The sequence below is a fragment of the Blastococcus sp. TF02A-26 genome (assembly GCF_003319125.1).
Classification (GTDB): Bacteria; Actinomycetota; Actinomycetes; order Mycobacteriales; family Geodermatophilaceae; genus Trujillonella.
In genome coordinates, this window is record NZ_QOHG01000002.1 from 1 (window position 1) to 57,177 (window position 57,177).

The window sequence follows — 57,177 nt, forward strand, 5'->3', positions numbered from 1 at the left end:
GAACCACGAGGGACCTCCTGTGGTCGGAGTGGGTGCTTGGCGGCTCCCACAGCCAACCCGGAGGTCCCTCCTCACTTCAAGATCACCCTCGGCCAGAGGCCGTGCACCAACCTGTCCGATCAGTACAGCTAGCCCGGGGCCGCGTACGGCGTCAGCAGCTGGTCGACGGGAGCGGCGTCGTCGGTGAGCAGGCGGGCGTCGCCGACGAACGCGTCGAGCTCGGCACCCTCGGCGACCTGCCAGGCCAGGTCGCGGTCCGGCAGCGCCGCGGCGATCTCCTCGACCGGCAGCGGTCGTTGCGAGGCCACCGCGACGACGTTGCCGCCGTCCTCCCCCGCCAGGATCGGCGCGCGCGCCAGCAGCACCACGTGCCCGAACACCGCGCGCATCGTCGCGAGCTCCGCGCGGACGAAGTCCAGCGGCGGGTGGTCGATGAGGTTCACGACGTAGACGCCGTCGTCGGTCAGCGCCGCGTCCACCGCCTCCAGCGCCTCGACCGTGGTGAGCTGCCAGGGCACCGACAGGCCTCCGAAGGCGTCGCCCACCACCAGGTCCCGGCGCCCGGCCGGCTCGTCGGCCAGCCCGATGCGGGCGTCGACCACCCGCACCCGCAGCTGCTCGGAGGTCTCCAGCCCGAGCTGGTCGCGGTCGATCGCCACGACGCCGGGGTCGACCTCCAGGACGAGGCTCTCGGTGCCCGGCCGGGCCTGCGCGAGGTAGCGCGGCACCGTGAGGCCGCCTCCGCCCAGGTGCAGCGCCGAGACCGGCTCCCCCGCGGGCAGCGCGACGTCGGTGACCGACGCGATCGCCCGCACGTACTCGAACTCCAGGTGCGTGGGGTCGGCGAGGTCGACGTAGGAGTGCCGCAGCGTGTCCAGCAGCAGCAACCGCCCGTTCGGCCGGTCGGGGTCGGCAACCACCCGGGCGCAGTGGTAGCTCGTCTCCTCCGCGCACGGCGTCGGCGCGAGGGCGGCCAGCAGGGTGCCGACGACGGCGAGGACGAGCAGCCCGGTGGTCACCCGTGCGGTGCTCCCGGCCGCGCGGCGCAGGTACACCGCCGAGGCGATCCCGGCGAGCACCGTGACCAGGCCGGTGCCCACGAGGATGCCGCTGGTCGGGAACACCGCCACCAGCACGAAGCCGGTGAGGAACGTGGCCGCGATGCCGCCGAGGGTGCCGATGCCCGACAGCCGGCCGACGACCGCGCCGGTCTCGTCGAGGCTGGCGAGCTGGAGCTTCACGACCATCGGCGGCACGGCGGACAGCAGCGCCGCCGGGACGACGATCGCGACGAAGGCCAGCAGCAGCACGCTGCCGGCGTCGGCGCCGCTGAACGCCTCGCCGGTGAACCGCACCAGCGGGAGCACCGCGACCACCAGCGCGCCCCCGGCGACCACGAGCGGCGGGATGAAGCGGCGCGGGTCCGTGCGGTCGGCGAGGCTGCCCCCGGCCCAGGCGCCGACGGCGATGGCGGCCAGGGCGAACCCGATGACCGCGGTGTTGGTCTGCAGCGTGATCCCGACGTAGGGGGCGATCAGCCGCAGGCCGGCGATCTCCAGGACCAGCACCGCACCGGAGCACAGGAAGGTCAGACCGGCGGCGACCCAGCCGGGCAGCGCCCGGCTGTCGGGGGCGGGATCCGGTGCGGTCACCTCAGAACAGCGCCGGCTGGTCGGCCGGCTCGCTGACCGACTCCGACCGCTCCGTGAGCTGGGCGCCGTTGTTCTTCACGCTGTTGACCATCGGGCTGACCGGCCGCGGCTCGAGCGCCTCGACGAGCTCCGGGGGCGTCGGCCGGGTCAGCGCCGCGACGTCGTCGCGCGCCGGGTCGAGCCAGTCGGCCCAGCGCTCCCGGGGCAGCACGAGCGGCATGCGGTCGTGGATCTCGGTGAGCGCGCCCTGCGCCGGCGCGGTGACGACCGTGCAGGTGTAGAGCCGGTCGTCGCCCTCCCCCCACACCTCCCACAGCCCGGCCATGGCCAGGACCGAGCCATCGGCCGGGGTGATGAAGTACGGCTGCTTGCCCGGCCGGTCCAGCCGCTTGGCCCACTCGTACCAGCCGTCGGCCGGGACCAGGCAGCGCCGGGAGGCCGCGGCGCGACGGAAGGCGGGCTTCTCGGTCAGCGACTCGACGCGGGCGTTGAGCAGCCGGTTGCCGATCGACGCGTCCTTGGCCCAGGACGGCACCAGCCCCCAGCGGACCGCACGCAGCTCGCGGTGGCCGCCGCCGGTGAGAGCGCCCTCCGCGTCGCGCTCGCGCTTGTGCCGGACGACGTAGACGTCCTTGGTCGGCGCGACGTTGTAGTCGGCCGGCAACGGCTTCTGCCCCTCGGCGGGCACCGCCTCGAACTCGACCACCAGGTCGTCGGGACGGCGGCTCGCGGCGTAGCGACCGCACATCGGCGGGCTCCTCCCTGCAGGGGCGTCGGCTCCACGAGCCTAGGTGGGCGCACCGACAGGCCGCGTCGCGTGCGCCGGACCGCCGCCGGGTAGGGCCCCGGGTGGCATCGGACGAGGACGAGACGAGGATGGACGCGTGACCGCGACAGACACCCAGCAGGCCAAGACTGCCAGCGACTCCGGGTCCCGGAAGTACGCGACGGTCAACCCCTTCACCGGCGAGACCGAGAAGGAGTTCGACTTCACCCCGACCGAGGCGATCGACGGGATCATCGGCCGGGCGCACGCCGCCTACCAGGAGTGGGCGCAGCGCCCGGTCGCCGACCGGGCGGCCGTCGTCCGCCGGGCCGCCGAGCTCATGGACGAGCGCCGCGACGACCTCGCGAAGCTCATCACCACCGAGATGGGCAAGCGCCGCGACGAGGCGACCGGCGAGCTGTACCTGTGCTCGATGATCCTCAAGTACTACGCCGACAACGGCCCCGGCTTCCTCGAGCCGACGTCCATCACGCCGCTGATGGGCAAGGGCGAGGCCGTCGTCGAGACCCGGCCGATCGGCGTCCTGCTGGCCATCGAGCCCTGGAACTACCCCTTCTACCAGGTGGTCCGTGTCGCCGGCCCCAACCTGGTGCTGGGCAACACGGTGATCCTCAAGCACGCCGAGATCACCCCGCAGTGCGCCGAGGCGATCGAGCAGCTGTTCACCGACGCCGGCGCTCCGGAGGGCGTCTTCACCAACACGTTCCTGCGCATCGACGACGTCGAGCGGGTCATCGCCGACCCCCGCATCCAGGGCGTGACCCTGACCGGCAGCGAGCGGGCCGGCAGTGCCGTGGGCGCCCTGGCCGGCAAGTACCTGAAGAAGTCGGTGCTCGAGCTGGGCGGCAGCGACCCGTTCATCGTGCTCGACGCCGAGGACATGGCCGCCACGGTCAAGGCCGCGACCTCCGGCCGGATGCAGAACACCGGCCAGGCCTGCACGGCGTCCAAGCGGCTGATCGTGACCGAGGAGCACTACGAGCCCTTCGTCGAGGGGCTCAAGCAGGCGTTCTCCACCTTCACGCCCGGCGACCCGGCCGATCCGGCGACGTCGCTGGCCCCGCTGTCGAGCGAGCGCGCCGCCCAGGACCTGCACGCGCAGATCCAGGACGCGATCGACAAGGGCGCCACCGTCGTCGCCGGCGGCAAGCGCCCCGACCGGCCCGGCGCCTTCGTCGAGGCCACGATCCTCACCGACGTCACCCCGGAGATGCGGGCCTTCCGCGAGGAGCTCTTCGGCCCGGCCGCCGTCGTCTACAAGGTGAAGGACGACGAGGAGGCGATCGCGCTGGCCAACGACAGCGACTTCGGCCTCGGCGCCACGGTCATGAGCAGCGACGTGGACCGCGCCCGCGCGGTCGCCGAGCGGCTCGAGGCCGGCATGGTGTGGATCAACCAGCCCACCGGCTCCTCGCCGGAGCTGCCCTTCGGCGGCGTGAAGCGGTCCGGCTACGGCCGGGAGCTCTCGGAGCTGGCGATGTTCGAGTTCGCCAACCGCCGGCTGGTGCGCACCGTCCCGGTGAAGAAGGCCTCGAAGCCGGTCTCCGGCTGAGGACGGGGGCGTGCGTGCGCTCGGGCAGACTGAGGCCGTGACCGAGGTCTGGCCGGCGCCGCACGCCCCCTCCCCCGTCGACTCGGTCGTCGTCCTGCCCGGGTCGAAGTCGATCACGGCGCGGGCACTGGTCCTGGCCGCCCTGGCCGACGGGCCGAGCCGCCTGGTGCGTCCGCTGCGGGCCCGCGACACCGACCTCATGGCCGGCGCGCTGCGCGCGCTGGGCGTCCGGATCGACGACGACGGCGCGGACCAGGTGGTGACCCCCGCGCCGTTGCACGGGCCCGCGGAGGTGGACGCCGGCCTGGCCGGCACCGTGCTGCGCTTCCTCCCGCCGGTCGCCGCGCTGGCCGACGGCCCGGTGCGGGTGGACGGCGACCCGCGGCTGCACGAGCGCCCCAACGCCGGCCTGATCGCCGCGCTGCGCGACCTCGGGGTCGAGGTGGACGACGGCGGCCGCGGCCGGGCCCCCTTCACCGTGCACGGAACCGGCGGCGTGCGGGGCGGCGCGGTGACCGTCGACGCGTCGGAGTCCTCGCAGATCGTCTCCGGCCTGCTGCTGGCCGCCGCCCGGTTCGACGAGGGGGTGGACCTCGCGCTCGCCGGCGGGCTGCCGTCGATGCCGCACGTCGAGATGACCGTGACGACGCTGCGCGAGCACGGGGTCGACGTGACCGCCACCGACCGCGGCTGGCGGGTCGCGCCCGGCCCGGTCCACGCGCTCGACCGCGCGATCGAGCCGGACCTCTCCAACGCCGCCCCCTTCCTCGCCGCCGCCCTGGTCACCGGCGGGCGGGTGACCGTCCCGGGCTGGCCGGCGGTCACCACCCAGCCCGGCGCCCAGCTGGAGCGGCTGCTCCCGGCCATGGGCGCCGCCGTCGAGCGCACCGACGAGGGGCTGACCGTCACCGGGACCGGGTCGATCTCCCCGCTGGTCGCCGACCTGGGCGAGGTCGGCGAGCTGACCCCGGTGCTGGCCGCGCTCTGCGTCCTCGCCGACGGCACCTCACGGCTCACCGGCATCGGCCACCTGCGGGGCCACGAGACCGACCGGCTGCAGGCCCTCGACGAGGTGCTCACCGCGGTCGGCGCCCGGGTGCAGCAGCTGCCCGACGGGCTGGTCGTCGAGCCCGGCCCGCGCCGGCCGGCGGTGCTGGACTCCTACGCCGACCACCGGATGGTGCACGCCGCCGCCGTCCTCGGGCTGGTCGTCGACGGGGTGCAGGTGACCGGGGCCGAGGCGGTCACCAAGACGCTGCCGGACTTCCGCGAGCGCTGGGCCGCGATGCTCGGCGGTGCCCGCTGAGCCCCCGCCGGCTGGACAGCCGCTCGGACGAGGACGACATCCGGTCCCGGCCGAGCCGGCGGGGGTCGCGACCGCGCACCCGCACCCGTCCCGCGCACGACGACGCCGTCCCCGGGCTGGTCGTCGGCGTGGACCGCGGCCGCATGGCCGTCCGCATCGAGGGCCCGGACGGCGCGCCCGTCGAGGTCACCGCGATGCGCGCCCGCGAGCTGGGTCGGCACGGCGTCGTCGTCGGCGACCGGGTGCGGATCGTCGGGGACACCACCGGCCGGCCGGACACGCTGGCCCGCATCGTCGTCATCGAGGAGCGCGCCACCTCGCTGCGCCGGACCGCCGACGACACCGACCCGACCGAGCGCGTCGTCGTGGCCAACGCCGACCTGCTGGTCATCGTCACGGCGGTCGCCGATCCCGAGCCGGCGCTGGGCTTCCTCGACCGCTGCCTGGTGGCTGCCTACGCCGGCGGGCTCGAGCCGCTGCTGTGCCTCACCAAGATCGACCTGGCCAGCGCCCAGCCGCTGCTGGACCGCTACGCCGGACTGGACATCGACGCCGTCCCGATGTCACGGGAGGCGCCGCTCGACGACCTGCTGGCCCGGCTCACCGGGCGGATGAGCGTGCTGGTCGGGCAGTCCGGTGTCGGCAAGTCGACCTTGGTGAACCGGCTCGTGCCCGACGCCTTCCGGGCCATCGGCGACGTCAGCAAGATCGGGAAGGGCCGGCACACCTCGTCGTCGGCGGTGCTGCTGGACCTGCCCGACGGTGCGGGCGAGGTCATCGACACCCCCGGCATCCGGTCGTTCGGGCTCGCCCACGTCACCGCCGCCGACGTGCTGACCGCGTTCGACGAGATCGCCCAGGCCGCCGAGGAGTGCCCGCCCGGGTGCGGGCACACCGCCGAGGACCCGGACTGCGCCCTCGACGCGTGGGCGGCCGCAGGGCCCCCCGCCCGGCAGGACCAGCTGCGGGCGGTGCGGGTGCTGCTGGGTGCCGTCGGTCAGGTCGGCCCCGGCTACTAGGAGGACCTCCCTTCCCCCCACGCCCCGCGAGCCCGGCGCGGACCCCTGGAGGAAGGCCGCACGAACAGCGTGTCGTCCATCGGCTCGTCCACGGCCTCGATCAGCACCTCGTGGCCGCTCCCGGCGTAGGTCCCGTCGAGTGCCTCGGTGAGCACGCAGACCCCCGTCCCGGCGTCGAGCCGGACCCGCGAGGCGGTCGGGTAGTCGACGTCCCCGAAGCGCTCCGCAGCGTCGTCCCACTCCAGCCGGTCGATCACCGGGTCGTGCAGCAGCGAGCAGCAGCCGCAGCGGGGCTCGTAGGTGTCGGTCGTGGCCACGACGGCCTCCCACGCCGGCCGGCCCCCGTGCTCGACCTCGCGGACGCCGTCGATCTCCAGCGGCGGTCCGGCCGGCCCGCCGAGCTCCCGGTCCTGGCCGTCGGCGAGCTCGACCGGGTCGAGCATCGCCACCCAGGTGTAGTTCTCGAACATGGGGTCACCGTCCCGGTCGAGGTACTCCCTCGGCCGGGCGACCAGCCCGTCGGCCCTGAACACGGGCACCGGCAGCGGCCTGGACGGGGGCGTCCGGTCCACGTGGAGGAGAGCACCGGCGACGGTCTCGACCCGCAGGACGTCGGGGCGCCGGAGCCAGGCCCGGACCCCGTCGGTGCACCGCACACCGCGGTACGTGAACCGCAGCGTCGACCACAGCCACGGCGAGGACCTGGCCAGCGCACGGAAGTCCTCGGCGTCGGGCACCGGACGAGGATGCCCGCCGGACGTCGCCCGGTCGACCGACTTCAGACGTCGACCCAGCCGCCGCTGCGCCAGTAGAGGCCGGCCTCGCGGGCGAGCAGCCCCTCGTCGACCAGGTAGCGCCGCAGGGCCGCGGTGTCCGGGTGCCAGACGGCGAGCAGCGCGTTGACCTCCCGCTCCGGGTACCGGACGCCGACGTCGAACACCCGTACCAGGTGCTCCAGCACGACCCGCCGCTTGGTGGCCTGCGCCGGGATGGACACGAGCCGGCCGTCCCGGACGAACGCCGAGAGGACGGCGTCCTCCGCCGGGTCGTCCGACAGCGGCTCGGGGCGGGGCGCCGCCTGCGCCGCGGCGCGGGCAGCCGCGACGAACCGGTCGGTGAGCAGCTCCAGCTCGTGGCGGTCCCGCCGCACCAGCCCGGCCCGGGCCAGCCGGCGGGCGGCCAACGCGACGTCCTTGAGACTCAGCCCCGAGGCCTCCGCGACCTCCTCGATGGTCCCCGCACCCAGGGCCAGCGCCGCCACCACACGCAGGCGGGTGGGGTCGGCGAGCAGCCCCGCGACGGTCATCGCATCGGGTCGGGCGTCCACGCCTGCGACGGTAACCAGCTCCGGCCCGCTAGGTTCGGTGTCCATGACGTCGGGGCGCGACCACACCGGGGACATGCACCTGGCGCACGTACTGGCCGATCAGGCCGACTCGATCAGCATGGACCGGTTCAAGGCGCAGGACCTCCAGGTCGACACCAAGCCCGACCTGACGCCGGTCACCGACGCCGACCGGGCCGTCGAGGAGCAGCTGCGGATCACCCTGGCCCGGGCCCGCACCCGCGACGCCGTCCTCGGCGAGGAGATGGGCACGACCGGCCACGGGCCGCGGCGGTGGGTGCTCGACCCGATCGACGGCACGAAGAACTTCGTCCGCGGCGTGCCGGTCTGGGCGACGCTGATCGCGCTGTTCGACGGTGACGAGCCGGTGGTCGGGCTGGTCTCCGCGCCGGCGCTCAACCGTCGCTGGTGGGCGGCGAAGGGCGTCGGCGCCTGGACCGGGCGGCGCCTGGAGTCCGCGACCCGCTGCCGGGTCTCGGGCGTGAGCACGCTCGCCGACGCGAGCCTCAGCTACTCCTCGCTGTCGGGCTGGGAGGAGCACGGCCTGCTCGACGGCTTCCTCGACCTCACCCGCTCGGTCTGGCGCACCCGCGCCTACGGCGACTTCTGGAGCTACGTGCTGCTCGCCGAGGGCGCGGTGGACGTCGCGTGCGAGCCCGAGGTCTCGGTGTGGGACCTCGCCGCCCTGGACGTGATCGTGCGCGAGGCCGGCGGCACCTTCACCGACGTCAGCGGGGCCCCCGGCCCGACGGGCGGCAGCGCGCTGGCCACCAACGGCCTGCTGCACGAGGCCGCACTGGCCCACCTGCGGCCGCCCGCTCAGGCCTGAGCGGCTCCCGGCCCCGGTCCGTGCACCGGTCCGCCGGACCGGCCGTTGCGGTCGGCCAGCAGGCCCGCCAGGGTGCTCAGCGCGATCTCCGCGGGCGCCTTCGACCCGATGTCGAGGCCGATCGGGCGGTGCACCCGCGCGATGTCGTCCGGGGCCACGCCCAGCGCCGTCAGGGCGGCGACGTGCGGCCCCTCGTGCCGGGGGTTGCCCAGGACGCCGACCCAGCGCACCGGACGGGCCAGCACGTCGCGCAGCACCTTCCCCAGCTCGTCGCGGTGGTGGTCGGTCACGACGACGTCGGCGTCCTCCAGCGGGACGTCGAGGTCCCCGACGCCGGCCGCCGGCGCCCCACGCCCGGGGTCCGGGTCCAGCAGCGCCGTCCGGTAGCCCAGCTCCGGTGCCCAGCGGAGCAGCACCTCGGCGACCGGCGAGGCGAAGACGGCCACCAGCACGCGTGCGGTCACCCCGGCATCCCTAGTGCGCTCGGTCGGCGAGCGTCAGGGCGCCGCTGGGGCACGCCCGGACCGCCTCCGCGACCACGGCGGGGTCCGGCTCGGCCGGCAGCAGCTGGAGGACGCCGTCGTCGTCCAGCTCGAACGCCTCCGGGGCCAGGTGCTCGCAGACCCCGCTGCTGATGCACCGGTCCCGGTCGACCTCGACCCGGGTCACCGGGCCAGCCGCGCCGGGAGCCGCTTGAGCCCGTTCACGAACGACGACTGCAGCCGGTCCGGCGGACCGACCACCTCGAGGTCGGGCAGGTGCTCGAAGAGGGTCCGGAACGTCACGGCGATCTCCCGCCGGGCGAGGTGCGCACCCAGGCAGAAGTGCGGGCCCTTGGAGCCGAAGCCGACGTGCGGGTTGGGGTCGCGGCCCAGGTTGAAGCGGTGCGGATCGGCGAAGACGGCGGGGTCCCGGTTGGCCGCGGCGTAGAAGAGCAGGAACTTCGTGCCGGCGGGGAAGGTCTGCCCGGAGAGCTCGACCTCCTGGGTCGAGGTCCGGCGCATCCAGGTGATCGGGCTGGTCCAGCGCACGATCTCCTCGACCGCGGTCCGGTCCAGGCCGGGGTCGGCGGCCCAGCGGTCCCGCTGGTCGGGGTGCTCGGACAGCGCCAGCACGCCCTGCGAGATGGCGTTGCGGGTCGTCTCGTTGCCGGCCACCAGGAGCAGGATGAAGAAGCTGGCGATCTCCTGGTCGGTCAGCCGCTCGCCGTCGACCTCGGCGTTCACCAGCGCCGTCGTGAGGTCCTCGGTCGGACGGGCGCGCCGCTCGACCGCCATGCGGGTCATGAGACCGGCCAGCAGCTCGCCGGCCTGGAGGAACGCCGCGACCGCGTTGTCCTCGCTCTCGATGAGCTCGGGGTCCCCGCCGGAGAGGATCACGTTCGACTGCTGCAGGACCATCGCCCGGTCCTCCTCGGGCACGCCCATGAGGTCGCAGATGACCCGCAGCGGGACGGGCGCGGCGATGTCGGCGACGACGTCGATCGTGCCGTCGCCCTCCGCGGCCGTGCGGCGCGCGTGGGCGACGACGTCCTCAGCGACCGCCTGGACCGACCCGACCAGCCCCTGCAGGATCTTCGGGGTGAACGCCTTGGCCACGATGCGGCGGATCTTGGCGTGCCGCGGGTCGTCCATGCTGATCAGCGAGCCGTAGAACTCGTTGAGGTCCGGCGGCATGTCCTGGATCGACACCGCTCCGGCGCCCGAGGAGAACAGGTCGGGACGGCAGCTGATCGCCTCGAGGTCGGCGTACCGGGTGACCGCGCGGTAGCCGGGCCCGACCGGCAGGTACGGGATCACCGGCTCGGCGAAGTAGGCGAACGGCGACTCGGCCCGTAGCAGGTCGAGCACGGCGTGCTTGACCTCGGGCGGCTGCGCCCAGAACGTCCGGTCGGAGAGGTCGACGTCGTCGATGCTGATCCCGAAGTCGGTTCCGGACGGGACGGCGGGTGCGGACAAGGGACCTCCCGGGATCGGCGCGCGAGCCCCTCCACCGTGGCCCGCGTCACAGCGCGGGTCAAGCGTGCCGCGGCGCGGGAGGATCGGTGTCATGAGCGAGCACCGACCGGACACCGCCGACCTCGAGGCCGACCGGGCGCGCATCCGCGCCGCCCACCTGCGGCCGGCAGGCCAGCGCCCGGCCTCGACCGCGCGCGGCCTGCACCACACCGCGCTGATCAGCTCCGACGTCGAGCGGACCGTGCGCTTCTACCAGGACGTGCTGGGGTTCCCGCTGACCGAGCTGATCGAGAACCGGGACTACCCCGGCTCGTCGCACTTCTTCTTCGACATCGGCAACGGGAAACTGATCGCGTTCTTCGACTTCCCGGGGCTGGACGTCGGTCCGTACGCCGAGGTGCTCGGCGGGCTCCACCACGTCGCGATCAGCGTGGACCCGGAGCGCTGGCACGAGCTGGTGCAGCGGCTCGCCGACGCAGGGGTGCCGCACGAGGTGCACAGCGGCGTCTCGGTCTACTTCCGCGACCCCGACGGCGCCCGCGTCGAGCTGATCGCCGACCCGCTCGGGGAGATGTACGGCCAGCAGGTGCTCTGACCCGCCGAGCGGGTCGGCGGGCGATCAGGGGGCGGTGTCGACCAGGTCCGCGTAGTCCGGGTGCTTCTCGATCCAGCCGCGGACGAAGGAGCACTGCGGCACCGCGTGCTCCTGGCGGGCCCGCACGTCGTCCAGGGCGCCGCGGACGAGCCTGCTGCCCACGCCGGTGCCCTCGGTCTCGGGGTCGACCTCGGTGTGGGTGAAGACGACGCGGCCGCCCTCACGGCGGTAGGCGGCGTGGCCGAGCACGCGGTCGCCGTCGCGGATCTCGTAGCGGGAGGACTCGGGGACGTCCTGCACGGTGGGCTCCATGCCCGGCCCAACCGGCGCCGTCGGCCCGCTGTTCCCCGGGGACGTGACGAGGGCCCGGTCACCGTGGTGACCGGGCCCTCGTGCCAGTAGCGGGGACAGGATTCGAACCTGTGACCTCTGGGTTATGAGCCCAGCGAGCTACCGAGCTGCTCCACCCCGCGTCGGGTGACACCACTGTACACAGCCGCTCGGGCCCCCTCACCGGGGTCCCCTCCGAGCGCGCCTCCCGGAGTGTGATGGTCCGGCCACTTAGAGTCGCCGGTGTGGATGCGGCGCAGTCGACGGTGAGCTTCCTCGCCTCGCCGCAGCCGGTGCAGGTCCACCACCTCGGGTCCTGGCACGACGGCGACCTCCTCGGCTGGCGGCACGACGCCGACGGCTCCTGCTGGGTCCGCGTCCGCGCCGTCGTCGAGGGGCTGCGGCGGACGGCCTGGGTGGAGCTGACGACGGTCCGGCTCCCCGAGCCCGACGCGGTCCGCGACACCCGGCCGCACCCGCTGCTGCGCCATGGGCGCGGCGGAGGCCAGAAGCCGCTGCTCCAGCCGGCCCGACCGCGGCACCGGGCCGCCGTCCTCGACGAGGACCTGCACCCCGCCTGGGCCTGACCGGCCGACTCAGCCGGCGATCTCGCGGACGATCTCCCGCCGCGCCGCCCGGCCCTCGGGCGCGGGGACCAGCGGGTAGACGTGCACCGCACCCTCGCAGACCGTCACCTCGACCGCCGCGCCCTCGTCACGGGCCCGCTCCCGCAGCGCGGTCGCGTCGGGCAGGCAGATCTCCCGGGTGCCGACGTACACGTGCACCGGCGCCAGCCCGGCCAGCGGGCCGTTGCCGGGACTGAGCCGCGGATCGGTCGGGTCGTCCCCGCCGGCCCACGCCTCCGCCGCCACGTGCAGCCCGGTGCTGACCAGCCAGGGGTCGCGCCGCTCGACCGTCGGCAGGTCGGGGTGGCCCAGCGTCAGGTCCAGCCAGGGCGACAGCAGCACGATCCGGCGCGGCTGCGGCAGCCCGGCCGCGCCGAGGGTCTGCGCCAGCCCGAGCGCCAGGCCGCCGCCGGCGGAGTCCCCCGCCAGGCTGACGTCGGTCGCGTCCACCTCGGCCAGCAGCTCGCGGTACACCGCGGTGACGAACGGATACGCGTCGCGGTGCGTGTGCTGCGGTGCCAGCCCGTAGTGCGGCACCTCCACGCGGACGCCGGCGTCGGCGAGCCGGGAGACCAGCGCCCAGTGCTGCGGCGCGATCGCGCTGACGTAGGCGCCGCCGTGCAGGTAGACCGCGGCCCGCGTGGCGGCCCGGCCCCGCGGGGCGACGGTCGTGCAGCGGAAGCCACCGACCTCCCGGACGGTGACGTCGTGCCGCCGGCCCAGCGTCGCGGGCGGGACCGCCGAGCCCTTCGGCGCGGCCAGCCGGCGGTGCGCCCGCTCGCGGGTCGCCATCGCCCGCTTGCGGGTCAGCCGGAGAACGGTGGCGACCGCCCTCATCTGCAGGCTCGTCACCGCACGTCCTCCTCGACCCTCGGACCGGCACACGCCCCGGGACGGCACAGGGCCCCGGCACTCGGTGAGTGCCGGGGCCCTGTCGCCAGTAGCGGGGGCAGGATTCGAACCTGCGACCTCTGGGTTATGAGCCCAGCGAGCTACCGAGCTGCTCCACCCCGCGTCGGTGTGCCTCAACGGTACACCATGCGCGGGGTGGCCTCCCTCAGTCCCCGGAGCCGCCCGCCGCCTCCTGCGCCGCGCGGTAGGCGTCGACGGCCTCCTGCAGGTCCTCCAGCGCCTGGCCCTGGCCGGCGAAGTCGCCGGTGCGCTGGGCGTCGGCGAGGGCCTGCAGAGCGTCGTTGATGGCGGTGACCGCCGTGTCGACGTCCTGCGGCGCATCGGTCCCCTCACCGGGCGGGGGTGGCGTCGGCGTCTCGGGTGCCGGCGTCTCCGGCGTCTCGGGTTCCGGGGTCTCCGGTGTCACCGGTTCCTCGCCGCCGACGTCGACCGCGCCGACGCCGAACACCTGCTCGAGGGCCTCGTCCAGGCTCGGCGCGTAGCCGACCTGGTCGCCGTAGTTGACCAGCACCCGCCGCAGCAGCGGGAAGGAGTTGGTCCCCGTGCCCTGGACGTAGAGCGGCTGCACGTACAGCAGCCCGTCCTCGCCGATCGGCAGCGTCAGCAGGTTGCCGAACACCGGCTGGGAGTCGGCGCTGCGGAACAGGGTCAGGTCCCGGGCGACGTCGTCGTTGGTGTTGAACGACTGCTGCACCTGCGAGGGGCCGAGGAACGGCGTGTTCCCCGGGAGTCTCAGGACCTGGATCTCCCCGTACGTGTCCGGGTCCGCCGATGCCGAGATGAACGACGACAGGTTCTCCCGCCGGAACGCGTTCAACGCGCTGGTCAGCTGGAACGTGGCGTCGTCGTCACCGGGCCGCTCGGCCAGGATGTAGTACGCCGGCTGCGCCTCGTCGGTGTTCTGGGTCGGGTCGCTGGGGACCTGCCACCGGTCGTTGTTCTGGTAGAAGTCCTGCGGGTCGGACACGTGGTACCGGGTCAGGATGTCCCGCTGGAGCTTGAACAGGTCCTCGGGGTACCGGACGTGGTCGACGAGCTCGTCCGGCATCTCGTCCCCCGGCTGGATCACGCCGGGGAACGCCTTCATGTAGGTCTGCAGGACCGGGTCGGGGTTCTCCTCCTGGTCCCAGGCGTAGAGCCGCACCGTGCCGTCGTAGGCGTCGACGGTGGCCTTGACCGAGTTGCGGATGTAGTTGAACTGCTCCTCGGGCAGCGCGGTGGTGCCCTGCCCGGTCAGCGCGTCCGACGCCGCCTCGCGCAGCTCCATGAACTCGGCGTAGGGGTAGGAGTCCGACGTCGTGTAGCCGTCGAGCACCCAGGTGATCCGCCCGTCGATGACGGCCGGGTACGGGTCGCCGTCGACCTCGAGGAACGGCGCGGCCTTCTCCACGCGGTCCCGCGGGTCGCGGACGTAGAGGACGCGCGAGGCGTCGTTGACCGCGCCGGAGAGGAGGAAGTTCCGCTCCCGGTAGTGGATGGCGAACGTCAGCTGGCGGAAGAAGCTGCCGATCGACACCCCGCCCTCGCCGTCGTAGGTGTTGTTGACCTGCCCGTCCTCCGAGCCGCCGTCCTCGGGCCGGTCGAACTCGCGCGGCTCCGCGCCCTCGGGCGCGCCGACGACGGAGTAGATGTCCTCCCCACGGTCCTGGAGGAGCTCGCCGTAGTAGACGCGCGACTGCTCGGGGACGATGTCGCCCCGGGTCGGCAGGTCCAGGGTGGTGAAGTTCGGGACGCCACCCTCCTGCCCCGCGGCCAGGTCGACGACCTGGTTGGCCGGGGCGGCGACGAAGCCGTTGCCGTGGGTGTAGACGGTGTGCCGGTTGATCCAGCTCGACTGGTTCTCCGAGAGGCTCTCGCTGTCCAGCTCGCGGACGGCCACCACGTAGTCGCGGGTCACCGGCTCACCGGTGGTGGGGTCGGGCAGCGTGTACCGGTCGATGTCCAGCTTCTCCGGGAAGCCGTAGATGTTCCGGATCTGCTGGCGGGCGGTGAACGTCGCCGACAGCACGTTCGGGTCCAGCAGCCGGGCGTTGCGGATCGTCCCGGTCTGGTCCTGCAGCGCCTCCTGGATGGTGTCCTGCACCGCGTCGGTGTCGGCCGTCTCGCCCGTGTCGTCCTGCGCGTAGTCGACGTAGGTGACCTCGTCGTCGGTGAGGCCGTAGGCGTCGCGGGTCGCGGCGATCGCCCGGGAGATGTACTCCGCCTCGCGCTGGTCGGCGCTGGGCTTGACCACGAACTGCTGCACGATCGCCGGGTAGGCGACGCCGATCACCAGGCTCGAGAGCAGCAGCAGGACCAGCGCGGCGGCCGGCAGCCGCAGGTTGCGGACGACGACGTTGGCGAAGAAGGCCACGGCGCAGAACGCCGCGGCGAACACGAGGATCGTCTTGGCGGGCAGCAGGGCGTTGATGTCGGTGTAGCTGGCCCCGGTGAACAGGTCGCCGCGGTCGGAGTAGACCAGCCCGTAGCGGTCCATCCAGTAGGCCAGCGCCTTGAGCAGCACGAACAGGCCCAGGAGCACCGAGAGCTGCACCATCGCCGCGGACGTGAGCTTCTGGCCCGGGGTCTGCAGCCGCAGGCCGCCGAACAGGTAGTGGGTCAGTGCCGACCCGACCAGGGCCAGCAGCACGATCGCGAAGCCGAAGCCGAGCAGCAGCCGGTAGAACGGGTAGTCGAAGACGAAGAAGGACAGGTCGAGACCGAACTGCGGGTCGACCCGGCCGAACTCCGTGGAGTTGCGGAAGCGCAGCCACGTCTCCCAGCTGCTCTGCGCGGTGAACCCGGCGAACAGGCCGACGACGACGGCGACCGCGGACAGGACCAGGGTCCGCCGCGGCTCCAGCGACTGCCGGTAGCGCTCGAGGTTCTGCTGCTCCAACGACATCGGGCGGAACGTCGGCCGGAACCGGTAGGCCAGGTGGACCGCCAGGGCGGTGGCGCCACCGGTGGCCACACCCGCGACCGCGAACAGCAGCGCCCGCGTCTGGAGCTCGGTCCAGAAGACCTCGGTGTAGCCGGTCTCGTCGAACCAGAGGTAGTCGACGTAGACGTTGGTCAGCGTCCCGATGGCGGTGAACAGCACCAGCAGGACGGCGATGGCCCCGATGACGAACTTGGCGCGCCGCGACAGCGTCGGCACGGACACGGGGGGCCGCATGGCCACGAGCGGTCTCCTTCTAGTTGCGGTGGTGCAGAACGGGCGCCGGCCCGGTCAACCCTGGACAACGCACGGGCCTGCCCGGGGTTCCCCGCCGGGACCCAGCTTCCCTCACGGCGGACACGAGGGGTCGGTGGAGGACGGCGGCACGGTCAGCAGCGCTCCGGCTCGCGGCCGGCCCGGTGGTCGGCGAGGGCGTCGAGCGCGTCGTCGAGGTCGACCACCCGCGCGAGGACCAGACCCGGCTGCGGGGCCTCGAGCGCCTCCTCGCAGTTCTCCGCAGGGACGAGGAACATCTCCGCGCCGATCTCGTGCGCCTTGACCATCTTCAGCTGGATCCCGCCGATGGGGCCGACCTCGCCCTCGGCGGTGATGGTCCCGGTGCCGGCGATGACCGCGCCCTCGGTGAGGTCGGTGTCCCCCACCAGGTCCAGGATCCCCAGCGTGAGCATCAGCCCGGCCGAGGGCCCACCGACGTCGGCCACCTGGATGTCGATGTCGAAGGGCGCCGAGGGCCGGTCCCCGACCAGCACGCCCAGCAGTGCGCCGCCGTCCTCCGTCGTCCCGGTGGTGATCCGTGCGGTGCCCGGCTCGCCCAGCCGGGTGTAGGCCACGGTGACCGTGCTGCCGGGCTCGACCGCGGACAGGGCCTCGTCCAGGGCCGCGCGGTCCGGGGTCGGCCGGCCGTCGACCGACTCGATCGCGTCGTTCTCCTCGAGCAGCCCCTCCGACGGCGAGTCGTCGCCGGAGAGCCCGCGCACGACCACCTTCACGGGGAAGCCGAGCCGGCTCAGCGCCGCCGCCTCCGCGCGCTCCTCGGAGCTGAGGAACGCCTCCCGGTTGGCCCGCTGGGTCTCCTCCCGGCTGCGTCCGGCGGGGTAGACGACCTCCTGCGGGACGACGCTCACCTCGTCGTCGAACCAGCCCTGCACCGCCTCGACCAGGCTCAGCCCGGGCCGGCTGACCCCGACCGTCGTCAGGTTGAGGTTGCCGCTGACGTCGTTGCGCTCGCGGCCCTCGATGGCGATGACCGGCTCGCCGTCGACCTCGCCGAGGGTGTTGAGGGTGGGCCCGGGGACCTGCGCGACGTAGGGCACGGGGATCGCCGCGCCGAGCACGCCGAGGACCAGGAGCAGCACCACGCCGGTTCCGAGGACGGCGATCCGACGGGTCACGAGCGGCGAGCTTATGTGAAGGACCTGGGTGCCCCCCACCGCTCGCACGCTCGCGGCGGGCCCCTGCACCCAGGCCGTGCGCCGTGGGCGTAACCGATCGTCTCCCGAACGGCTGGCCGGGGAGATCATCGCGACTACCGTGGAGCCATGAGTGACGTGCCGTTCGGCTTCGGCCTGCCCGACCCCGACCCCGAGCGTCGCAACCAGGGCGGGGCCGGCAACGACCCCTTCGGGTTCGGCGCGCTCTTCGGCGGTGGCGCAGGCGCGGGCGCCGGCACCCCGCAGGAGTTCCTGGCCAAGATGCCGCTGTTCGCCGAGCTGCAGAAGCTGATGACCTGGTCCGGCGGGCCGGTCAACTGGGACCTCGCCCGCCAGGGCGCGATCAGCGCGCTGGCCGCCGGGACGCAGCCGGTGTCCGACGCCGAGCGGACGGCGGTCACCGAGGCGCTGCGGCTGGCCGACCTGTGGCTGGACCAGGCCACCGACCTGCCCTCGGGCGTGGAGCGCACCCTCGCCTGGTCCCGCGTCGAGTGGGTCGAGCAGACGCTCCCGCAGTGGGCGACGCTCATCGACCCGCTCGCCGAGCGCGTGGTCGCCGCCATGACCGGCGCCCTCCCCCAGGAGGCCATGGCGATGGCCGGGCCGCTCGCCGGGATGATGGGCCAGGTCGGTGGGCTGATGTTCGGCGCCCAGGTGGGCCAGGCCTTCGGCCGGCTGGCCGGGGAGATCCTCACCGGCACCGAGGTCGGTCTGCCGGTCGCGCCCGCCGGGGCCGCGGTCCTCGTCCCGCAGAACGTCGCCGAGTTCGCCGCCGGCCTCGACCGCCCGGCCGACGAGGTCCGCTTGTTCCTCGCCCTGCGCGAGGCCGCCTCCCTGCGGCTGTTCGCGCACGTGCCGTGGCTGCGCCAGCAGCTGCACGACGCCGTCCACGCCTACGCCCGCGGCATCACCGTCGATCGCGAGGCCATCGAGCGGGGCATCACCGAGGCCATGGGTTCCGGCGGCATCGACCCCAACGACCCCGAGAGCCTGCAGCGGCTGCTGCCCATGCTCGAGCCGGAGGAGACCCCCGAGCAGCAGATGGCGCTGCGCCGGCTGGAGACGCTCCTCGCGCTCGTCGAGGGCTGGGTGGACGCCGTCGTGGCCGCCGCGGCCGGCGACCGGCTGCCCGGGCACGGGGCCCTGGCCGAGACCATGCGCCGCCGCCGGGCCTCGGGCGGACCGGCCGAGCAGACCTTCGCCACGCTCGTCGGCCTGCAGCTGCGCCCCCGCCGGCTGCGCGACGCGGCGACCGTGTGGGGCGCGATGGCCCAGCAGCACGGCACGGCCGAGCGGGACCGGCTCTGGTCGCACCCGGACCTGCTGCCGACGTCGGAGGACCTCGACGAGCCGCTGGACTTCGTCGGCCGCCAGGGCGGCGGTCTCGACGACGAGCTGCGGGGCCTGACCGACGGGGAGCCCGAGGACGGCCGGGAGACGGGCCGGGACTGAGGTCCGGCCGGACCGGCCTCAGAGGACGAGGTCGTCGTCCTCCGAGGACGCGGCGCCGGCGTCCTGGCGGGCCGTCTCGACGCCCTCGAGGAACCCCCGCGCGCGCTCGGCGCGGGGGTAGCGGGCGACGAGCGCCCAGAACCGCTGGTCGTGGCTCGGCTCGATCAGGTGCGCGAGCTCGTGCACGAGCACGTAGTCGACGACGTACTCGGGCATCCCGCGCAGCCGGCTGGACAGGCGGATGCTGCCGTCGGACGGCGTGCACGAGCCCCAGCGGCGCTGCTGGTTGTCGACCCACCGCACGCTGCTGGGCTGCGGGACGCCGTCCAGGTGGGCCGCCGACAGGGCCCGGGCGCGCGCCACGAGCTCGTCGTCGGCCCCGAGCGACCGGCGGCGGCGTTCCTCGCGGGTCTGCAGCTTGGCCACCATCTGGGCCACCCAGCGGCGCTCCTCGGCCGGGGTGAACGCCGCGGGGATCAGCACGATGGTGCGGCCGGACTCGCGGTACGCCGTCACGGTGCGACGGCGCCGGGCGCTGCGGCGCACCTCGATCGGCCCCATGGCCCTGCCCGCGAGCTCCGGCCCGACCGCGGGCAGCGCGCGGGGAGCCCGGTCGGCCGGCGGTCGATCCGCCGGTCGGGGGCTGTTCGGGGTGTCGGGGGTCCTTCCGGGCACGGAGTGCACGGTAGTCAGGCCCCGGGGGCGCCGCCGCACGGCGACACCCACTCGGGTGCAGGTCCGCACGGACGGTGGACACGGACGTGCACCCGACCCGGCGACGTGCTGCACTGTCCGGCCTCCACAGCCCCGCGCAGCGTGTTCCCGCAGGTCGAGGGGCTCATCGGCGGCACAGGAGGGAGCCAGCCGGGACCGCTGTCCCGAGCCCGCCCACAGCGACACGCCACGGACTCCCCAGCTCCTCCACAGCGTCGTCCACAGGCTGTGGGGAGCCGGGCCCCCGGCTCCCGCCCGATCACGGGGGCGGGAGGGGGCGGGCGGGTAGCGTTCCTGCCCAGCGGCGCCCCGGACCGGGGGCCGGACGAGCCCAGCAGGAGGAGGAGCACCGTGGCGGAGAGCTACAACGGCTACTGCGTGAAGTGCAAGGAGAAGCGCGACTTCGACGGCGAGGTCAAGGTCAGCGAGTCCGGCCGCCGGATGGCCCAGGGCACCTGCCCGGTCTGCGGCACCAAGATGAACCGGATCCTCGGCAAGGCCTGAAGAAGGACCCCTTCGCCCCCCACCGCTCGCGAGCTCGCGGCGGGCCCCTGCGAAGGGGCCGGGGGTACAGACGGCGGCGTACCCCTCGGGGGCGCCGCCGTCGGCGTGTCTGCCGCTTGTGGACGACGACGGCATCGCCCCGCCGACGGTGCCAGGCTGCCCGGCGTGTCCGACACCGCCCACCCGCTGCTGCCGTCCACCACGCCCCTCCTGCGCCGCGCCGGCGACGCCGTCCAGGTGGGTGGCGTGGACGCCGGCGACGGGCTGGTGGTGCGCCCCGCGGCCGCCGAGGTGACGACGCTGCTGCGCGGCCTGGACGGCCGGCGACCGCAGCGGTCGGTGCTCGCCGACGCGGTCACCGCCGGCTTCGACGCCGCCGCCGTCGCGGGTCTGCTCGACGGGCTGCGCAGCACCGGACTCCTGGTCGACCTCGACCCCGCCGACCTGCTGGCCTCCGACGCCGGTCCGGCCGCCGTCGCGCGGACCGCGGCCGAGCTCCCCGCGGCCCGCGGCACCTCTCCCGGCGCGGCGCGGTGGGCGGCCCGACGCCGTGCCACGGTGGTCGTCGAGGGCGCCACGCGGGTCGGCGTGCCGCTGGCCGCGGTGCTCGCCGCCAGCGGGGTGGGCCGGGTCAGCGTGCGGGACCGCGGCGTGGTGGGAGCCGGGGACGCCGTGGTCGGTGGACTCTCGGCCGAGGACGAGGGGCGACCGCGCGCCCTGGCCGCCGCCGACGCCGTTCGCCGGGCCAGCCCGCTGGCCGACGTGCGGCCGCTGCCGGACGGGGTGCTGCCGGACCTCGTGGTGCTGGCCCGCCCGTGGGCGGCCGCCGATCCGGTGGTGACCGTCTGGCAGTCGGCCGGCGCCGCGCACCTGGTGGCGACCGTCCGCGGGGAGACCGGCGTCGTGGGCCCGCTGGTCGTGCCGGGGCGGACCAGCTGCCTGGGCTGCGCCGACCTGCACCGCCGCGACGCCGACCCCTCGTGGCCGGCGCTGGCCGCCCAGCTCACCGCCACCGACGCGCCGCCCGGCGGTTCGACCCTCACCTGCCTGCTGACCGCCGTGACCGCCGCCCAGCAGGCACTCGCCTACCTGGACGGCAGCGGCGCGCCCGCGACACTGGAGGCCACGGTGGAACTCCGGTGGCCCGAGCTCGTGCCGGCCCGCCGCCGGTGGCCCGCCCACGCGGAGTGCGGCTGCCTGGACGCGCCCGCATGACCCCCGGGGAGGACTTCCTCCCCCCACGCCCGGCGACCGGGCGCACCGACGGGGATGATGGCTCCAGGAGCGTCGTCCCGGTGACCGGCTCCCGGACGACCCGACACCGCCGTGACCGACCAGCGTCAGCGAGGAGGACACGTGCCCGACAGCGAGCGGCCGATCCCCAAGGGCTCGGTGGCCCGCACGGCGCGCCTGGCCTCCCTTCCGCTGGGCGCCGCCGGGCGCGCCACCCTCGGCCTGGGCAAGCGGCTGTCGGGGCAGTCCTCCGAGGCCGTCTCGGCCGAGTTGCAGCAGCGCACCGCCGAGCAGTTGTTCGCCGTCCTGGGTCAGCTCAAGGGCGGCGCGATGAAGCTCGGCCAGACCCTGTCGGTGTTCGAGGCCGCGGTCCCCGAGGAGGTCGCCGCCCCCTACCGCGAGGCCCTGGTCAAGCTGCAGGAGGAGGCGCCGCCGATGCCGGTGCGCACCGTGCACGCGGTGCTCGCCCAGCAGCTCGGCGGGAAGTGGCGCGAGCGGTTCCGACACTTCGACGACCAGCCGGCGGCCGCCGCCAGCATCGGGCAGGTGCACCGCGCGACCTGGCGTGACGGCCGCGACGTGGCGGTGAAGATCCAGTACCCCGGCGCCGCGACCGCCCTCATGGCCGACCTCAACCAGCTGGCCCGCTTCGCCCGGATGTTCGCCGCGCTGTTCCCCGGCATGGACGTCAAGCCGCTCATCGCCGAGCTCAAGGCCCGGGTGATCGAGGAGCTGGACTACGGGTTGGAGGCCGACGCCCAGCGGCAGTTCTCCGCCGCCTACGTCGACGACCCCGACATCGTCGTCCCGCGGGTGGTCGCCAGCGCACCGAAGGTGATCGTGTCGGAGTGGCTGGAGGGCACTCCCCTGTCGCGGGTCATCGCCGACGGGACGCGGGAGCAGCGCGACCGCGCCGGGCTCCTCATGGCCCGGCTGCACTTCTCCGGCCCGCAGCGGGCGGGGCTGCTGCACGCCGACCCGCACCCGGGCAACTTCCGGCTCGTCCCCGACGGCCGGCTCGGCGTCATCGACTTCGGCGCCACCGCCCGGCTGCCCGACGGGCATCCGGAGCCGATCGGCCGGCTGCTCCGCTGGGCGCTCGACGGCCGGGCGGAGGACGTGCTGGTCGACCTGCGCGCCGAGGGGTTCGTCCGGGCCGGCGTGGAGGTCGACGCCGACGCCGTGCTCGGGTACCTGGAGCCGCTGCTGGCGCCGATCGAGACCGACCACTTCCACTTCACGCGGGCGTGGATGCAGGAGCAGGCGGCCCGCATCGCCGATCCGCGCAACGAGGCGAGCCGGCTGGGCCGGCAGCTCAACCTGCCGCCGGCCTACCTGCTCATCCACCGGGTGACGATCGGCTCCATCGGCGTGCTGTGCCAGCTGGACTCGGCCGGGGACTTCCGCGCCGTCCTGGAGGAGTGGCTCCCCGGCTTCACCGGCTGAGCCGGACCTCAGCCGCGGGCGACCTCGAGCAGGCCGTGGCGCTCGAGCATCGCCCGGACCACCGCCGTCTCCTGCTCGTCGGCCTCGACGAGCGGCAGCCGCAGGCGGGCCGAGCAGTGGCCCAGCAGTGCCAGGGCGCGCTTGATGCCGATCGGGTTGGTGGTCACCGCCAGCGCGGCGTAGACGTCGCGCAGGGAGGCGTCGATCCCGGCCCGCTCCTCCGGCTCGGTGACCATCCGGCGCATCTCGGATCCGAGGACGTGACTGGCCACGAGGATGCCGCCGACCGCGCCGGCGTCCAGCGCCCGGGCGAAGGAGTCGTCGTTGCCCGCGTAGAGGTCCAGGCCCTCGATCGGCGCGAGGTTGTCGTCGTTGGCCTGCTTGACGCCGACGATGTTGTCCGCGAGCTGCGCGATCTCGGCCAGCAGGTCGTTGGGGACGTCGATGACCGACCGCGACGGGATGTTGTAGAGCAGGACCGGCTTGTCGGTGCTGCGCGCCACCTCGGCGTAGTGCGCGAGCAGACCGCGGCGGTTGGGCTTGTTGTAGTACGGCGTGACGGACAGGACGCCGTCGACGCCGAGCTCGGTGGCCTTCGCGGTGAGCTCGCAGGCGTGGCGGGTGTCGTTGGAGCCCGTCCCCGCGATGACCTGGGCGCCCTCCGGCTTCTCGCGGACGGCCAGCTCGATCACCCGCAGGTGCTCGCTGTCGCTGAGGGTCGCCGCCTCACCGGTGCTCCCGGCCACCACGACGCCGTCGGACCCGGTGGCGCAGACGTGCCGGAGGAGGGCGACGAAGGCCTCCTCGTCGACGTCCCCGCGCTCGTCGAACGGTGTGACGATCGCCGTCAGGACGGGGCCGAAGCGGATCATGGCCGCCAGGCTATCCGGCGGCCGGACGCCACTCGACGGGCCGTCGAGTGGCGTCCGGCCGGTGGCCGTCAGCGGACGGCGGCGCTGGCGCGGGCCGCGCGCAGCCGCGCGTGCTCCGCGCGGCGGGCCCAGCGCCGGGCGGCGCGCAGCCGGCGCAGCCGCGTGGCCGTGTCGGCCTGGTGCCGCAGCTCCGCCAGCCGGTCGCAGGCCAGGTCGTACTCGTAGCCGTACATCTGGATCGCCTCGTTCCGGAGGGCGACCGCCCTGGACAGGGTCGGCCGGGGTGGTGGTCGGGTGGTGTCGTTCACGCCGCGACGACCTTCCGGGGACGTCCCCGGGGCCGCTTGCGGGCGATGACGGCGCCGCGCTCGAAGATCTCGCCGCCCCACACCCCCCACGGCTCGGCGCGGGCCAGGGCGCCGGCCAGGCACGCCTCGCGCACCGGGCAGTCGGCGCAGAAGGCCTTCGCCTGCTCCAGCTGCTCGGGCCGCTCGGCGAACCACAGGTCGCGGTCCTCCTCGCGGCACGGCAGCGGACGCCGCACCGGCGCGGGGGTGACGGGCGCCTGCGGCCGACGCGGGGTGGTGGCGCCACCGGTCCGGGGGGCGCCGGGACGGCGGTGGGACACCGGGCGGGTCAGGGTCGACTGCACTGCCGCTCCTCCTCGTTGTCGTCGTCTCCGGCCGGCGGTTCCGCCGACCGTGTGGTGGGGCCGGGTGCCGCAGGAATGACGAAGGCCGCGGATCCCGGGGTTCGGGTCCGCGGCCTCGAGGAGGTCCGGTGAGCGCTAGCTCAGCGGCCTGCCCGGGGAGTGGATCCCGACGGAGGGGTCGTTCTTGGTGGACTGCTCGTACGCGTGGAGCTCATCGGTGGCCGTGCCGGCGCCGAACGGCGTGCCGCCGGTCAGGGCGCGCAGGCGGACGGCGGGCACACGGGTGCCGGCGAACGGAGCCGGTGCGGCAGCGGTGGCCGTCGCGACGGCCGCGAAGGCGCTGAGACCGGCCGGGCACGTGGCGATGACCCCGGCGATCGGAGCCGGGGTGGCCGTCCAGGTCATGTCGATCACCAGTGCCACCCCTCCTCCCGGGGACGCGGTGCGGCCGTGGTCGGCGGCACCGGAGTTGGTGCGGCCCGAGGTCGTCCCCGGGCGCGATCAGGACAGTAGGGGGCGCGTCGGAGGAGGGTCAACGCAATTAACGACGACGTCCCCCGAGGGCGTGGCCCGGTCGCGACGGGTCGACCTGCCGTGACCCGGCGCACATCCTCAAGAGCTGAGCGTCGCCAGCACGTCCTCGCCGTAGAGCTCGAGCTTCTTGGCGCCGATGCCGGGCAGGCCTCCCAGCTCGCGCAGTGTCGTCGGCCGGGTCTCGGCGATCGCCTGCAGCGTGGAGTCGTTGAAGACGACGTAGGCCGGCACGGACGCGGCCTGGGCCGCGGTGCTGCGCCAGGCGCGCAGCCGCTCGAACAGCTCCCCCGCCTCGCCGTCCAGGACGACCTTCGCCTTCTTCTGCTTGCGCACCGGGACCGCCGCGGCGGAGTCCGGCGCCAGCCCGTCGAGGAACCGGCTGCGCGGGCGGCTGCGCCGGGCGCCGGGGTTGCGGGCCAGCGACCACGAGAGCGTCAGCTGCTCGCGCGCCCGGGTGACCGCGACGTAGAGCAGCCGGCGCTCCTCCTCGACGGCGTCGGGCCGGGCCAGCGACTGGGCGATCGGCACCACGCCGTCGACCAGGCCGACGACGAACACGGCGTCCCACTCCAGGCCCTTGGCGGCGTGCATCGACGCGAGGGTGACGCCCTGGACGGTCGGCGCGTGCTGGGCGTCGGCCCGCTGGGCGAGGTGCGCGACGAAGCCGGGCAGGTCCAGCGAGGGGGTCTCGGCGACGAGGTCGACGGCGAGGTCGACCAGCGCCGACAGCGACTGCCAGCGGTCCCGCGCCGCGCCGCCGGCCGGTGGCCGGTGCTCCACCCAGCCGGTGGAGGCCAGCACGTCGCGGACGGTGGGCACGAGCGCGCCGGGCTCGCTGCCGCCGGCCGCCGCGCCGCGCAGCAGCAGGACCGCCTCGCGCACCTCGGGACGCTCGAAGAAGCGCTCGCCGCCCTTGAGGACGTACGGCACCCCGACGTCGGTCAGCGCGTTCTCGTACACCTCGGACTGCGCGTTGATCCGGAAGAGGATCGCGATCTCGGCGGCGGGGGTGCCGGCGTCGACCAGCTCCCGGCACGCCGCCGCGACCGCCTTGGCCTCGGCCGGCTCGTCGGGGTGCTCGGCGAAGCGCGGGGCCGGGCCCTCGGCGCGCTGGCCGAGCAGCCGCAGGCCGGGCAGGCCCTTGCGCCTGGGGGCCTGCCCGATGAGCTTGTTCGCCAGCCCGACCACCTGGGGCGTGGAGCGGTAGTCCCGCTCCAGCTTCACGACCTCGGCGTCGGGATAGCGGTCGGCGAAGCCCAGCAGGTAGTCCGGGTCGGCCCCGGTGAACGAGTAGATGGTCTGGTTCGGGTCGCCGACGACGCAGACGTCGGCCCGGCCGCCGAGCCAGGCGTCGAGCAGCCGCTGCTGGAGCGGGTTGACGTCCTGGTACTCGTCGACGACGAAGTGCCGGTACTGGGCGCGGATCTGGCGGGAGACCTGCGGGTGCTCCTCCAGCGCGTAGGCCGTGACCAGCAGCAGGTCCTCGAAGTCCAGCGCGCCGTCGCGCTGCTTGGCCGCCTCGTAGGAGGCGTAGACCTGCGCCACGGCGGCGGCCTCGAACGGCGGTTCCCGGCCGGCGGCCTTCGCCCTGGCCGGGTAGTCCTCGGGCGTCGCCAGCGTCGTCTTGGCCCACTCGATCTCGCTGGCGAGGTCGCGCAGGCTCGTCCGGTCGGTGGTGAGCCGCGCGCGGGCCGCGGCGTTCCCGACCACCCGCAGCTTGTTCTCGATCAGCGGCGGCATGGGGCCGCCGAGCACCTGCGGCGCGAAGTAGCGCAGCTGCCGCATCGCCGCGGCGTGGAAGGTCCGCGCCTGCACGCCGCCGACCCCGAGGGACGCCAGCCGGGTGCGCAGCTCCCCCGCCGCCCGCGCGGTGAACGTGACCGCCAGGACCGTCTCGGGAGCGAAGGCGCCGACGTGCACGCCGTAGGCGATGCGGTGGGTGATGGTCCGGGTCTTGCCGGTGCCCGCACCGGCGAGGATGCAGACCGGACCGCTCACCGCCGAGGCCGCGGCCCGCTGCTCGTCGTCCAGTCCGGCGAGGACCGCCTCGCCGCCCCGCTCTCCCGCGCTCACCCCCCGATACTCCCAGTCGGCACCGACGGTCCGGGGAAGCATCCCCGGGCCCGTGGTGTTGCCCGGTCGGGACAGCGGAACCGTCCCGGACCCGAACCACAGCACTGGGAGGACCCCTCGATGAGCGCCGCGACCGCCGCCGTGACGATGTACACCACCACCTGGTGCGGCTACTGCAACCGGCTGAAGAAGCTGATGCAGCGCGAGGGCATCGAGTTCGTCGAGGTCGACATCGAGGTGACCGAGGGCGCCGCGGACGTCGTCATGGCGGCCAACGGCGGCAACCGGACGGTGCCGACCCTGGTCTTCGCCGACGGTGTGGCGCTGACCAACCCGAGCCTGGACCAGGTCAAGGCCCAGCTGGCGCAGCTGCCCGGCGCCTGAGCCGCGGCCGGCGGGCCGCCGCGGCACGTACCCGTCGGCATCTCCCGGCAACGCCCCCGCACGGGGCATGATCGGGGACCGACGGACCGCACCGGGCGGCCCGCACCCGGGAACGGCCGGTTCTCCTCGGAGGTCGAAGACGTGAGCACCCCCGAGCACCCGCACGGTGCTCCCGGCTGCTGCCCGGGGACCGCTGGTCCCCCGGGGGTGACGGTCGTGCGCACCGCCCGCGGCTGGTCCGTGGTCGCGCCCGGGTCGGTCACGGACGTGCACGACCTCCTCGAGGGGCTGTCGCTCGCCGACCTGCTGGCCGAGGCCACCGGGTCGACGCCCGAGCCGGACCGGACCACCCGCCGCGCCGCCCGCGGTCCGGCGGCGGTGGACGCCGGCGGCGACGTCGACCCGCGGGACGCGCGGGTGGCCACGCTGGAGCGCACGGTCGCCCAGCTGGAGCACGCCCTCGCCGCCCGCGTCTCCACGGAGCGCGCGATCGGCGTCCTCGCCGAGCGGCACGGCACCACCCCGCGCTCGGCGTTCGAGCTGCTGCGCGGCGAGGCCCGCAGCACCGGGCGGCCCGTGCACGAGCTCGCCCGCGCCGTCCTGCAGCCGCTCGACGAGCGTCCGGTGGTCCCGCTGACCGCCGTCGCGCCGTCCCCGGAGCCCGTCGCGGCAGCCGAGGTGCCGCTGCCGCCCGCCCCGCGGATGCCCGGCAGCCGCCGGTCCCGCAGCCGTGCGGGCGCCGTGGTGACAGGGGACGACCGCTCCTGACCCGCCCCGAACCGCTCGGGCCCGACGTGCTGGCCGACCGGCTGGCCGGGCTGCTCGCCGCGCTCCCGGCGGAGCCCGGCGCGACGGCCCTGCGCGTCGCCGTCGACGGCCCCGACGTCGCCGACCCGGGCGGACTGGCGGGCGCGGTGGCCGAGCGGCTCCCCGTGCTCGGCCGGCCGGCCGTGGTCGTGCCCGCCGAGGGCTTCTTCCGGCCCGCGTCGCTGCGGCTGGAGCACGGCCGCACCGACCCCGACGCCCGGTACACCGACTGGCTCGACGCCGGCGCCCTGGCCCGCGAGGTGCTGGACCCGCTCGGCCCCGGCGGGAGCGGCGAGTACCTGCCGGTGCTGTGGGACCTCGCCCGCAACCGGGCCGCCCGGGTGCCGCGCCGTCCGCTGCCGGGAGGCGGGGCGCTGCTGGTGCCGGGCGCCTTCCTGCAGGGCATGGGGCTGGCCTTCGACGCCGTCGTCCACCTCCGCGTCGCCCCGGCGGCACGCCGCCGCCGGACCCCGGCCGAGGACGCGTGGCAGCTGCCTGCCTACGACCGGTACGACGACGAGGTCGACCCCGCCGGCCTGGCCGACGCGGTGGTGCTGGCCGACTCCCCCGACCACCCGGCGCTGGTCCTGCAGGGGCGGTTCACCTAGGGGACGCCGTCACAGCTCGCCGGCGACCCAGCGGTCGATGAGGTTCCGCGCGATCGACACCGGCGGCGGCAGGATCTGCGGACCCTCCCCCGAGCGCAGCTCGTCGCGGGAGAACCAGCGGGCCTCCTCGATCTCGGTCGGGTCCAGCCGCAGCGCCTGGTCGCCCTCCACACGGGCGGTGAAGCCCAGCATCAGCGACTGCGGGAACGGCCAGGGCTGGCTGGTGACGTAGCGGACGTCGGTCACCTGCACGCCGACCTCCTCGAACACCTCCCGGGCCACCGCACCCTCGGCGGACTCCCCCGGCTCGACGAACCCGGCCAGGACCGAGAACCGCCCCGGCGGCCACACGGCCTGGCGGCCCAGCACGCAGCGGTCGCCGCCGTCGTGCACGAGCATGATCACGGCCGGGTCGGTGCGCGGGAACAGCTCGGCGCCGGTGACCGGGTCGCGCTGCACCCAGCCGGCCTTCTCGATGGTGGTGGCGGCGCCGGACAGCGGGCTGAACCGGGCGCGGGCGTGCCACTCGAGGATGCCGATGGCCTGCGCGAGGAGCCCCGCCTCGAGGTCGTCGAGGTCGGCGCCGAGCTCGCGCAGGTCGTGCCAGCCGTCGACGTCCCGCCCGTTGACCGTCAATGCCCGCTCACCGCGCACGGCGGCGTAGGGGACGTCGTCGGCCTCGCCGAGGTAGACGGCACCCGTCGGCAGGGCGGCTTGCTCGTCCCACACCAGCCGGGGGCTCCCGGACCCGCGGCTCACCGGGACGGTGCCGCGCGGGTCGACCGTCAGCACCCGGACGGGCCGGCCGCCGGTGGGACCGGGCAGCGAGCGGGCCAGGTGCGCGCGGTCGTGCGCGGAGCGCGACAGGACCGGCACGAGGCCGGTGGTCGCGCGGTCGTCGTCGCCCCAGGCGTCCCGCGGGGGGTTGTCCGCCGGGGTGCTCCCGCCGTCCGGGACGCTCACGCCTCGCCCGTCGTCTGCTCCACCGTCTCGCTGACCACGACCGGCCCCAGGGCCCGCAGCGGCTCGGCGATCTGCCCGGCGTCGCCGACGACGACCGCGGTCAGCGCGTCCGGCGCCAGGTACCGGCGGGCGGCCTCCTGCACCTCGTCGACGGTGACGGCGGCCAGCGCCCGCTGGTGCTCGGCCAGCCAACCCGGTTCCAGGCCCGCCCCGATGAGGGCGGAGAGCGTGCTGGCCAGGCCGGCGTGCGTGGCCGTGGACAGCGCCATGGACCCGAGCACGTAGCGGCGGGCGCCGTCGAGCTCCGCCTCGGTCACCGGCAGCAGCGCCATCCGGCCCAGCTCGTAGAGCGTCTCGAGCAGGGCCGGCCCGGTGACCTCGGTGGCGACGTCGGCCTCGACGACGAAGGACGAGGCCGCGGCGAGGTGGTCGACGGAGCTGCGCGGGCTGTAGGTGTAGCCGCGCCGCTCGCGGATGTTCTCCACCAGACGCGAGGAGAAGTAGCCGCCGAAGACCATGTTGGCCAACCGGACGGCGGGCAGGTCGGCGTCGGTGCGGCGCGGAGCCGGCCCGCCGAGGCGCAGGTTGGACTGCACCGCGCCGGGCCGGTCGACCACCTGCAGCTCGGGGACCCGCTGCTCGGCCACCGGCGGCGCGACCACGGCGCTGCCCTCTCCGGTCCAGCCGGCGAGCGCGGCGGCGGCGGCGTCGACGGCCCCGGCGGGGTCGACGTCACCGACGAGGACGAGCGTGCTGCCGGCCGGGACGATCCGGTCGCGGTGCAGCTTGCGCAGCGCGGTGGCCCGGACCAGCGCCACCTGCTCGGCGGCCGGCAGCTGCAGGGCGTACGGGTGCGCGCCGTAGCGCCGCTCGGCCAGCGCGGTGCGGGCGATGACGCCGGGCTGCGACCGGGCGATGGCGATCCGCTCGGCGACACGGGCGCGCTCGGCCTCGACCTGGGCGTTCGGGTAGGTCGCCGAGGTGAGCAGCTCCGCGAGGACGCCGAGGACCGGTGCCAGCCCGTCGGTGGGCAGGGTGGTGGAGAACAGCACCCGGTCGGGGTCGGTGGAGACCGCGAGCTCGCCGCCGTGGGCCTGCACCAGCTGGGCGATCTCGGTCTGGTCGTGCTGCTCGGTGCCGAGGAGGACGGCGCCGGCGAGCACCGAGGCCCGGGCGCCGTGCTGGGCCGCGGCGCGCGCCGTCCCGGCGGCGAAGGGCACCCGCAGGCGCAGCTCCACCAGGGGCACGCCCGGCCGGGGGACGACGACCACGCGGAGCCCGTTGGGCAGGGTCTGCTCGGTGACCGCCAGCTCCGGCTGCGGGCGCGGCTCCCCCAGCGGCGGGACCAGGTCGAGGTCGAGCACCGGTGCACTCATCGCTTGCCTCCCGTGGCCTGGAGCTCGAGGACGGCGACGGTGCCCGGATCGAGCCCGCGGGCGGCGGTCTGCACCTGGTCGGGGGTGACTGCGGCCAGGCGCGCGGCGAACTCGCCGGCGAGTTCGGCACGGCCGTGGATCAGCTCCGAGGCCGCGAACTCCAGGGTGCGGCCCAGGACGCTGTCGGCCTGGCGCAGCAGCTGCGCCTCGGCCCGGGCCTGCACGCGGGCGAGCTCCTCGACCTCGACGCCCTGCCGGGCCACCGTGGCGATCTCCTCGTGCACCGCGCCGACGACGGCGTCCACCGGGACGGCGGCCGGGTGGTGCACCTGGGTGGTGAGCAGCGTGGCGTCGCGGACGTCGAACGGGTCGCCGAACAGCCCGACGTAGCTGCTCTGGGCGACGGCGAGCGACTCGTCGTGGACCAGCCGGCGCTCCAGCCGGGAGGCGTCGCCCTCGCTCAGCAGCTCGGCGAGCAGCACGGTGCCGAGGTAGGTGTCGAGGTCGCCGACCGGGTCGGGCACCCGCCAGCCGAGCGCGACCGCGGGCGCGGGCGCGAGGCGGTCCTCGACGACGGCGGAGCGGACCGCGGTCGGCGAGGGCTCCCCCGTCGCCGGGGTGGCCGGCACGTCGCGGGCGTCGACGGCGCCGAACCAGCGGCGCACCAGCCGCTCGGTCTCGGCGACGTCGAGGTCGCCGCCGACGCACAGCACCGCGTTGCCCGGCGCGTAGTACTTGTGGAAGAAGTCCGCGGCGTCGTCGACGGTGGAGGACTCCAGATCCACGAACGAGCCGTAGCCGTCGTGGGTGTTGGCGAAGCTCTCGAAGGCCACCGGCGGCAGCTGCAGCCAGGGGAAGGCGCCGTAGGGCCGGTTGAGCACGTTGACCCGGATCTCCTCCTTGACCACGTCGATCTGGTTGCGGAGGTTCTCGGCGGTGATCGCCGGGGCGGCCATGCGGTCGGCCTCGAGGAACAGGGCCCGCTCGAGCGCCTCGGCGGGGAGCGCCTCGTAGTAGTTCGTGTAGTCCTGGTGCGTCGACCCGTTGAAGGTGCCGCCGGCGGCCTGGACCAGCCGGGCGTGCTCCATCTTCGGGACGTGCGCCGAGCCCTGGAACATCAGGTGCTCGAAGAGGTGGGCGAATCCGGTGCGGCCCTCGGGCTCGTTGCGCATGCCGACGTCGTAGAAGACGGTCACGGCCACGACCGGCACGCTGCGGTCGGGCGCCAGGACGACCCGCAGGCCGTTGTCCAGGCGGAAGCGCTCCACCGGGTGCCGGATGGTCAGGTCGGCCCCAGCTGCTGTCACGACCCGACCCTAACCGCGATGATCGCGGCGCGTCAGAGCACGTCGACCGAGGCCACGACCTGGTCGATGACGCCGTACAGCTCGGCGTGGGTGTTCGGGATCGAGAGGTAGAGCAGCGCGGGCTGGGCACGACCGACGTCGACCAGCAGCAGCGCGGCGCGCTCGCCGCTGGCGTCGTAGCCCGGCACCTCCCAGGTGAGCCGGAACTCGATCAGGTGCGCGGGGGCGCCGTCGACGGTGAGGGCCTCGTCCCGCAGCACCTCCTGCTGGTTGGGCGCCGGGTAGTAGTTGGTCCGCGCGCGGTCCGCCACCTGCTGCACCGTGGCCTGGAGGCTGCCCGGCCCGGCGTAGCCGAACTCCGGCGCCAGCGGGCCCGACGTGCACTGCGCGATGAAGACGCCGTCGGGCGTCTGGTCCTGAGTGACGAAGTACTGGCCGGCGGTCTCGGTGGTCTCGATCATCGGGAGCAGGTCCCACTCCGACCAGCCGTCACCGAGGTAGGGGTAGGCGATCCCCGCGGCCTCGTCGACGATCCGCACCGTGCCGGGCGGGAAGGCGTTGCCCGACGGCCCCGCCGGGCCGCCGCTCGGCCCCGCCGCCTCGCCCGGGTCCCCGCCACCGCCCTTGCCGACCAGCAGCCCGAGGACGACGACGAGCACCACCGCGAGCACGCCCAGCCCGATCCCCCACGCGAGGCGACCGCGCCGGGGCGGCGGGGCGCCGACCGGCTGGTGGGTGACCGGCCGGGCCGGGGCGAGGGTGGGCGCGGCACCGGCCGCCGCCTGCACCGCGACCCCGGGACCGGCGGGGGTCGTGACGTCGGACCAGGACAGGCCGTTCCACCAGCGGACCATGCCGGGGGTGCCGTCGGGGTCGGGGTACCAGCCCGCGGGCGCGGAGGGCTCGCCAGGTCCGGTCACGCGCTCAGGGTAGGAGATCAGATCCCCCGGTCGGCGTTGTTCGCCCACCAGCTGGCGAAGTCGCCGAGGTCGTCCACGTCGCCGCCCGGCACGGAGACCTCGCCGCGGATGCCCAGGTCGTCCCACGCCCACACGAGCACCGCGTCGTTGCTCGCCTCGTCGACGTAGCAGGCGACGGTGCCGTAGACGGTCCCCTCGAAGTCGCTCACCACCTCGTACCCGTCGGGAGTGTCCTCCGACCCGCACTGGGACAGGCTCGACTCGAACTCGGGCAGACCCAGGCGGTCGATCGTCGCGGCCAGCCTCTCCCCCGCCGCGTCGTCCTCGACCACCGTGTACGTGCCGGCCGGCAGGGCCGCGTCCGGCGAGCCGTCCGGGCAGGAGAGCCGGCGCAGCTCGCCGCCGGACGGCTCCTGCGTCGTGCAGTCCTCGGGAGCGAGCTCACCGGGCAGCGCCAGGGCGAGCAGCCGGTCGGAGACGGCCGTCACGCCGTCGTCGGCCGAGTCCGCCCGCTGAGCCAGGACGACGGCGACGACGGCGAGCGCCAGCGTGGCCACGGTCAGGAGGGCGACCAGCACCCACGGCAGCCGCCTCCTGCGCGGAGCGGGCGCGCCCGGGGCGACAGCGCCCACCACGGTGGGCGGTGCGCCGGCTCCGAGCTGCTGGCGGGTGGCCGGCCGGTCGCCGTCCCAGGCGAGCGGGGCGACGGCGGTGCGGTTCCCGTCCGGCTGCGGGACCGGCACCCCGCTGCCGGCGAGCGCCTGGCGGGCCGCGGCAGCCAGGGCGCCCGCGGACTGCCAGCGCTGCTCGCGGTCCTTGGCCAGGCCGCGCAGCACGACGGCGTCGAGGGCCGGCGGCAGGCCCGGCCGGACCACCGACGGGGCCGGCGGCTGCTCGTTGAGGTGCGCGTACATCAGGCCCACGGGGTCGCCGGGGGCGAAGGGGCGACGCCCGGTGAGCAGCTCGAACAGCAGGCAGGCCAGCGAGTAGACGTCCGCGCGGCCGTCCAGCGGAGAGCCGCTGAAGCGCTCCGGCGCCATGTACTCGGTGCTGCCGATGGCCAGCCCGGTGCCGGTGAGGGCCGGTCCGGTGCCCTCGTCCGCGGCGGCCCGGGCGATGCCGAAGTCGGCGAGGTAGGCGAAGTCCTCCCCGGGCGCGGAGCTCGCGAGGTCCCGGCCGTCGGCCCGCGCGACGAGCAGCACGTTGGAGGGCTTCACGTCGCGGTGCACCAGGCCGCCGGCGTGGGCGGCGTCCAGTGCCCGGGCGACCTGGCCGACGAGGTCCACGGCACGGGCCGGCACCAGCGGACCGGAGCGGGCGAGCAGGGAGGCGAGGTCCTCGCCCTCGACGAGCCGCATGTCGAGGAACAGCTGACCGTCGATCTCGCCGTAGCGGTGGATCGGGACGACGTGCGGTTCGTTGAGCCGGGCGGCGATCTGCGCCTCGCGGCGGAACCGCTCGCGGTAGTTCTCGTCGGCGGCCAGCTCGCCGGGCAGCAGCTTGAGCGCGACGTCGCGCTGGTGCTCGGCGTCGTGCGCCCGGAGCACCTGGCCCATGCCGCCGCGGCCGAGCACGCCGAGGACCCGGTAGGGGCCGAAGTGGAAGGACCCCTCGCCTCCCGCCCCTCGCGAGCTCGCGGCGGGCCCCTGCGAGGGGCCGTGCTCGTGCGGGGTGCTCACCGGCGCGGCACCGTGGCGAGCTCGCGCCAGAGGTGTGCCGCCGCCTCGGCGCCCCGGTACAGCATCGGCAGCAGGACGCGCTCGTTCGGCGAGTGGATGCGGTCGGTCGGCAGGCCGGCGCCGAGGAACAGCAACGGGGCGCCCAACACGTCGACCAGGTCGGCCTCCGGGCCGCTGCCGCCCTCACGCGTGAACAGCACGTCGGCCGGGTCCCGGTCGAACGCCTGCCCGATGGCGGCCAGCAGTGCCGACATGGCCGGGGAGTCCAGGTCGCTGGCGCACGGCGAGACCCCGCCGGGCGGGGTGTGCACCTCGGCGACGATGCCCTCGGGCAGGTGCCGGTCGACCCAGGCGCGGACCTGCGCGGCGACGTCCTCCGGGCGCTGGTCGGCGACCAGCCGGAAGGTCAGCTTGGCGTGCGCCTCCGCCGGGATGATCGTCTTGTGGCCGGGGCCGGTGTAGCCGCCCCACATGCCGTTGACCTCGGCGGTCGGCCGGGCGCCGATCCGCTCCAGGGTGCTGAAGCCGGCCTCGCCGGCCGTCGCACGGGAGGCCGCCGGCCCGGCCAGCCAGGCGTGCTCGTCGAAGGGCACCCGGGACATGAGCTCGCGCTCGCGGTCCGACAGCGGGCGGACGGCGTCGTAGAAGCCGGGCAGCGTGACCCGGCCCTGCTCGTCGTGCAGCGCGGCGATCAGCTCCGCCATCGCGTGCAGCGGGTTGGGCACGCCTCCACCGAAGGAGCCGGAGTGGAGGTCGACGGCCGGACCGCGGAGGGTGATCTCGGCGTCGGCCAGGCCGCGCATGCCGACGACGGCGCTGGGCACGTCGGGGGCGACCATCCCGGTGTCGCTGACGACGACGACGTCGCAGGCCAGCCGGTCGGCGCGCTCGCGCAGCAGGTCGGCGAAGTGCGGGGAGCCGGACTCCTCCTCGCCCTCGACCAGCAGCTTGACGGTGACGGCGGGGGTGTCGCGGCCGGTGGCGGCGAGGTGGGCGCGCAGGCCGAGGAGGTGGAAGGCGACGTTGCCCTTGTCGTCGATGGCGCCGCGGGCGTGCAGCTCCGGCCCGTCGGCCGCCTCGACGACGGTCGGCTCGAACGGCGGGTGCTCCCAGAGCTCGACCGGGTCGACCGGCTGCACGTCGTGGTGGCCGTAGACGAGCGCGACCGGTGCGCCGGCGTCGGCCGAGGGCCACTCGGCGTAGACGGCCGGGGCGCCCGGGGTCGGCCAGATCTCCACGGTCGGGAAGCCGGTGCGCCGCAGCGCGTCGGCGAGCCACTCGGCGCTGCGGACGACGTCGTCGGCGTGCGCGGGGTCGGCGGAGATCGAGGGGATGCGCAGCCACGCCTCGAGGTCGGCGTGCAGCTCGTCGAGGTGGGCGTGCACGAACGCACGTTCGGGGCTCGTCACGCCGACGACGGTAACGGGGGCGCCCGGCTAGCGTGCCCCCATGACCGCCAGCCTGGAGCGCGTGGACGTCGGCGACCTCACCTTCGACGTGCGGGCCGACGGCCCCGAGGACGGCCGGCCGGTGCTGCTGCTGCACGGCTTCCCGGAGACGTCGCTGTCCTGGGCCGCGGTGACGCCGCTGCTCACCTCGGCCGGGCTGCGCACCTACGCCGTCGACCAGCTGGGCTACTCCCCCGGCGCCCGCCCCGCCGAGGTCGAGGCCTACGCGATGACCAACATCGCGCAGGTGACCGCCGACCTGATGACGGCGCTGGACGCGCCGGTGGCCGACGTCGTCGGGCACGACTGGGGCGCGAACGCCGCGTGGGCGCTGGCCGCCTGGCACGGCGACCGCGTGCGGTCGCTGACCGCGGTCTCGGTGCCGCACCCGACCGCGTTCACCGCGGCCTTCCGCAGCGACCCCGAGCAGAAGGAGCGGTCGGGCTACATCCGGCTGTTCTGGCAGGAGGGCAAGGCCGAGGAGGTGCTGCTGGCCGACGACGCGCGCCGGCTGCGGCGGATGTTCGGCGGCGTGGTGCCCGAGGAGGCGGTCGACGAGTACGTGGCGGTGCTGTCGGCGCCGGGCGCGCTGACCGCGGCGCTCAACTGGTACCGCGCGATGAGCTCCTCGACGCCGGTGGACGACGTCGCGGTGCCGACGACGTACGTGTGGAGCGACGGCGACGTGGCGATCGGCCGCATCGCCGCCGAGGGCTGCGCGGAGTACGTGACCGCCGACTACCGCTTCGTGGAGATCCCCGGCGTCAGCCACTGGATCCCCGAGGAGGCGCCGGAGGCCCTCGCCCGCGCGATCCTGGACCGCATCGCGTCGACGTGAGCGTCGAGCTCCGGGTCCCGATCGACGCGGACGCCGACGCGTGGACGGAGCTGTTCGACGACCCGGTGGTGATGCGGTACGTCGGCACCGGAGAGGTCCGGGACCGGGGCTGGTACCGCGGCTTCGTCCGGCGTCAGCAGGAGCTGGCCGGGTCGACGGGCCTGTGCCTGTGCACCGTGCTGGTCGACGGCGAGGTGGCCGGCTTCGCCGGGATCCAGCCCTGGGCCCACCCGTGGGGTCCGACCGGCGAGCTCGAGATCGGCTGGCGGCTCGGACGCCGGTTCTGGGGCCGGGGTACCGCGACCGCCGCGGCGCGCCTGGTGCTCGGCCGGGCGCGGGAGCTGCGGGTGCGGCACGTCGTCGCCCTGATCCACGCGGAGAACGCGGCGTCCCTGGCGGTGGCCGGGAAGGTGGGTCTCGGCGAGGAGGCGGTGCTCCGCGCACCGCACGGAGCACCGGTCCTCCAGTACGGCGCGACGCTCGCCGGCTGACCTAGGCGGTGCCCTCCACCAGAGCCAGGAGCCCGGCCTCGTCGAGCAGGTCGACGGGGCGGACGGTCAGGTTCGCCGCGACGTGGTGGAAGCCGGCGCTGACCTGCTCGACCGGCACCCCGGCCAGGCGCGACCAGCCGAGCCGATAGGCGGCGAGCTGCACGCCGGCGGCGGCCAGCTCGGCGCCCCTCGGCGGCGGGCCGGTCTTCCAGTCGACGACCTCGAACCGGCCCTGCTCGTCGGCGAACACCGCGTCGATCCGCCCGCGCAGGGTCAGCGGACCCAGCGGCGTCTCGAAGGGCACCTCGACCTCGACCGGCTGGCGCTCGGCCCACTCGCTGGCGAGGAAGGCCTCCTGCAGGTCGGCCAGCGAGCTGTCCGGCACCGCCAGCTCGTCACCGGAGCCGGGCAGCTCGTCGAGGTCGAGCAGCCGGGAGGCGCCGAACCGCTCCTCCAGCCAGGCGTGGAAGGCGGTGCCACGACGGGCCTGCGGTGCGGGCGCAGCCGGCATCGGGCGGCGCAGCCGGCGGGCGAGTTCCGCTGGGTCCCGACGCAGCGTGACCAGCGCCGACACCGACAGGTGCGAGGGCAGCGGCACCTCCACCTGCGGCCGGTCGGTGCGGTGACGCTCGCGCAGCAGCAGGTCCGCGTCCCGGATCCACGAGTCGACCAGCTCGTCGTCGGTGCCGAGCCGGTCGGCGTCCAGCGGGTGCGGCTGGGACGCGTCGACCAGCTGGGCCGCGGCGGTCAGGGCCCGGCGGCGGTGCTCCGACAGCGGATCGGCCGGCCAGACGCCGACCGGCCACTCCTCCAGCGCGGGGTTGGTCGCCCCGTCGGCCGGCGGCTCGGCCCAGTGCACGACCACGCCGGCGCCCGCGGCGCAGGCCCGGCGGGCGGTGTCGAGCAGCACCGAGGGCCCGCACGGCTTCACGCCGTCGCGCCACCAGCTGCCGGAGCACACCAGCAGGTGCCGGGCGCGGGTGACCGCGACGTAGCCGATGCGGATCTCCTCGGCGAGGCCGAACTCCTTCCACTCGGCCACGTAGTCCTCGAGCGCGGCCCGGACGACGGCCTGGTCACCGGAGCCCGGCACCGGCAGCTTGAGCCGGGGCAGCTCCTCGCGGTCGGTGAGCCGCAGGTCGACCGGCATCGAGCCGGGGTCCTTCACCCAGGAGTCGCTGCTGTCGGTCCGCGCGGGGAACTGGTCGGCGGTCATGCCGGGCACGGCCACGACGTCCCACTCCAGCCCCTTCGCCGAGTGCCCGGTGAGCAGCTGCACCGCCTCCGGGTTGACCGCGACCTCCCCGGGCTCGAGCCCGCGCTCGCGCTCGTCGGCGTCGCGCAGGTAGCCGAGGAACGCCGGCAGCGAGGGCAGCTCGGCCAGCTCGGTGAACTCGGCGGCGACGGCGTGCAGCGCGTCGAGGTGCGCGCGGGCGCCGGCGGGGCTGACGCCGGGCGCGCTGGCCAGCTCGGTCTCCAGGCCGAGGGTGCGGGCCACCTCGTCGACCAGATCGGGCAGCGCGTCGCCGAGACGCCCGCGCAGGCGGTCGAGCTCCGCACCCAGCCGGCGCAGCCGCCGCCAGGCCGCGGTCGAGTACGCCGAGGCGTCCCCGAGGTCGTCGAGGGCCTCGATGATGCTGCCGCGCTCGGTGGGCGGCTCCGGCGCCGTGCCGTCGGCCGGACGCTCGGGCCTCCGGGCGTGCACCAGCGCCCGGGCGCGGGCCTCCAGCGCGGCGAGGTCGCGCGGGCCGATCCGCCACCGGGCGCCGGTGAGCAGCCGGCCGAGCGCGTCCCCGGCGGTGGGGTCGACGAGCACGGTCAGCGTGGCGACGACGTCGGAGACCTCGGGCACCTCGAGCAGCCCGCCGAGGCCGACGATCTCCACCGGGAGCTCGCGCTCGCGCAGCGCCGTGGCGATGGCGGCCAGCTGCTTGCGGGTGCGCACGAGCACCGCGACGGTCGGCCGGCCGCCGTCCCGACGGGGCGGGAACTGCGGATCGGTGCCGTGCCAGCAGGCGGCCAGCCGGTCGGCCAGGGCCGCGTTCTCCTCGGCCACCGTCTCGTACAGCCCGACGGTCACCGCGCCCCGACCGGCGGTCGGCGCGGGCGACAGGTCCGGCAGCTCCTGCGGAGGCGGTGGCAGCAGCCCGGAGACGGCGTTGGCGATGGCGAGCACCGAGTCGTCGTTGCGCCAGCTGGTGGCCAGGGTGAGCCGCTGCGCCGGCTTCCCGCGCGAGCCGGGGAAGGTGCGGGCGAAGCGCTCGATGGTCCCGGCCGACGCGCCCCGCCAGCCGTAGATCGACTGCCGGGGGTCGCCCACCGCCAGCACCGGGTGCCCGGTGGTCCGGCCGAACAGCGCCTCGAGCATCCGGAGCTGACCGACGCTGGTGTCCTGGTACTCGTCGAGCAGCACCACCTGCCAGCGGGTCCGCTCGCGCCGGCCGACCTCGGGGGCGGCGACGGCGATCCGGGCGGCGTGGCTGACCTGGTCGGCGTAGTCGATGGCGCCGGCCGCGCGCTTGCGGGCCTCGAACGCCTCGACCAGCGGGAGCAGCGCCACCCGGGCCCGCTGCCGGGTGAGCATCTCCAGCACCGGCGCGTAGGGCCCCTTCTTGCGGGGCGCGTCGGGATAGCCGCCGATCTGGTGCTCCAGCTTCGTCGTCCACGCGCGCAGGGCGGCCGGGGAGACGTCGTGCTCGCCGAGCTCGGCGGCGAGCGCCAGCACGTCCTCGACGGTGGAGACCAGCCCGAGCGGGACGTCGTCCATGTCGCCGGTGTAGCCGGTGACGACGGTGGCGGCCTGGCCCCAGCACATCGCCGGGCCGAGGACGCCGGCGCCGGGCTCCACACCGATCCGCAGGCCGTGCTCGGCGACGAGCGCGGCGGCGTAACCGTGGTAGGTCGAGACGGTCGGCATCGCGACGGCCAGGCGCTCGCGCAGCTCCGGCTCGGTCTCCGGGTGCCGCGCCAGGGCGCCGAGCCGCAGCCGGATGCGCTCGTTGAGCTCGCTGGCGGCCTTGCGGGTGAAGGTGAGCCCGAGGATCGCCTCCGGCTCGACGACCCGGTTGGCGACCAGCCACGACACCCGCGCGGCCATGGTCTCGGTCTTGCCCGACCCGGCGCCGGCCACCACGACGAGCGGACGGTCGGCGGGGGCGGCGACGACACGCGCCTGCTCCGGCGAGGGCGCGTAGGACAGCCCGCAGCGGGCGGCGACCTCGGCCGGGTCGAGCAGCCGCCGCGGCGCGGGTGCCGGCTCCGGAGCCCCACCGAACAGGTCGTCGAAGCTCAGCTGTTCCTCGGTGGCGGGCTGCCGGGGGCTCACGCGGTCACCTGCCGGCCGCGCTCGTGCAGCGGGCAGGTGCGGCGGGCGGGGCACCGGGAGCAGTGTGACCCGGTGCGCACCTCGAAGGTCGCCGCACCCATCCCCTCGCCCACCTCGGCGATCAGCTCGCCGGCCCAGGTCTGCTCGACCGGCACGTCGGCCGGCAGCGGCTGCTGGTGCTGCTCCTTGGCCTTGGCGCCGGTGCCGACCTGCAGCAGCGCCGCGCCACCGGGCTGGCTGCCGTGGTCACCGAAGGCCCCCTGCGCGATGGCGACCTGGTAGGCGGCGAGCTGGCCGTGCGTCTCGATCTCGCGCGGGGCGCTCTTGCCGGTCTTGAGGTCGACGACGACCAGCCGGCCCTGCGCGTCGCGCTCCAGCCGGTCCACCTGGCCGCGGATCCGCGCCCGGCCGAGGACGACGTCGAAGTCCGCCTCCGCCTCGATCAGCTCCCGGCTGTTCGCGGCGTGCCAGCGCAGGAACCGGTCGAGCATGTCGTGCGCGGCGACGCGCTGCCGCTGGTCGGACCACCCCGGACCGAGGTCGAGGAGGTCGAGCTCGGCGGCCAGCGCCTCCTTCGCCTCCGCGGGCGGCAGGCCGTCGGCCACCTTCTGGGCGACGGCGTGCACCGCCGTCCCCACCGTGCGGGTGGCGTCCGGCGAGGCCTCGGCGCCGACGGCGCCGAGCACCCAGCGCAGCGGGCAGCGCTGGAAGGTCTCGATCGCCGAGGGCCGGACCCGCACGGTCAGCTCCTCGGGCACCAGCGGGGCGTCGTCGGACAGCGGCGCCAGCCCCCACCAGTCGTCCGGGGAGGCGCCGGGCACGCCCTCGTCGGCCAGCCGGCGCAGCACCGCGGCGGCCGCCGACCGGCGGGCCGGCGGGGTCTGCGGATCGGAGACCGACCGGCGCAGCTCGGCCACCAGCGCGGGGAGGGTGAGCGAGCGGGGCAGCGTGGTCAGCGGGCGGCCGTCGGGCGGGGGCGGCGTCACGAGGTCGAGGAAGCGGGAGGCGGTCGCTCCGGCGTCGGCGCCGTCGAGCGCACCCTCCACCGCGGTGACGACGAGCCGGCGGCGGGCGCGGGTGCAGGCGACGTAGAACAACCGCCGCTCCTCGGCCAAGGCGAGGGTGCGGCGGTCGACCGCGGCACCGTCGATGCCGGCCGCCCGCTCCACCAGCAGCTCGGTGCCCAGCAGCGAGCCCCGGTCGCTCAGGTTGGGCCACAGGCCCTCCTGCACGCCGGCGACGCAGACCACGTCCCACTCCAGACCCTTGCTGGCGTGCGCGGTGAGCACACGGACAGCGTCGGGGGTGGCGGCCCGGGCGGCGCCCGTGTCGCCGGGGAGCTCCTGGGCGGCGAGGTGCTCGACGAAGGCGCGCACGTCGGCCGACGGCAGGCGGTCGACGAAGCCGGCGGCGGCGTCGAACAGCGCCACGACGGCGTCCAGGTCGCGATCGGCCACGGCACCGGCCGCTCCCCCGGCAGCGCTGGCGCGGGCCCACTTCGCGGCCAGGCCGCTGCGCTGCCACATCGCCCACAGCACGTCCTCGGCGGTGCCGCCCATGGCCAGCGCGGCGCGGCCGGCGGCCAGCACCCCGGCCACCCGGGCGGCGGGACGGGCGACGTGCTCGGGCACGTCGGCGAGGAGGAACTCGTCGGTCAGCACGGTGGCCAGCGGCGCACCGCGCTCCGCGGCGTCGATGCCACGGTGGGCCAGCGCGATGCGCACCGCACGCCGGAGGCGGCGCAGGTCGAGCACGGTGGCGCTCCCGAGCGGCGAGGCGAGCAGCGCCTCGGCGGCGGGCTCGTCGAGCGGGAGCTCCCCGTCGGGCACACCGGGGCGGGGCAGCAGCACGGTGAGCGCGCCGAGGAGGGGCGCGACGGCCGGCTGCGCGTGCAGCGGCAGGTCGTCGGCGGAGACCGCGACCGGCACCCCGGCCGAGCCCAGCGCGCGCCGCAGCGGGCCCAACGCGAGCGAGGTCCGCACCACGACCGCCATCTCCGACCACGGGACGCCGTCGAGCAGGTGCGACCGGCGCAGCGTGTCGGCGACGTAGGCGGCCTCGACCGCCGTCGAGCCGAAGACGTGCACCTCACCGGAGCCCGGCGCGGCGCCCGCGCCGGACCCGGGCGCCGTGTCCTGGCCCGGCTGCAGCCGCCGGTGCTCCCACGGCCCGGGCAGCCCCTCGGCCACCCGCCGGCTGATCGCGAGCAGCTCGGCGCCCGACCGCCGGCACACGCCCAGCGACAGCCGCTGGGCGGGCCGCCCGTCGGCGTGCCGGAAGCGCTGCGGGAACTCGACGATCCCGCGCGGCTCGGCGCCGCGGAAGGCGTAGATGGCCTGGTCGGGGTCGCCGACGGCGACGAGGTCGCCGCCGCCGCCGGCCAGCAGCTCGAGCAGCTCGACCTGGGCGGGGTCGGTGTCCTGGTACTCGTCGACGAACAGCCAGCGGGCCCGCTCGCGCTCCTGGCGCAGCAGCTCGGGATCGGCCGCGAGCTCGGCGATGGCGGCGCGGACCAGCTCGGCCGGGTCGTAGCCGGAGGCGTCGCCGCGGCCGGCGGTCGAGAAGGCGGTGACCGCCTCGTACTGCTCCTGGAAGGCCGCGGCGTGCACCCACGCGTCGTGGCCGAGCTCGCGCCCCCAGGCGGCCAGCACGTCGGCGCCGACGCCGCGCTCGGTGGCCCGCAGCAGCAGCTCGCGGAGCTCGGTGCGGAACCCCGCGGTGGCCAGCGCCGGGGTGAGCGAGTCGGGCCAGCGGACGGCGCCCTCCTCCGCGAGGTCGCCGCGGAGCAGCTCGGCTACGACCGCGTCCTGCTCGGCCGCGGTCAGCAGCCGCGGCGGCGCCTCCCCGCGCAGCAGCGCCGCCCGGCGCAGCACGCCGTAGGCGTAGGAGTGGAACGTCCGCGCCAGCGGCTCGCGGATGGTGCGGGCGACGCGGGCGGTGATCCGGGTGCGCAGCTCGGCGGCGGCCTTGCGGCTGAAGGTCAGGACGAGGATCTGCTCGGGGTCGACGCCCGCGTCGATGCGGGCGGCGACGGCCTCGACGATCGTCGTCGTCTTGCCGGTGCCGGGGCCGGCCAGCACCAGCAGCGGCCCGCTCGGGTGGTCGACCACCGCCTGCTGGGTCGGGTCCAGCCGCGGCCGGACCGCCGGCGCCGTCTCCGCCTGCACGAGCCGGTAGACCGGCTCGACGTCCCCCCGTACTGCCACCCCTCCATGGGATCACGGGGGACCGACACTCCCGTGGCGCGTGGGGGAGCCGGGACTCAGCTCCCGAGGAGGTCCCAGGACGCCGCGCCGACGTCGTCGGCCTCCGCGCGGGTGAGCGCGCCGACGTCCACCAGCCGGTCGAGCACGTGCTCCTGCCGCGCGGCCGCGCGCTCGGGGTGCTCCAGCGGGTCGTAGGCGCTCGGGGCCTGCAGCAGTCCGGCCAGCAGGCTGGCCTGCGGCCACGACAGCTGGTCGGGCGCCAGGCCGAAGTAGCCCTCGCTGGCCGCGGTCACGCCGTAGAAGCCGTGCCCGAAGTACGCCGTGTCCAGGTACATGCGCAGCAGCTCCTCCTTGCTCCAGTGCGCGTCGAGCTTCACCGCGAGGACGACGGAACGGACCCGGGCGAGCGCGTCGTTGGCGCCGTCCTCGTAGAGGTTCTTGGCCAGCTGCTGGTCCAGCGTGGAACCGCCCAGGTCCTCGCCGGTCAGCGCACCCCACGGGGCGCGCAGCGCGCCGCGCCAGTCGATGCCGACGTGGTCGGCGAAGCGGCTGTCCTCGGTGGCCAGCACGGCGACGCTCACCCGCTCGGGCAGCTCACCGGTCAGCGGCGGCGCGCCGTGCACGGCCAGCAGCGCGTCGGCCCGGTCGCGGGCGTCGCCCACGCCGGGGGTGGCCAGCCACGCCGCCGCGCCGAGCAGCAGGACGAGCAGCACCCCGCCGAGCCCGGCCGCTGCCATCCTTCGGAGCAGCCGGCGCCCGCGCGAGCGGCGGGCCGGGGCGGGCGGCATGAGCAGGGTCGTGTCCATGCCGGCAGTCCATCTCCGCAGGTCGTCCCGGCGCGTCGGCCTGCGGGACGATCATGGTCGGCGGCGACGTCAGACCACGGGACGACGGCGGGTCAGTCCGGCCAGCCCACGGCGCGCAGGTCGACCCGGCCGCCGCGCACGGGCACGCCCTCCCCCGCGAGGAGCTCGAGCTGGCGCGCGCGCACCGGCTCGGCCGCCGTCCCGTCCGCGCGCAGCACCCGGTACCAGGGCACCGCTCCCCCGCCCTGGCTCAAGGCCCGGGCCACCCTCCGCGGGCCGACGCCGACCAGCCGGCCGATCGCCCCGTAGGTGCTGACCCGGCCCGGCGGGATGGTCTCGACCACGTCGTAGACGGCCTCGTCCACGTCGGCCGGGTCGCGGTCGGGCACCGGTCTCAGCTCCGGCGGCCGTAGCGGGCCAGCACCCGCGCCTGCTCGGAGGCGCCGTCGGACAGCTCCAGCGGCGGGTCGAAGAAGCCGGGCAGACCGTCGTCGGGCAGCCGGTCGGCCAGCACCGCGGCGGCCCCCAGCAGCGCCGGGTCGATCCGCTCGTCGCCACCGGTGGCGCGGGCGAGGTCCCACGCGTGGACGACGAGGTCGGCGGTCAGCTCCTCGACGTACTCCCGCACCGGCGTCGGGCCGCGGGACAGGTGCACCGTGCCGGCCAGGTCGGCGGTCGCGACCGCGGCCAGCGCCTCGTCCGCGACCGCTTCCCAGGCACCGAGCGGGTCGCTCCCGAGCAACGCGGCCGTGCCCGAGGGCACCCGCGCGGCGACGTCGTCGAGGGGTTCGCCGACGAGCAGGCCCGGCACCCAGTGGGCCTCACCCACCAGGTGGGCGACCAGGTCCGCCACCGTCCAGCCGGGGAGCGCGACGTCGTCCCACCGGCCGGCCTCGACGGCGTCGACCCGGTCGGTGAAGGCGTTCTGGGCGCACTGGAACAGCTCGATCAGGGCGGCGTCGTCGGCGGAGGGCACGTCGTCCAGTGAACATGACGAGGGCCCGACCCCCGTGCGGAGATCGGGCCCTCGTGCGGCGCGTCAGTACGTAGGCAGCGCCTTGTCGATGCGGGTCGCCCAGGCGGTGACGCCGCCCTGGACGTGGACGGCGTCCTTGAACCCGGCGTTCTTGATCGCCGCCAGGACCTCCGCGGAGCGGACGCCGGTCTTGCAGTGCAGCACGATCGGCTTGTCCTGCGGCAGCTGCGACAGCGCGCGGCCGGACAGCAGCTCGTCCTTGGGGATGAGCTTCGCGCCGGGGATCGACACGATCTCGTACTCGTTGGGCTCCCGGACGTCGATCAGCTCGAAGTCCTTGCCGGCGTCCATCATGTCCTTGAGCTCGTCGACGGTGATCGTCGCGCCCGCCGCGGCCTCCTGGGCCTCGGTGGAGACGACGCCGCAGAACGTCTCGTAGTCGATGAGGCCGGTGATCGGCTCGCCCTCGGGGTCCTTGCGCACCTTGATCGTGCGGAAGGTCATCTCCAGGGCGTCGTAGACCATCAGCCGGCCGAGCAGCGTCTCGCCGATGCCGGTGATGAGCTTGACCGCCTCGGTGGCCTGGATGGCGCCGATGGTCGCGCAGAGGACGCCGAGCACGCCGCCCTCGGCGCAGCTGGGCACCATGCCGGGCGGCGGGGGCACCGGGTACAGGTCGCGGTAGTTGGGGCCGTGCTCGTTCCAGAAGACCGAGACCTGGCCGTCGAACCGGTAGATCGAGCCCCACACGTACGGCTTGTCGAGCAGGACGCAGGCGTCGTTCACCAGGTAGCGCGTGGCGAAGTTGTCCGTGCCGTCCACGATCAGGTCGTAGTCGCGGAAGATGTCGAGCACGTTGTCGCTGTCCAGCCGCGTCTCGTGCAGGCGGACGTCGACGTAGGGGTTGATCTCCTTGATGGAGTCCCGCGCGCTCTCGGCCTTCGACCGGCCGACGTCGGAGGCGCCGTGGATGATCTGGCGCTGCAGGTTCGACTCGTCGACGGTGTCGAACTCGACGATGCCGAGCGTGCCGACACCGGCGGCCGCGAGGTACATCAGGACCGGCGAGCCGAGGCCACCCGCGCCGACGGCGAGCACCTTGGCGTTCTTCAGCCGCTTCTGCCCGTCCATGCCGACGTCGGGGATGATCAGGTGACGGCTGTACCGGCGGACCTCGTCGATCGACAGGTCGGCGGCGGGCTCCACCAGCGGTGGCAGGGACACGCTTGCTCCTCGGGTTGCGGACCGCGGCTCCTCCCGGAGCCGGCCTTGGTTCGCACAACAGCGTCCCAGGTGCGGTTCTTCCCGCCGCCCACGGGACTCCGCCCGCCCGCTCAGCGCACCCGGCGCAGCACCCCCGAGAGGCGGCGGCGCACCCCGTCGGGGAGGTGTCCGGCGGCGGACCGGGCCGCGGCGGTGACGGTCTCCCGGCCGGCCGGTCGGCGGCCGGCCGGCCATGACGACCAGGTCGCCGTGCGTCCCGGTGGCACGACCGCGGGGTGCGGGATGTGGCTGCCGTACGGGGCCAGCAGGGCACCGACCCGGCTCATCCCGAGGTCGTGGACGGGGGTACTCGCCGGCGTCCTGCGCTCCGACGTGCTCGCCGAGCAGCAGCCCGTCGCGGTGCGAGGAGAGGCGGCCACCTGCCGGGCGTCCGAGTCGTCGGTGACGGAGAGGGACCACACCGACCACGGGCCGAGGCCAGGGGCCGCCGGGACCGGCGCCCGCGGCTCTAGGGGTAGGGCCAGGCGTTCTTGGTGCAGCCCTCGAGACCGAGCGTCTGCTGCTGCATCACGGGGGCCAGCTGCCCCGGCCCCGGGCAGGGCTGGTGGCCGTTGCCGAGCGCGTGCCCGACCTCGTGGTTGACGACGTAGAGGCGGTAGGTGGCGACGTCGCCCTGGTAGTCCGGGACGGCGGTCTCCCACCGGGCCAGGTTGATGACGGCTCGGTCGCCGTACCGGCAGGAGGTGTAGCCCTGGGTGCCGACCCCGGGGCAGTACGTCTCCATGCTGCCCGGGCTGATCAGGCTGACCTTGAAGTCGAAGTCCCCGGCGGCCGCCTCCTCGACGCCGACGCGCTGGAAGGACATCCGGCCCCCGGCGCCCCATCCGCGCGGATCGGCGAGGGTCTGCTCGACCGCGAGGGCGAAGGCCGCCGCGTCGACACCGATGCCGTCCTCGACCTCGACCGCGAAGCGCCGCAGCGGGCCGGTGCCGAACACCGCCGACGTCCCGGGGACGACGGTGACCGTGCCCGCACCCTGCTCGACGTAGGTGGCCTCGGCGACGGTGGTGGGCGTCACGGACGGCACGCCCTCCCCCACGGCCTCGCCGGTGGGAGCGGGCGCGCCCGTCCGCACGGTGTCGGCCGGCCGGTCGGCCGTCGACGCCGCGGCAGGCGGGGTCGCGGGGTCCGTCCCGGTCCCGGTCCCGGTGCGGGCCAGGTCGACGAGGGCCAGCAGCGTGGCGACGGTGAGGATGGGGATGGCGTAGGCACGCCAGCCGTACCGGAGGACGAACCGGCGCACCCGTCCCGGAGGCGGGCCGCCGCGCCGGGTCACCGGCGGACGGCGCTCCTGCGGTCCCCTGACCCCAGGCCGGTCCTCGGGATACCGCACGCCGGGACGGTCGTCGGCCGGCCGCGCACCGGGGCGGGCGGCGACCGGGCGGGGCGGCGAGGGCGGGCGGGGCGGCGGGGGACGGCGGCCCGCGACGGGCGGCACGTCCTGCTCGCGTCCGGTCCGGCGCTGCCCGGCGTCGGCGGCGGGGCGTCGGCTGCCGGACCGGTTCCCGGCCGGCGATCCAGCCGCCACGGCACGCCCTCCCGCGGGTCGTCGGTACGCCGGCCGATTCCGGCCAGGGGCCAGAGTCTCACGATCACCCGCCGCGAGCTGAACCATCGCGCTGCGAGTCGTGACGGCTCAGCCGTGTCCGGTCACCGTGTGTCGCTCGCCTCCGGGACGCCGACCCCGGTGCCGGCCGCTGACGCGGTGTCCTCCGCGAGGGCGAGGACGGCCCGCGCCGTCTCCTCCGGGGCTTCGAGCATCGCGACGTGCCCGACCCCCGGGAGCACCTGCAGCCGGGCATCCGGCACGGCACCGGCCAGGCGCGGGGCGAGCGCCGGGTCGACGAGCCGGTCGCGGTCGCCCCACACCACGAGCGTCGGCACGCGCAGCGAGCGGGCCATGCGCCACGCATTGGCCGCACCCACGCGCAGGTAGGAGGTCATGAGCCCGCGCATGCTGCGCGCCAGGGCACGGTGCGCCCACGCCTGCTCGGCCCGCTCGCGCATCTCCGCCAGCGCCTGCTCCAGCCGCTGCGGCGGGATCCGCGACGGGTCCCCGAAGCACATCGACACCATGCCGCGGACCTGCTGCTCGGGTGCCACGCCGGCCAGCCGGCGCTCGGCGAACGAGGGCACGCCGGGCACCAGCAGCAGCAGGAGCGCGGGGCTGAAGGCCTTGGGCACCCGGTAGACCGGCATCGCCGGGGAGACCAGCGTGAGGGTGGCCACCAGGTCGGGGCGGCGGGCGGCGACCATCAGGCTGACCAGCCCCCCGAGGGAGTTGCCGAGCAGGTGCACCGGCTGCCCGGCGCCCGCACCCGGCTCGGCGGCCACCTGCTCCAGCACGTCGACGACCGCCTGCACGTGGCCACGGATCGAGTACGAGCTGCGCGGGGGCGGCTGGCTGCGGCCGAAGCCGGGCAGGTCCACCGCCCAGCCGTCGAACCGGACGGCGAGGAGACCCGCGAGGTCGGTCCAGTTCGTCGAGGCGCCGCCCAGCCCGTGCACGTAGAGGGCCCGCTCGCGGGGGGCGCCGGCGTCGGCGCCGTCCACCGGACCGCGCCACGGCGTGCGGCGGACGTACACCTCGCCGCCCCGGACGGTCACCGCGGAGCCGGGCCACGCCGCGGAGTCGGTGTCCAGCGGCGGCAGGGCGACGTCGGAGAGCCGCGCGGACGTCGGGTCGGAGCCGGCGGTACGAGGCACCGGGGAACGGTAGAACGCCCCGCTCCGGGACGCGCGCCGGAGTGACCCGTCGGTAACATCCCCTCGCCATGTCACTGTCGCGCCCCGCCTCCGCTCCGGCCCGCCGCACCTCCCGCCTCCCCCGGAGTGCGCGCCGGCTGCAGCTGCTGCAGGCCGCGCAGGAGGTCTTCGTGGCCCAGGGGTTCCACGCCGCGGCCATGGACGAGATCGCCGACCGGGCCGGGGTCAGCAAGCCGGTCCTGTACCAGCACTTCCCCGGCAAGCGGGAGCTGTACCTGGCCCTGCTGGAGCTCCAGGTCACCGAGCTCGCCGAGCGGGTCCGCTCCGCCATGTCCGGTACCGCGGACAACCAGGAGCGGGTCGACGGCGCCGTCGGCGCCTACTTCGACTTCATCGACGCCGAGGGCGAGGCGTTCCGGCTCGTCTTCGAGTCCGACCTGCGCAACGACGAGGACGTCCGCACCCTGGTCGACCGCGGGACCCGCGAGTGCGTCGAGGCGATCGCCGACGTCATCGGCGCCGAGACCGGTGCCGACCACGAGCGCGCGCTGCTGCTGGCCGCCGGCCTGACCGGGCTCGCCGAGACCAGTGCGCGGTGGTGGCTGGCCAGCAAGGGGACGGTCACCCGCGACGAGGCCGTCGCCTTCATGTCCGCGCTGGCCTGGCGCGGGATGTCCGGCTTCCCACGGGTGGACGGCGGAGCCTGACCCTCGCCGTTCGCTGTCGGCGCAGCCGTACGGCGGGTCCCCGGGTCGGCCGCTGGACTAGCGTGGACGCAGCTGAGCTACTCGAGGAGGCATCCAGCGTGGAAGTCAAGATCGGTGTCCAACACTCCCCCCGGGAGCTGGTCATCGACAGCCCCAAGACCCCCGACGAGATCGCTGCCGACGTGGCCGCGGCCATGAGCGGTGCCACCAAGGACGGGCTGCTCTCGCTCGTCGACGACCGCGGTCGCCGCGTCGTCGTCCCGGTGGACCGGATCGCCTACGTGGAGATCGCCCCGGCCGACAAGCCGCGCGTGGGCTTCATCGCCGGCGCCTAGCGAGAACTGCCGCCTCGGGGCGTCCCCTCTCCGGAGGGGGCGCCCCGAGGTCGTTCACGCCTCCGGCACCCGCGCCGCGGCCAGCTCCCGGCGCAGCTCCAACGCCCGCTGCGGGAAGTTCGTCGTCACCAGCCACGCGCGGTCGTCGCGCAGCCACGCCCGCAGCCCGGCCGGGTCGTCGACGGTCCACACCAGCAGCGGCACGCCGGCCCGCCGTGCCCAGCGCGCACCCCAGAGCCGCGCGTGACCGCGGGGGCAGACGGCGAGGTTCGCGTCGCAGGCCCGGCGGCGCCGCCCCGGCAGCACCTCGGAGATCCGCCCGGACAGCACCTTCGCGAGCCCGCGCAGACCGGCGTCCCGGGCGAGCGCGATCCCGACGAGCAGGTCCGGGTGGCGGTCGCGGGACCAGTTCCGCACCGCCGCGACCGCGTCGTCGTCGAGCCCCGTGACCACCACGGCGTCCGGGCCCATCACCTCGACCACGTGCCGCACCAGCACGACCTCCTCGGCCGGCGCGACGTCCCCCGCCTCGGGCCGGGACGCGAACTTGAGGTCCAGGTGGACGCGCGTGCGGCCGCGCAGCGCCGCGAGGGCGTCGTCGAGCAGGAGGAACGTCCCGGCCAGGGCGGCGAACTCGGGGAACGTCAGCGAGGCGACCGGGACGCGGCGGTCCCCGTCGGCCACCCAGGAGTCGTGGTGGACGACGTGGACGCCGTCCCGGCACCGCTGGACGTCGACCTCCACGTACTCGCAGCCGTTCCCGGCCGCCTCGCGCAGCGCCTCGAGGGTGTTCTCCCGCGCGACGTCGTCCCCCACCCCGCCGCGGTGCGCCGACAGCAGCGGCGTCACGGGTTGAGGCCCAGCGTCCTCATCCGGTCGGTGTGCGCGCTGGTGATCCGCTCGATGAGGCGGCCGATGCCCGAGAGGTCCCCGGTCCCGGTCATGATCAGCTGGGCCAGGTCGTCCCGCTCGGCGATGACGGCCTGCGACTGGGTGATGGCCTCACCGACCAGCCGCCGTCCCCACAACGCGAGCCGGCCGGCCACCTTCTGGTTGCTGACGATGGCGGCCCGGACCTCGCGGACGGCGAAGTCCGCGTGGCCGGTGTCGGCCATGACCTCGAGGATCAGCGACCGGTCGGGCTCGGGCAGGAAGGTCGCGACCTCGCGGTAGAAGTCCGCGGCCAGCCCGTCGCCGACGTAGGCCTTGACCAGGCCCTCGAGCCAGGTCCGCGGCCGGGTGCTGGTGTGGAAGGCGTCGAGGGCGGCGACGAAGGGGCCCATGGCCTCCACCGGGTCCGCGCCGAGCTCGACCAGCCGCGCGGTCAGCCGCCCGTGGTGCGCCAGCTCGGCGGCGGCCATGCGGGCCAGCGCGGCGTGACCGGTCAGCGTCGGAGCCAGCCGGGCGTCCTCCGCCAGCCGGTCGAAGGCGGTCAGCTCGGCGTACGCGAGCGCGCCGAGCAGGTCGACGACGGCGCGGGTCTCGACCGTGGTCACGGAACTCCTCGGGGTCCGGAGGGAGCACAGCGGGGGTGGTCCGGGTGCCCCGGCGGGGGTACTCGACACGCTGCGGCACGGAGGCTAACCGTCGCGCGCGGTAACATGGGGGTCGGTGGGCCACCGGCCCGCCTGATCCACGTGCGCTGACACGTCTTGGACGACGCCCCGCAGAGCCCCTCCCGGGCGCGGGGCAGTCTCCCGGGCAGCCCTCGCAGGGACCCGGTCCGCTGGCCGCGTCGGCGCTGGAGAGAGATCCGCGACAACCGACCGCGGAGCGCGACCGCAGCGACGAGGACGTCGTCCGCCGGTGCCCGCTCCCCCAGCAGACCGAGGCGAGAGCACTGACCTCCACCGAGAGCACCCCCACGACCCCCGAGACCGAGCGCGCCGAGACCGGCGCCCCGGCACCCGAGCAGATCGAGCAGTCCGTCGAGGAGCTCGGCGGCGCGCCGGTCGCGCCCGACAGCCCGCTGTTCAGCGACTTCGACGTGCACCCCGACATCGTCGCCTCGCTGGCCGACGTCGGCATCCACCGCACCTTCGCCATCCAGGAGCTCACCCTCCCCCTGGCGCTGGCCGGCAACGACCTCATCGGCCAGGCGCGCACCGGCACCGGCAAGACCCTGGGCTTCGGTGTCCCGCTGCTCACCCGCATGACCCCGCCGAGCGAGGGGGCCGACGGCGTCCCGCAGGCGCTGGTCGTCGTCCCGACCCGCGAGCTGTGCGTGCAGGTGGCCCGCGACCTGGGCGCCGCCGGCACCCGCCGCGGCATCCGCGTGCAGGCGATCTACGGCGGCCGCGCGTTCGAGCCGCAGATCGAGTCCCTGCAGAAGGGTGTCGAGGTCGTCGTCGGCACCCCGGGCCGGCTGCTCGACCTGGCCCAGCGCGGCGACCTGATCCTGGGCAAGGTCAAGGTCCTCGTCCTCGACGAGGCCGACGAGATGCTCGACCTGGGCTTCCTGCCCGACATCGAGCGGATCCTCGCGATGGTCCCGGAGAAGCGGCAGACGATGCTCTTCTCGGCGACCATGCCGGGCCCGATCGTGACCCTCTCCCGGTCGTTCATGACCCAGCCGACGCACATCCGGGCGCACGGCAACGACGAGGGCAGCACCGTCCCGCAGACGACCCAGTTCATCTACCGGGCGCACAACCTGGACAAGCCGGAGCTGCTCGCCCGCGTGCTGCAGTCCCGCGACCGCGGCCTGGTGATGGTCTTCTGCCGCACCAAGCGCACCGCGCAGAAGGTCGCCGACGAGCTGGTCGACCGCGGGTTCGCCGCCGCTGCCGTGCACGGCGACCTCGGCCAGGGCGCGCGCGAGCAGGCGCTGCGCGCGTTCCGCAGCGGCAAGGTCGACGTGCTGGTCGCCACCGACGTCGCCGCCCGCGGCATCGACGTCACCGGGGTCAGCCACGTCGTGAACTACCAGTGCCCCGAGGACGAGAAGACCTACGTCCACCGCATCGGCCGCACCGGCCGGGCCGGTTCGACCGGTGTCGCCGTGACGCTGGTCGACTGGGACGACATCCCGCGCTGGCAGCTGATCAACAAGGCGCTGGACCTCGGCTTCGACGACCCGCCGGAGACCTACTCCACCTCGCCGTGGGTCTACACCGACCTCGACGTGCCCGAGAGCGCGAAGGGCCGGCTGCCGCGCTCGCAGCGGACCCGCGAGGGCCTGGAGGCCGAGACCCTCGAGGACCTCGGCGAGACCGGCAAGCGCAACCGTCCCGCGGCCGGCGGTCGCGACGGCGCCCGGGACAGCCGCGGCCCGGCGCGCGACGCCGGCGCCGACGATGCCGAGCGCCCCGCGGGCCCGCGCAAGAGCCGTCCGCGTCGCCGCACCCGCGGCGGGTCGGGCGGGGGCTCGGCGGACGCCGGCACCCCGCAGCCGTCCGCCGAGGAGGCGACCGGCTCCCCGGACGCCTCCGGTGGGGCCGCCACGTCCGGCGAGGGCTCGTCCCGCCCGCGTCGCCGTCGTCGTCGCGGCGGTTCGGGCCGCGGTGCCGCCGGTGCTCCCGACGGCGGTCCCGAGTCCGCTTCCCAGTAGTCCACTCCGATGCCCCGACTGCGCCGCCCGCCGCTGCGGGTCTGGGTGTGGACCGCGGCCACCCTCGTGCTCGTGGTGGTGGCCGCGCTCCTGTGGCGCGGCTCCGACGCCGCGGCGACGGAGAGCACGACCGCTGCACCGGCCGACGTCCCCGACGGGGCGCCGGCCGGCGCCGTCTCGCGGGCCTGGGCCGCCGACGGCGACCCCGTCCCGGAGACCCCGGTGCAGGCCGGCCGGGTGCTCCTCGGTGAGGCGCACGGCGTCCGCGCCCTCGACGCGGTCACCGGCGAGGAGGCCTGGCACTACACCCGCTCCAACGCGCGGCTGTGCGACGTCACCGCCGTGGACGGCCGGGCGGTCGCGGTGTTCGCCACCGCGGGGCGCTGCGACGAGGCCGTGGCCCTGGACGCGGGCACCGGCGTCCGGCAGTGGACCCGCAACGTGAGCCTGCGCCCCGACGTCTCGCTGACCAGCGCGCCCGGCATGGTGGTCGCGACCTCGCCGACGGGGGTGGTCGCGATCGACCCCGCCAGCGACACGCTGCGCTGGAGCTCCGAGGTCTCGGAGGGCTGCCGGATCGAGACCGGTTCGGCCGGCAGCTCGGCCGTCGTCCTCCTGGAGTCCTGCGACGGGACGGCGCGGCTGCGCGGTCTCGACCGCAGCGACGGCGAGCAGCTGTGGAGCCGGGACGTGCCACCGCCCGACGACGGCGGCGCGGTCCAGCTCGCTGGGGCCGGCCGGCTGGTCGCCGTGGTGGCCGGCGCGGAGCTGCAGCTCTTCCAGGGCGACACCGGCGACCCGCTGCCCGCCCTCCCCCTCCCGCCCGGGTCCGCCGACGACGCACCGCCGGCGGCCGTCGAGACGACCGGCACGCTGCTCGTCTGGGCCCGCGGCACGACCGTCGCCCTCGAGCAGCCGCGCGGCCGGGTGCTGTGGTCGCAGTTCTCCCTCGGGCTGCCCGCGGTCGATCCGGACAAGGCGCTGCAGCTCGGCAGTGCGCCGGTGCTGGTGCCCGAGGACGGCGCGTTCGTGTCCCGGGACCCCCGGACGGGCGCGGAGACCGGCCGCAGCACCGTCGACGGTGGGCTGCCCGCCGGCGGGCGGACGGCGACGGTCGGACCGGTGGTGGTCTACCGGCTGCCCGACCGGGTGATCGCCTCCTCCTAGCGGGGACCCGCCCGGCAGCGGCCGCCGCGACGCGGTTCACTGGGTGCATGGTCATGCCCGGCGGCTCCGACGACCGCACCACCCTCGCCATCGCCCCCGACGACCTGCGCCAGCTGGCCGACCACGACGCCTCGGCCCGGACGTTCACCGGCGGCGCCGGCCCACTCGCCGCGCTGGACACCGGCGGGGACGGCGAGCGCGGCACCGTCCTCATGGTCGCCGGCTACACCGGCAGCAAGGAGGACTTCGCCCCGCTGCTGGCGCCGCTGTGCGCCGCCGGCTACCGGGTCGTCGCCGTCGACCAGCGGGGCCAGTTCGAGTCCCCCGGCCCGGACGACCCGGCGCGTTACTCGGTGGCCGAGCTGGCCGAGGACCTGCTCGGGGTGGCGCGGGTGATCGCCGACGAGACCGGGGTGCCGCACCTGCTCGGGCACAGCTTCGGCGGGCTGGTGGCCCGCGCCGCCGTCCTCGCCGACCCGTCCGCGTTCCGATCCCTGACACTGCTGGGCTCGGGCCCCTCGCAGCTGGTCGGCCCGCGCGCCGACCTGCTCGACCACCTCGGTCCGCTGCTGGACAGCGGCGGCGTCCAGCTGGTGCACGAGACCCTCGAGCAGCTGGCGATGACCGACCCCAAGGCGCAGGCCGTCCCCGAGCCGACCCGCGCCTTCTACGCCCGCCGGTTCCTGGCCAACAGCGCCGCCGGCCTGCGCGGCATGGCCGACGCGATGACCTCCGAGCCCGACCGGGTCGCGGAGCTGGCCACCACCGGCATGCCGGTGCTGGTCGCGCACGGCGTGGCCGACGACGCCTGGACCCCGGCCGCGCAGGCCGACATGGCCGAGCGGCTCGGGGCGCGGCACGTGGTGATCGCCTCGGCGATCCACTCCCCCGCCGTCGAGAACCCGCCGGAGACGCTGGCCGCCCTGCTGGACTTCTGGGCGTCGGTGTCGGTGTCGGCCGCCGACGAGGACGCCGGCTCGACCGCTGCGGGACGCCCGTGACCGGCTACCGGACGCCGCTGCCCGATCCGGCCGGCTGGACGGCGGAGGAGGACTCCCGCGGGTTCTTCGGCCCCGACAGCGTCACCTGGCGGATCCACGCCGACCCCAGCTACTCCGCCGGCGGGCTGCGCGCGCTGATGCTGCAGGCCCTGCACCCGGTCGCGATGGACGGGGTGGCCCGCAACTCCGCCGCCTTCCGTGACGAGCCGTGGCAGCGGCTGATCCGCACCGGCCAGTACGTGGAGACGCTGACCTTCGGCACCCGCACCGAGGCGCGCCGCACGGTCGCCCGGGTGCGCGGACTGCACCACCAGCTGGGCGGCGTCGAGGAGTCCACCGGGCGCGCGTACCGCGTCGACGACCCCGACCTCCTGCTGTGGGTGCACAACTGCGAGGTCGACTCACTGCTGTCCACCGCCCGCCGTGCCGGGGTGCCGCTGACCGACGCCGACGCCGACCGTTACGTGGCCGAGCAGGTCGTCGCCGCCACGCTGGTCGGGGTCCCGGAGGACACCGTGCCGCGCACCGTCG

Annotated in this window: 55 protein-coding genes and 2 tRNA genes (1 of these 57 only partly in view); 21 read left to right on the forward strand and 36 right to left on the reverse strand. The window is 75.4% G+C overall.

Translation table 11 applies throughout. The features are described 5' to 3' along the window. Positions 1-128: 128 nt before the first annotated feature. Both DQ240_RS02080 and DQ240_RS02085 read right to left on the reverse strand, forming a co-directional pair. Positions 129-1,652 (reverse strand): fused MFS/spermidine synthase, encoded by a 1,524-nt coding sequence (locus DQ240_RS02080; RefSeq protein WP_113838014.1) that lies wholly within the window; start codon positions 1,650-1,652, stop codon positions 129-131. Position 1,653: 1 nt separating this feature from the next. Continuing rightward, positions 1,654-2,400, reverse strand: a complete 747-nt coding sequence (locus DQ240_RS02085; RefSeq protein WP_113838015.1) for an SOS response-associated peptidase — start codon at positions 2,398-2,400, stop codon at positions 1,654-1,656. Positions 2,401-2,536: 136 nt separating this feature from the next. On the opposite strand from DQ240_RS02085, the gene DQ240_RS02090 reads away from it, so the two are divergent. From DQ240_RS02090 to rsgA, 3 genes are all read left to right on the forward strand, one after another. Then, on the forward strand, positions 2,537-3,991 hold the full coding sequence (locus DQ240_RS02090) for an NAD-dependent succinate-semialdehyde dehydrogenase (RefSeq protein WP_113838016.1): 1,455 nt from the start codon (positions 2,537-2,539) through the stop codon (positions 3,989-3,991). Positions 3,992-4,028: 37 nt separating this feature from the next. Then, positions 4,029-5,297 (forward strand): 3-phosphoshikimate 1-carboxyvinyltransferase, encoded by a 1,269-nt coding sequence (aroA, locus tag DQ240_RS02095; RefSeq protein WP_113838274.1) that lies wholly within the window; start codon positions 4,029-4,031, stop codon positions 5,295-5,297. A 143-nt stretch (positions 5,298-5,440) separates the two neighbouring features. Continuing rightward, complete coding sequence (gene rsgA, locus DQ240_RS02100) at positions 5,441-6,316, forward strand: ribosome small subunit-dependent GTPase A (protein WP_233498420.1); 876 nt, start codon at positions 5,441-5,443, stop codon at positions 6,314-6,316. Here the strand turns inward: rsgA and DQ240_RS02105 are convergent. Together DQ240_RS02105 and DQ240_RS02110 are read right to left on the reverse strand one after the other, a co-directional pair. After that, positions 6,313-7,053: a hypothetical protein gene (locus DQ240_RS02105; protein ID WP_113838018.1), complete on the reverse strand. Its 741-nt coding sequence runs from the start codon at positions 7,051-7,053 to the stop codon at positions 6,313-6,315. The two genes, rsgA and DQ240_RS02105, sit on opposite strands and share 4 nt — an antisense overlap. A gap of 41 nt (positions 7,054-7,094) precedes the next feature. Then, positions 7,095-7,643, reverse strand: coding sequence for a DUF2087 domain-containing protein (locus DQ240_RS02110; RefSeq protein ID WP_233498421.1), 549 nt, complete (start codon positions 7,641-7,643; stop codon positions 7,095-7,097). A gap of 43 nt (positions 7,644-7,686) precedes the next feature. Between DQ240_RS02110 and hisN the strand changes: the two genes are divergently transcribed. Further along, positions 7,687-8,490: a histidinol-phosphatase gene (gene hisN / locus DQ240_RS02115; protein ID WP_113838020.1), complete on the forward strand. Its 804-nt coding sequence runs from the start codon at positions 7,687-7,689 to the stop codon at positions 8,488-8,490. Here hisN and DQ240_RS02120 read toward each other — a convergent pair. From DQ240_RS02120 to DQ240_RS02130, 3 genes are read right to left on the reverse strand one after another with little or no spacing between them, the layout of a single operon-like run. Continuing rightward, complete coding sequence (locus DQ240_RS02120; RefSeq protein ID WP_113838021.1) at positions 8,481-8,954, reverse strand: XdhC family protein; 474 nt, start codon at positions 8,952-8,954, stop codon at positions 8,481-8,483. The two genes, hisN and DQ240_RS02120, sit on opposite strands and share 10 nt — an antisense overlap. A gap of 10 nt (positions 8,955-8,964) precedes the next feature. Next, positions 8,965-9,159 carry a ferredoxin gene (locus DQ240_RS02125; protein WP_113838022.1) on the reverse strand — a complete coding sequence of 65 codons (195 nt, stop codon included), beginning with the start codon at positions 9,157-9,159 and terminating at the stop codon, positions 8,965-8,967. Further along, positions 9,156-10,448 carry a cytochrome P450 gene (locus tag DQ240_RS02130; RefSeq protein ID WP_233498422.1) on the reverse strand — a complete coding sequence of 431 codons (1,293 nt, stop codon included), beginning with the start codon at positions 10,446-10,448 and terminating at the stop codon, positions 9,156-9,158. Before DQ240_RS02130 ends, DQ240_RS02125 begins: the two co-directional genes overlap by 4 nt. 91 nt (positions 10,449-10,539) lie before the next feature. Between DQ240_RS02130 and DQ240_RS02135 the strand changes: the two genes are divergently transcribed. Continuing rightward, positions 10,540-11,043, forward strand: a complete 504-nt coding sequence (locus tag DQ240_RS02135) for a VOC family protein (RefSeq protein WP_113838024.1) — start codon at positions 10,540-10,542, stop codon at positions 11,041-11,043. Positions 11,044-11,067: 24 nt separating this feature from the next. Here the strand turns inward: DQ240_RS02135 and DQ240_RS02140 are convergent, their stop codons facing one another. Together DQ240_RS02140 and DQ240_RS02145 are read right to left on the reverse strand one after the other, a co-directional pair. After that, on the reverse strand, positions 11,068-11,343 hold the full coding sequence (locus DQ240_RS02140; protein WP_233498423.1) for a GNAT family N-acetyltransferase: 276 nt from the start codon (positions 11,341-11,343) through the stop codon (positions 11,068-11,070). A 99-nt stretch (positions 11,344-11,442) separates the two neighbouring features. Beyond that, positions 11,443-11,516, reverse strand: a tRNA-Met gene (locus DQ240_RS02145). 102 nt (positions 11,517-11,618) lie between these two features. Here DQ240_RS02145 and DQ240_RS02150 point away from each other — a divergent pair. Then, positions 11,619-11,960 (forward strand): hypothetical protein, encoded by a 342-nt coding sequence (locus tag DQ240_RS02150; RefSeq protein WP_113838026.1) that lies wholly within the window; start codon positions 11,619-11,621, stop codon positions 11,958-11,960. A gap of 9 nt (positions 11,961-11,969) precedes the next feature. Here the strand turns inward: DQ240_RS02150 and DQ240_RS02155 are convergent, their stop codons facing one another. The 4 genes from DQ240_RS02155 to DQ240_RS02170 all read right to left on the reverse strand — a co-directional run bounded on the left by DQ240_RS02155 (position 11,970) and on the right by DQ240_RS02170 (position 17,243). Next, positions 11,970-12,851 (reverse strand): alpha/beta hydrolase fold domain-containing protein, encoded by an 882-nt coding sequence (locus tag DQ240_RS02155; protein ID WP_113838027.1) that lies wholly within the window; start codon positions 12,849-12,851, stop codon positions 11,970-11,972. Between the two features lie 89 nt (positions 12,852-12,940). Beyond that, positions 12,941-13,014 (reverse strand) — tRNA-Met (locus tag DQ240_RS02160). Positions 13,015-13,056: 42 nt separating this feature from the next. Further along, complete coding sequence (locus DQ240_RS02165) at positions 13,057-16,068, reverse strand: UPF0182 family protein (protein WP_233498464.1); 3,012 nt, start codon at positions 16,066-16,068, stop codon at positions 13,057-13,059. A 152-nt stretch (positions 16,069-16,220) separates the two neighbouring features. After that, positions 16,221-17,243 carry a PDZ domain-containing protein gene (locus DQ240_RS02170; protein ID WP_199588986.1) on the reverse strand — a complete coding sequence of 341 codons (1,023 nt, stop codon included), beginning with the start codon at positions 17,241-17,243 and terminating at the stop codon, positions 16,221-16,223. Between the two features lie 147 nt (positions 17,244-17,390). Here DQ240_RS02170 and DQ240_RS02175 point away from each other — a divergent pair, with 147 nt between their 5' ends. Next, positions 17,391-18,734: a zinc-dependent metalloprotease gene (locus tag DQ240_RS02175; RefSeq protein ID WP_113838030.1), complete on the forward strand. Its 1,344-nt coding sequence runs from the start codon at positions 17,391-17,393 to the stop codon at positions 18,732-18,734. An 18-nt stretch (positions 18,735-18,752) separates the two neighbouring features. Here DQ240_RS02175 and DQ240_RS02180 read toward each other — a convergent pair whose 3' ends face one another. Then, positions 18,753-19,409, reverse strand: a complete 657-nt coding sequence (locus DQ240_RS02180) for a M48 family metallopeptidase (RefSeq protein WP_233498424.1) — start codon at positions 19,407-19,409, stop codon at positions 18,753-18,755. A gap of 390 nt (positions 19,410-19,799) precedes the next feature. Between DQ240_RS02180 and DQ240_RS23510 the strand changes: the two genes are divergently transcribed. The 3 genes from DQ240_RS23510 to DQ240_RS02190 all read left to right on the forward strand — a co-directional run bounded on the left by DQ240_RS23510 (position 19,800) and on the right by DQ240_RS02190 (position 22,631). Next, positions 19,800-19,952, forward strand: coding sequence for a DUF5679 domain-containing protein (locus tag DQ240_RS23510; protein WP_012950213.1), 153 nt, complete (start codon positions 19,800-19,802; stop codon positions 19,950-19,952). 165 nt (positions 19,953-20,117) lie between these two features. Then, the gene (locus DQ240_RS02185) at positions 20,118-21,167 is read left to right on the forward strand and encodes a ThiF family adenylyltransferase (RefSeq protein ID WP_113838031.1); all 1,050 of its coding nucleotides are present in this window, start codon (positions 20,118-20,120) and stop codon (positions 21,165-21,167) included. A gap of 141 nt (positions 21,168-21,308) precedes the next feature. Next, entirely contained in the window at positions 21,309-22,631 is a 1,323-nt protein-coding gene (locus DQ240_RS02190; protein WP_113838032.1) for an AarF/ABC1/UbiB kinase family protein, read from the forward strand. An 8-nt stretch (positions 22,632-22,639) separates the two neighbouring features. On the opposite strand, the gene dapA is transcribed toward DQ240_RS02190, so the two are convergent. The 5 genes from dapA to DQ240_RS02215 all read right to left on the reverse strand — a co-directional run bounded on the left by dapA (position 22,640) and on the right by DQ240_RS02215 (position 26,762). Further along, positions 22,640-23,503: a 4-hydroxy-tetrahydrodipicolinate synthase gene (gene dapA / locus DQ240_RS02195; RefSeq protein WP_113838033.1), complete on the reverse strand. Its 864-nt coding sequence runs from the start codon at positions 23,501-23,503 to the stop codon at positions 22,640-22,642. Positions 23,504-23,571: 68 nt separating this feature from the next. Next, positions 23,572-23,811: a hypothetical protein gene (locus DQ240_RS02200; RefSeq protein WP_113838034.1), complete on the reverse strand. Its 240-nt coding sequence runs from the start codon at positions 23,809-23,811 to the stop codon at positions 23,572-23,574. Continuing rightward, positions 23,808-24,155, reverse strand: coding sequence for a WhiB family transcriptional regulator (locus DQ240_RS02205; protein ID WP_199588987.1), 348 nt, complete (start codon positions 24,153-24,155; stop codon positions 23,808-23,810). The genes DQ240_RS02200 and DQ240_RS02205 overlap by 4 nt, the downstream gene beginning before the upstream one ends. A 135-nt stretch (positions 24,156-24,290) precedes the next feature. Beyond that, the gene (locus DQ240_RS02210; RefSeq protein ID WP_113838035.1) at positions 24,291-24,578 is read right to left on the reverse strand and encodes a hypothetical protein; all 288 of its coding nucleotides are present in this window, start codon (positions 24,576-24,578) and stop codon (positions 24,291-24,293) included. Between the two features lie 189 nt (positions 24,579-24,767). Beyond that, positions 24,768-26,762 (reverse strand): ATP-dependent helicase, encoded by a 1,995-nt coding sequence (locus DQ240_RS02215; protein WP_233498425.1) that lies wholly within the window; start codon positions 26,760-26,762, stop codon positions 24,768-24,770. A 120-nt stretch (positions 26,763-26,882) separates the two neighbouring features. On the opposite strand from DQ240_RS02215, the gene DQ240_RS02220 reads away from it, so the two are divergent. The 3 genes from DQ240_RS02220 to DQ240_RS02230 all read left to right on the forward strand — a co-directional run bounded on the left by DQ240_RS02220 (position 26,883) and on the right by DQ240_RS02230 (position 28,561). After that, positions 26,883-27,146 (forward strand): mycoredoxin, encoded by a 264-nt coding sequence (locus DQ240_RS02220; RefSeq protein ID WP_113838036.1) that lies wholly within the window; start codon positions 26,883-26,885, stop codon positions 27,144-27,146. Between the two features lie 216 nt (positions 27,147-27,362). After that, positions 27,363-27,914, forward strand: a complete 552-nt coding sequence (locus DQ240_RS02225) for an ANTAR domain-containing protein (protein ID WP_233498426.1) — start codon at positions 27,363-27,365, stop codon at positions 27,912-27,914. Between the two features lie 26 nt (positions 27,915-27,940). Beyond that, positions 27,941-28,561 (forward strand): uridine kinase, encoded by a 621-nt coding sequence (locus DQ240_RS02230; protein WP_233498427.1) that lies wholly within the window; start codon positions 27,941-27,943, stop codon positions 28,559-28,561. Positions 28,562-28,570: 9 nt separating this feature from the next. Here DQ240_RS02230 and nudC read toward each other — a convergent pair whose 3' ends face one another. From nudC to DQ240_RS02260, 6 genes are read right to left on the reverse strand one after another with little or no spacing between them, the layout of a single operon-like run. Beyond that, positions 28,571-29,524, reverse strand: coding sequence for an NAD(+) diphosphatase (gene nudC / locus DQ240_RS02235; RefSeq protein ID WP_113838039.1), 954 nt, complete (start codon positions 29,522-29,524; stop codon positions 28,571-28,573). Further along, positions 29,521-30,900, reverse strand: a complete 1,380-nt coding sequence (locus DQ240_RS02240; protein ID WP_113838040.1) for a pitrilysin family protein — start codon at positions 30,898-30,900, stop codon at positions 29,521-29,523. The genes nudC and DQ240_RS02240 overlap by 4 nt, the downstream gene beginning before the upstream one ends. Further along, complete coding sequence (locus DQ240_RS02245) at positions 30,897-32,207, reverse strand: pitrilysin family protein (protein WP_113838041.1); 1,311 nt, start codon at positions 32,205-32,207, stop codon at positions 30,897-30,899. The genes DQ240_RS02240 and DQ240_RS02245 overlap by 4 nt, the downstream gene beginning before the upstream one ends. A gap of 32 nt (positions 32,208-32,239) precedes the next feature. Next, the gene (locus DQ240_RS02250; RefSeq protein WP_113838042.1) at positions 32,240-33,127 is read right to left on the reverse strand and encodes a DUF2510 domain-containing protein; all 888 of its coding nucleotides are present in this window, start codon (positions 33,125-33,127) and stop codon (positions 32,240-32,242) included. 17 nt (positions 33,128-33,144) lie between these two features. Then, positions 33,145-34,806, reverse strand: a complete 1,662-nt coding sequence (locus DQ240_RS02255; RefSeq protein ID WP_199588990.1) for a serine/threonine-protein kinase — start codon at positions 34,804-34,806, stop codon at positions 33,145-33,147. Next, a complete protein-coding gene (locus tag DQ240_RS02260; RefSeq protein WP_113838043.1) occupies positions 34,803-36,215 on the reverse strand; it encodes a dipeptidase in 1,413 nt (470 codons plus the stop codon). The genes DQ240_RS02255 and DQ240_RS02260 overlap by 4 nt, the downstream gene beginning before the upstream one ends. 40 nt (positions 36,216-36,255) lie before the next feature. On the opposite strand from DQ240_RS02260, the gene DQ240_RS02265 reads away from it, so the two are divergent. Both DQ240_RS02265 and DQ240_RS02270 read left to right on the forward strand, forming a co-directional pair. Continuing rightward, positions 36,256-37,092, forward strand: a complete 837-nt coding sequence (locus tag DQ240_RS02265) for an alpha/beta fold hydrolase (protein WP_113838044.1) — start codon at positions 36,256-36,258, stop codon at positions 37,090-37,092. After that, the gene (locus DQ240_RS02270; protein ID WP_158548490.1) at positions 37,089-37,583 is read left to right on the forward strand and encodes a GNAT family N-acetyltransferase; all 495 of its coding nucleotides are present in this window, start codon (positions 37,089-37,091) and stop codon (positions 37,581-37,583) included. The genes DQ240_RS02265 and DQ240_RS02270 overlap by 4 nt, the downstream gene beginning before the upstream one ends. Before the next feature lies 1 nt (position 37,584). On the opposite strand, the gene DQ240_RS02275 is transcribed toward DQ240_RS02270, so the two are convergent. The 9 genes from DQ240_RS02275 to DQ240_RS02315 form a co-directional block, all read right to left on the reverse strand. Then, a complete protein-coding gene (locus tag DQ240_RS02275; protein WP_113838046.1) occupies positions 37,585-40,908 on the reverse strand; it encodes an ATP-dependent DNA helicase in 3,324 nt (1,107 codons plus the stop codon). Beyond that, positions 40,905-44,114 (reverse strand): ATP-dependent DNA helicase, encoded by a 3,210-nt coding sequence (locus DQ240_RS02280; protein ID WP_113838047.1) that lies wholly within the window; start codon positions 44,112-44,114, stop codon positions 40,905-40,907. The genes DQ240_RS02275 and DQ240_RS02280 overlap by 4 nt, the downstream gene beginning before the upstream one ends. Before the next feature lie 56 nt (positions 44,115-44,170). Next, positions 44,171-44,920, reverse strand: coding sequence for a biosynthetic peptidoglycan transglycosylase (locus DQ240_RS02285; protein WP_113838048.1), 750 nt, complete (start codon positions 44,918-44,920; stop codon positions 44,171-44,173). 92 nt (positions 44,921-45,012) lie between these two features. After that, positions 45,013-45,309 (reverse strand): MGMT family protein, encoded by a 297-nt coding sequence (locus DQ240_RS02290; protein ID WP_113838049.1) that lies wholly within the window; start codon positions 45,307-45,309, stop codon positions 45,013-45,015. A gap of 5 nt (positions 45,310-45,314) precedes the next feature. Further along, on the reverse strand, positions 45,315-45,896 hold the full coding sequence (locus DQ240_RS02295; RefSeq protein WP_113838050.1) for a TIGR03086 family metal-binding protein: 582 nt from the start codon (positions 45,894-45,896) through the stop codon (positions 45,315-45,317). Positions 45,897-45,959: 63 nt separating this feature from the next. Next, positions 45,960-47,120 carry an adenylyltransferase/sulfurtransferase MoeZ gene (gene moeZ, locus DQ240_RS02300; protein ID WP_113838051.1) on the reverse strand — a complete coding sequence of 387 codons (1,161 nt, stop codon included), beginning with the start codon at positions 47,118-47,120 and terminating at the stop codon, positions 45,960-45,962. A gap of 110 nt (positions 47,121-47,230) precedes the next feature. After that, positions 47,231-47,446, reverse strand: coding sequence for a hypothetical protein (locus DQ240_RS02305; protein ID WP_113838052.1), 216 nt, complete (start codon positions 47,444-47,446; stop codon positions 47,231-47,233). Positions 47,447-47,628: 182 nt separating this feature from the next. Next, a complete protein-coding gene (locus tag DQ240_RS02310) occupies positions 47,629-48,456 on the reverse strand; it encodes a DUF3152 domain-containing protein (protein ID WP_233498428.1) in 828 nt (275 codons plus the stop codon). A 374-nt stretch (positions 48,457-48,830) separates the two neighbouring features. Further along, positions 48,831-49,886, reverse strand: a complete 1,056-nt coding sequence (locus DQ240_RS02315; protein ID WP_113838054.1) for an alpha/beta fold hydrolase — start codon at positions 49,884-49,886, stop codon at positions 48,831-48,833. Positions 49,887-49,954: 68 nt separating this feature from the next. On the opposite strand from DQ240_RS02315, the gene DQ240_RS02320 reads away from it, so the two are divergent. After that, positions 49,955-50,593, forward strand: coding sequence for a TetR/AcrR family transcriptional regulator (locus DQ240_RS02320; RefSeq protein ID WP_113838055.1), 639 nt, complete (start codon positions 49,955-49,957; stop codon positions 50,591-50,593). A 98-nt stretch (positions 50,594-50,691) separates the two neighbouring features. Then, positions 50,692-50,928, forward strand: coding sequence for a DUF3107 domain-containing protein (locus DQ240_RS02325; RefSeq protein WP_029432671.1), 237 nt, complete (start codon positions 50,692-50,694; stop codon positions 50,926-50,928). A 54-nt stretch (positions 50,929-50,982) separates the two neighbouring features. On the opposite strand, the gene DQ240_RS23515 is transcribed toward DQ240_RS02325, so the two are convergent. Both DQ240_RS23515 and DQ240_RS02335 read right to left on the reverse strand, forming a co-directional pair. Then, the gene (locus DQ240_RS23515) at positions 50,983-51,777 is read right to left on the reverse strand and encodes a glycerophosphodiester phosphodiesterase (protein ID WP_113838056.1); all 795 of its coding nucleotides are present in this window, start codon (positions 51,775-51,777) and stop codon (positions 50,983-50,985) included. Beyond that, positions 51,774-52,424, reverse strand: coding sequence for a ferritin-like fold-containing protein (locus tag DQ240_RS02335; protein ID WP_113838057.1), 651 nt, complete (start codon positions 52,422-52,424; stop codon positions 51,774-51,776). Before DQ240_RS02335 ends, DQ240_RS23515 begins: the two co-directional genes overlap by 4 nt. Before the next feature lie 491 nt (positions 52,425-52,915). Between DQ240_RS02335 and DQ240_RS02340 the strand changes: the two genes are divergently transcribed. The 4 genes in view from DQ240_RS02340 to DQ240_RS02355 are tightly spaced (at most 47 nt apart) and all read left to right on the forward strand, a layout consistent with a single transcriptional unit that may run on beyond the window. Continuing rightward, the gene (locus DQ240_RS02340; protein ID WP_233498429.1) at positions 52,916-54,478 is read left to right on the forward strand and encodes a DEAD/DEAH box helicase; all 1,563 of its coding nucleotides are present in this window, start codon (positions 52,916-52,918) and stop codon (positions 54,476-54,478) included. 9 nt (positions 54,479-54,487) lie between these two features. Continuing rightward, on the forward strand, positions 54,488-55,645 hold the full coding sequence (locus DQ240_RS02345; RefSeq protein ID WP_233498430.1) for a PQQ-binding-like beta-propeller repeat protein: 1,158 nt from the start codon (positions 54,488-54,490) through the stop codon (positions 55,643-55,645). A 47-nt stretch (positions 55,646-55,692) separates the two neighbouring features. Then, a complete protein-coding gene (locus DQ240_RS02350) occupies positions 55,693-56,646 on the forward strand; it encodes an alpha/beta fold hydrolase (RefSeq protein WP_233498431.1) in 954 nt (317 codons plus the stop codon). Beyond that, positions 56,643-57,177, forward strand: partial view of an oxygenase MpaB family protein gene (locus tag DQ240_RS02355; protein WP_113838059.1) — the 5' portion only. It continues 344 nt past the right edge of the window; the window shows 535 of its 879 coding nt (coding positions 1-535); its start codon is at positions 56,643-56,645; its stop codon lies beyond the right edge, outside the window. The genes DQ240_RS02350 and DQ240_RS02355 overlap by 4 nt, the downstream gene beginning before the upstream one ends.

Coding starts and splice junctions, on each gene's coding strand:
- DQ240_RS02085 (WP_113838015.1), bottom strand. CDS start 2,400: ATGTGCGGTCGCTACGCCGCGAGCCGCCGTCCCGACGACCTGGTGGTC.
- rsgA (WP_233498420.1), top strand. CDS start 5,441: ATGGCCGTCCGCATCGAGGGCCCGGACGGCGCGCCCGTCGAGGTCACC.
- hisN (WP_113838020.1), top strand. CDS start 7,687: ATGACGTCGGGGCGCGACCACACCGGGGACATGCACCTGGCGCACGTA.
- DQ240_RS02135 (WP_113838024.1), top strand. CDS start 10,540: ATGAGCGAGCACCGACCGGACACCGCCGACCTCGAGGCCGACCGGGCG.
- DQ240_RS02165 (WP_233498464.1), bottom strand. CDS start 16,068: ATGCGGCCCCCCGTGTCCGTGCCGACGCTGTCGCGGCGCGCCAAGTTC.
- DQ240_RS02175 (WP_113838030.1), top strand. CDS start 17,391: ATGAGTGACGTGCCGTTCGGCTTCGGCCTGCCCGACCCCGACCCCGAG.
- dapA (WP_113838033.1), bottom strand. CDS start 23,503: ATGATCCGCTTCGGCCCCGTCCTGACGGCGATCGTCACACCGTTCGAC.
- DQ240_RS02220 (WP_113838036.1), top strand. CDS start 26,883: ATGAGCGCCGCGACCGCCGCCGTGACGATGTACACCACCACCTGGTGC.
- DQ240_RS02240 (WP_113838040.1), bottom strand. CDS start 30,900: ATGAGTGCACCGGTGCTCGACCTCGACCTGGTCCCGCCGCTGGGGGAG.
- DQ240_RS02265 (WP_113838044.1), top strand. CDS start 36,256: ATGACCGCCAGCCTGGAGCGCGTGGACGTCGGCGACCTCACCTTCGAC.
- DQ240_RS02285 (WP_113838048.1), bottom strand. CDS start 44,920: ATGGACACGACCCTGCTCATGCCGCCCGCCCCGGCCCGCCGCTCGCGC.
- DQ240_RS02305 (WP_113838052.1), bottom strand. CDS start 47,446: ATGAGCCGGGTCGGTGCCCTGCTGGCCCCGTACGGCAGCCACATCCCG.
- DQ240_RS02320 (WP_113838055.1), top strand. CDS start 49,955: ATGTCACTGTCGCGCCCCGCCTCCGCTCCGGCCCGCCGCACCTCCCGC.
- DQ240_RS02345 (WP_233498430.1), top strand. CDS start 54,488: ATGCCCCGACTGCGCCGCCCGCCGCTGCGGGTCTGGGTGTGGACCGCG.
- DQ240_RS02350 (WP_233498431.1), top strand. CDS start 55,693: ATGGTCATGCCCGGCGGCTCCGACGACCGCACCACCCTCGCCATCGCC.